The sequence below is a fragment of the Cognatiluteimonas weifangensis genome (assembly GCF_003416885.1).
Taxonomy (GTDB): domain Bacteria; phylum Pseudomonadota; class Gammaproteobacteria; order Xanthomonadales; family Xanthomonadaceae; genus Cognatiluteimonas; species Cognatiluteimonas weifangensis.
Window position 1 is genome coordinate 110,027 of the sequence record NZ_QVPD01000002.1, and the last position, 57,671, is coordinate 167,697.

A 57,671-nucleotide genomic window follows, 5' to 3' on the forward strand; every position below is an offset into this window, starting at 1 on the left:
GACGACCTCGCCATCGCCACCGACGAGGTCGTGCTGCTGGTGGATCCGCTCAGCCTGCAGTACCTGATGGGTGCCGCGGTCGACTACACCGAGAGCCTGCACGGCGCGCAGTTCGTGATCCGCAACCCGAACGCCAAGAGCACCTGCGGCTGCGGCAGCAGTTTCAGCGCCTGACGCGACCCACGCCCGGGCGCGCCGCGCGATGACCGTGTCCAGCGACCACCCTGTCGAGCCCGCCGTATCGCCGCCGTTCGCCTTCGTCGAGGGCGCACTGGACCGCGCCGACGCGTTGCGCGACGACCCCGACGCGCTCGCCGCGCTGTGGCCGCAGGCGCGCGTGCTGCTGCTGGAGGACGACGGCCGCGCGCTGGCGGATGCGGCGCAGGCGCTGTACGCGCCGACCGGCGCGGCGCTCGGCGGCGGCCCCGGCAGCGCGATCTTCCTCGGCCTGCGCGCGGGCACCGGCTGGTTCGCGCAGCGCGCAGCCACGGCCGCGCCGGCGGTGGTCGCCGCCGCGCCGCAGCGCCTGGACCTGCGCAGCGCCGCGGCGCAGTGGCCGGCCTTCGACGCCACCGTGTTCGCGCAGGCGCGCGCGCTGGCGCACTGGCATGCGCGCCATCGCTACTGCAGCGCCTGCGGCGGCGAGCTCGACTTCATCCGCGCCGGCTGGCTCGGCCACTGCCGCCGCTGCGGCAGCGAGCACTACCCGCGCACCGACCAGGCGATCATCGCCGCGGTCAGCGACGGCACGCGGCTGCTGCTGGGCCGGCAGCGCGACTGGCCGCCGCGGCGCTGGTCGGTGATCGCCGGGTTCGTGGAACCGGGCGAATCGCTGGAGCAGACCGTCGCCCGCGAGGTGCTGGAGGAAACCGGCGTGCGCGTGCGCAGCTGCCGCTACCTGGCCTCGCAGCCGTGGCCGTTTCCCGGCGCGCTGATGCTCGGCTTCCTGGCGCAGGCCGACGCCGACGTGCCGGTGGTGGGCGCGGAGCTGGAAGATGCACGCTGGTTCGACGCCGCCAGCGTCCGTGCCGGCCTGGCGCGCGACTGGCAGGCCGCCGACACGACCGACGAGGGCATCGTGCTGTCCTCGCCGATCTCGATCGCGCGCTGGCTGATCGAGCGCTGGCTGCAGCAGCTCCCGTAGCGGCGACCGACGCGCACGCGCGACGGTTTCGATTGCGCCCGGCGCGCCGGCGATCGGGGGCGCGGCGGGGCGCACCCGCGATGCCGCCCGGTGGCGGGCCGGTGGCCGTGCGGATGGCTGCGGACACCGTGTGCCGGGTGTGCCCGCGGCATTCGCTCCGGCCGACGGCAGGCGCCGTCCCGGCCTTGCGCGACAGCCCCGTGGCAGCGGGTAAACTCGGGCCATGTCGATCACCCTTATCGCGGTCGTCCTTGCCCTGGCGCTCGGCCACGCCGCGCCGGCGCTGGCGGCGGCGGTGCGCGACTACGACTGGTACGGCCGCTGGCTGCGCTGGCTCGACGGGCGCTTCCCGGAAGGCGGCTTCTGGCGCGGCCGCTACGGCATCGCCCTGGCGCTGGCGCCGCCGCTGCTGGCGGTCGGCCTATTCCAGCTGGCGATCGACGCGCCGCTGCTGGGCCTGGCCGGGCTGGTGTTCGCGGTCGCGGTGCTGTTCTACAGCTGGGGCCCGCGCGACCTGGACGTGGATGTCGAGGCGATCATGCAGGCGCGCGATCCGGACGCGCGGCGCGCGGCCGCCGCGGCGTTGTGGCCGGACCCGGCGCAGGTGTCGCTGGAGCCGCCGGCGCTGGTCGCCGCGGTGCTCGGCAGCGCGCAGCGGCGCTGGTTCGGGGTGCTGTTCTGGTTCCTGCTGCTGGGCCCGTTCGGCGCCCTGCTGTACCGCCTGTCCGCGCTCGCGGCCGAGGGTCCGCTGGCGTCGCCGCTGCCGGCCGACACCGCCGCCGGCGCGCGTCGGCTGCATGCCCTGCTGGATTGGCCGGTGGCGCAGCTGATGACGCTGTCGATGGCGCTGGTGGGCGATTTCGACACCGTGATCGGCGCCTGGAAAGACCATGGCGGCGCCATGTTCCGGCTCGATGCCGGTTTTCTGGCCGCGGCCGCGCGCGCCAGCGTCAAGTCCGACCTCGCCGACGAGGCGCAGGACTACGTCGAGGACGGCGTTGCCGGCGCAACCGCGCTGGTGCAGCAGCTGGGCGAGCTGCCGGAACTGCGCGACGCGATGAGCCTGGCCTGGCGCATCCTGCTGCTGTGGCTGGCGGTGCTGGCGCTGTTCGTGCTCGCCGGCTGGGTGAGCTGACGCCGCTTGCGCGGCATGCCGCGGGGGCTCCCGCGGGCGGTTACTCCACGGACCGATGAAACCGGATGCACGGCGGGGGCGGCATTGGCAGGCGCGGCGTCGGCCGCGGGTGTTTTGTGTGGCGGCGGTGCGTTCGCGGACGCGTCCCGCGATCGCGGGCGGCGCGGCCGGCATGCACGGCGGCGGGCAGAAGATCCAGCAGCGCGCCGCGCGACCGCAGGCTCAGGCCGCGTCGCCGCGCAAGACGCGCACCTGCGCTTCCAGCGTTTGCGCGGTGGCGGTCGCGGCGTCCAGCGGCGCATCCGCGACCACCTGGACCCGCGCGCGGAAGCGCCGCGGCACCCGCATCCGGCCCAGGCGCCCGCTGCCGGGCGCCGCGCCGCGCCGGCTCCACATGCTGGCCCACATTCCGCGCAGCGCCATCGGCACCACCGGCACCGGACGCCGCTGCAGGATGCGCTCGACCCCGGACTTGAACGTCGCGATCTCGCCGTCGCGCGTCAGCGCGCCCTCGGGAAAGATGCAGACCAGTTCGCCCGCCGCCAGCGCCGCGTCGACCGCATCCAGGGCGCGCTGCAGCAGCGCCGGATCCTCGCGCGCGCCGGCGATCGGGATCGCTCCGGCGGTGCGGAAGATCCACGACATCACCGGGATGTTGAAGATCCGGTAATACATCACGAAGCGCACCGGCCGCGGGATGCTGGCCGCCAGCAGCAGCGCGTCCATGTAGCTGACGTGGTTGCACACCAGCAGCGCCGGGCCCTTGTCGGGCACGTGCTGCTCGACCCCGCGCACGCGCAGCCGGTACAGCGCGCGCACCAGCACCCAGCTCAGGAACCGCATCGCGAACTCGGGCACGATGCTGAAGATCCACAGCGCCACCAGGGTGTTGGCCACCGCCAGCGCCAGGAACAGCTGCGGGATGCTCCAGCCGGCCCAAGTGCGCAACGTCAGGCACAGCAGCGAGGCGGCGACCACGAAGCCGGCGTTCTGGATATTGAGCGCGCCGATCACCCGCGACAGCTCGCCCGCCGGCGTGCGGCTCTGGATCAGCGCGAACAGCGGCACCACGAAGAACCCGGCGAACAAGCCGATCCCGGTCAGGTCCAGCACGATTCGCCCGCTGCCGGGCTGGCGCAGGAAGCCGGCCACGTCCAGGCCGCTGACGGTCGCCGCGCCCGGCTGCGCGAAATACAGATCCAGCAGGAACGCGCTCATGCCCAGTGCGCCCAGCGGCACCAGCCCGATCTCCACCGTGCGCAGCGACAGCTTCTCGCACAGCATCGAGCCCACGCCGGTGCCGATGGAGAACAGCGCCAGCGCGAACACGTACAGCGTATTGGAGCCGCCCAGCACCAGCGGCGCGTAGTCCGGCAACTGGGTCGCGAACACCGTGCCCACGAACCAGAACCACGACACCCCGAGCACCGCGTTGCGCACCGCCAGCTGCCGCCGCGCCAGGCGCAGCACGGCGACGGTTTCCGGCAGCGGGTTCCAGCGGATGCGCAGCTGCGGCGCGCCCGCGCCCGCCGGCGGGATCATCCGGCTGGCGAGGTTGCCGGCCACCGCCAGCGCCACCAGCGCCGCGCCCGCGGCGAGGGTGCCGTGCGCGCCGGCCAGCTCGAAGATCATGCCGCCGGCGATCATCCCGGCCAGGATCGACACCGAGGTGCCCATCTCCACCAGCCCATTGCCGCCGGTCAGCTCCTCCGGACGCAGCACCGCCGGCAGGATCGAATACTTCACCGGCCCGAACAGCGTGGACTGCACGCCGGTCAGGAACAGCGCCAGCAGCAGCAACGGCAGCGCCTGCAGCGCGAACGCCAGCGCCGCCAGCGACATGATCGCGATTTCCATCGTCGTGGTGATGCGGATCAGCCGCGATTTCTCCAGCTTTTCGGCGATCTGTCCGGCGGTGGCGGAAAACAGGAAATACGGCAGGATGAAGATCGCCGGCGCCAGCGCCGCGTACAGCGTGCGCTGCGTAGGCGTGGCCTGCATCCAGAACAGCAGGCCGATGATCGCCTGCCGGAACACGTTGTCGTTGAACGCGCCCAGGCACTGGGTCACGAAGAACGGCAGGAAACGCCGCTGCCGCAGCAGCGCGAACTGACTGTGCCCCTGGTCCTCGTACGCCATGCGTCCCCCGCGCGGTTTGCGCGAGTGTAGCCGGGCGAGCACGTGGGCCGCAGTGGGCGGCAGCGCCACGTCGATGCGGGACGCGCCCGCTGCGTCGCGACCGCGGACCGGTCAGGCCAGGAGCATGTGAGGGCAGCGTGTGCCGGGCCGGGCGTGCCCGCCGGATGCGTATCGGGCAGGTGCGTAGCGGCCCGGCGCAACCTCCCCGGCGCGGTCGGGCCCCGTGCGGTCAGGCCGGGACCGCGGTTTCCCGCTCGATCGCGCGCCAGCCGATGTCGTGGCGGTGGAACTCGCCGTGCCAGGAGATGCCGGCGACCTCGGCGTAGGCCTTGCGTTGCGCCTCGGCCACGCTGTCGCCGAGCGCGCACACGCACAGCACGCGGCCACCGGCGGTGACCACGTGTTCGCCCTCCACCCGGGTGCCGGCGTGGAAGACCTTGGTGCCGTCCACTTCGGGCACGTCCCATTCGCTGATCACGTCGCCCAGCCGCGGCGTGCCCGGGTAATGCGCCGCGGCCATCACCACGCCCAGCGCCGGGCGCGGGTCCCACTGCGCCTGGACCTGGTCCAGACGGCCGTCGAGCGCGGCCTCGACCAGCGCCGGCAGGTCCGACTGCAGCCGCAGCATGATCGGCTGCGTTTCCGGATCGCCGCAGCGCACGTTGAACTCGATCACCTTCGGCGCGCCGGCCGCGTCGATCATCAGCCCGGCGTAGAGGAAGCCGGTGAACGGCGCGCCGTCGGCGGCCATGCCGCGCACGGTCGGCTCCACGATCTCGCGCAGGATCCGCGCATGCACTTCGGGCGTCACCACCGGCGCCGGCGAGTACGCGCCCATGCCGCCGGTGTTGGGGCCGGTGTCGCCGTCGCCGACCCGCTTGTGGTCCTGGCTGGTGGCCAGCGGCAGCGCGTGGCGGCCGTCGACCATGCAGATGAAGCTGGCTTCCTCGCCGTCGAGGAACTCCTCGATCACCACCCGCGCGCCGGCGCTGCCGAACGCGTTGCCGGCGAGCATGTCGCGCACCGCGGTTTCGGCCTCGGCCAGCGTCGTCGCCACCACCACGCCCTTGCCCGCGGCCAGGCCGTCGGCCTTGATCACGATCGGCGCGCCCTGCGCGCGCACGTGGGCGAGGGCGGCGTCGAGGTCGGTGTGCACCGCGTAGTGCGCGGTCGGGATGCGGTGGCGGGCGAGGAAATCCTTGGCGAAGGCCTTGCTGCTCTCCAGCCGCGCGGCCGCCGCGGTCGGGCCGAAGATACGCCGGCCGGCGGCGCGGAAGGCGTCGACCACGCCGGCCGCCAGCGGGCCTTCCGGACCCACCACGGTGAGCGCCACGTCCTCGCGCGCGGCCAGCGCCAGCAGCGCGTCGGTGTCGCCGGCGGCGACGTCGACGTTGCGGCACTTGTCCTCGGCGGCGGTGCCGGCGTTGCCGGGCGCGACCAGCACCTCGCCGACGCGCGGGGATTGCGCCAGCTTCCACGCCAGCGCGTGTTCGCGGCCGCCGGAACCGATGACCAGGATTTTCATGATGTGCTCCTTGCGCCATGGGGCAAACGGCGTCGCCGCGGGCGGCAGGTCAGCGCGCCGCGGCGGTCGCGGCGGCGGGGCGGGTCAGTGGCGGAAATGGCGCACGCCGGTGAACACCATGGCCAGGCCGTGCTCGTCGGCGGCGGCGATCACCTCGGCGTCGCGCAGCGAGCCGCCGGGCTGGATCACGGCGGCGATGCCGGCGGCGGCGGCGGCGTCGATGCCGTCGCGGAACGGGAAGAACGCGTCCGAGGCCATCACCGCCCCCGGCACCGCGAGTCCGGCTTCTCCGGCTTTCAGCGCCGCGATCTTCGCCGACACCACCCGGCTCATCTGCCCGGCGCCGATGCCGACGGTCTGCAGGTCGCGCGCGTAGACGATGGCGTTGGACTTGACGTACTTGGCCACGCGCCAGGCGAACAGCAGGTCGTCGAGCTGCTTGCCGCTGGGCGCCAGCCGGGTCACCACCTTCAGCTCCGCGCGCGCGACCTCGCGCACGTCGCTGGTCTGCATCAGCAGGCCCGAGCCCACGCGCTTGACGTCGAAGTTGTTGCGGCCCTCGCCGTGCGGGATCCGCAGCACGCGCACGTTGGCTTTCTTCTTCGCGTAGGCCAGCGCGTCGTCGTCGTAGTCCGGCGCGATCAGCACCTCGACGAACTGGCGGTCGAGGATGGTTTTCGCGGTGGCCGCGTCGAGCGTGCTGTTGAAGGCGATGATGCCGCCGAAGGCCGAAGTCGGGTCGGTGGCGTAGGCGGTCTCGTAGGTGTCGGCGCAGGCCATGCCCTCGGCCACGCCGCAGGGGTTGGCATGCTTGACGATCACGCAGGCCGGGCGCCGGAACTGGCGCACGCATTCCCAGGCCGCATCGGCGTCGGCGAGGTTGTTGTAGGACAGTTCCTTGCCCTGCAGCTGGCGGAAGGTGGCCAGAGTGCCCGGCACCGGATGCAGGTCGCGGTAGAACGCGCCGTGCTGGTGCGGATTCTCGCCGTAGCGCAGGTCCATCACCTTGACGAAGTTGCTGTTCTGCTGCGCCGGGAACAGCGCGCGGTCGCCGCTCGGCCGGGGCGCCAGCCCGCACGCTGCGTCGGCGTCGGGGTCCACCAGCGAGGACAGGTAGTCGCTGATGCAGGCGCCGTACTGGGCGATGCGGTTGAAGGCGGCCACCGCCAGGGCGAAGCGGGTGCGCGCCGACAGCGCGCCGTCGCCGGCGTCGAGTTCGGCGAGCAGGCCCGGATACTGCGCCGGGTCGGTCGCCACCGCGACCCGGGCGAAGTTCTTGGCCGCCGAGCGCAGCATCGCCGGGCCGCCGATGTCGATGTTTTCCACCACCTGTTCCAGCGTGCTGGCCGGATCGGCGGACACCCGCTCGAACGGATAGAGGTTGAGCACCAGCAGGTCGATCGGGGCGATGCCGTGCTGCGCCATCACCGCATCGTCGATCCCGGCGCGGCCGAGCAGGCCGCCGTGCACCACCGGATGCAGGGTCTTGACCCGGCCGTCCATCATCTCGGGAAAACCGGTGGCTGCGCTGACGTCGGTCACCGCCAGCCCGGCGGCGCGCAGCGCCTGTGCGGTGCCGCCGGTGGACAGCAGTTCGACGCCGCGGGCCGCCAGCGCCCGGGCCAGGTCGACCAGGCCGGTCTTGTCGGAGACGGACAGCAGCGCGCGGCGGATCTTCACGGCCGGAGCCGACAGGGGATCGGGAGACATGCGGGAGGACGCAGCGGAGGAGACGCGAATTATAGCGGGGCCGCCGGCGCCGGCCCGCGGCGACCGACGTCGTGCGCGCAGGAGCGGCCAGCGGCTGCTGCAGCCAGCGCGCATGCACGGCGCTCGTGCGGCTGCCACGCCGGCAGCGGGTCCGGCCGGACCGGATACACCGGCTTACGCCAGGCCGTAATCCTTGAGCTTGCGGCGCAGGGTCGCGCGATGGATGCCGAGCATCGAGGCGGCGCGGCTCTGGTTGCCGTCGCAGTGGTTCAGTACCTCGGCGAACAGCGGGATTTCCAGTTCGCGCAGCGCGATCTCGTAGAGGTCGTTGGCGTCGCAGCCGTCGAGGTCGCGCAGGTAGCGGCGCACCGAATTGGCGACGTGTTCGCGCAGCGGCGCGCGCGTGCCGGTACGGGCGGGCGCGCCCATGGAATCGGTGCGGTCGACGGCGTTCAAGCGGATCCCCCAAGCGTCCTGCGCCGGCGGTCCTGTGCCGGCGGGGAGTCGAGTCTAGCGCGCCGCTGTCGCGGCTGCCATCGCGATGGGATGTGAACTCAGCGGAAGTCGAAGGTGAATGCGACGATCCGCGGCGCCGGTTCCAGGATGTCCATTGCCACGGTCGCGCTCTGGCCGCGGGCGAGCAGCGGCGTCGGCGGCGCCGCGTCCAGATACTCGCGCGGCAGGAAGGCGCGCGCGCCGGCGTTGCGGCCGTCGACGTCCGCCAGGGTCAGCAGCAGCGCCGGCCACGGCTGCGGCCAGCGCGCATCGTTGCGGAAGGTGGCGCTGACCTGCAGCACGCCGGGGCGCGTGGGATGCGGACGCACGTCGCGGTGCAGCAGGGTGAAAGCCGCCGGCTCGCGCCAGGCCGGCACGCTGCAGTGCAGCGCGCCGCACAGCGTCGCCACCAGCGGCCGCCAGCGCGCATCGGCGGCGAGTCGTGCGCGGTCGGCGAGCAGCAGTTGCAGCAGCAACACCAGCAGCAACGCCGCGATCGCCGCCGGCTGGCGCCAGTGCCGGTGCGGGGGACGCGCCGTGCCGGCGACCGGGACGCGGGCGAAGCTCGGCGCGGGGCGGTGGGCGCGCGCGCGCCGCATGCGGGGCAGCGCCGGCGTTGCGGTCGATGTCGATGCGGGTGGCGTCGCGGCCACCACGGCGCCGACGGCATCGGCATCGGCCGCATCGACGACATCGGCATCGACGCTGGGAGTGTCGACGACCGCATCGACGGTATCGGCTACGGGTGGAGCATCGACGTCATTGGCATCGACAGCGGGAGCGTCAACGACCGCAGCGACGGCATCGGCGGCGGGCGACGGGGCCGCGGGTACCGAGGTGGCGGGCGCGTCCATCGCGGCTGAGGCCGCATCGGAGGCTTCGGCGGCGGCTGCGGACGCGCCGATGTCGCGGTGGCTCGCAACGGTCACGGCGGTTGCGGCGGTCGCAGCCGTCGCGGCGGCTGGGGCGGGTACGGCAGTCGCGCCAAGGGCGGCAGTGGCAGCGGGTACAGTCGCTGCGGCGGATGCGGTCGTTGCAGCGGATGCGGCATCGTGGTTGCCGTGGCCCGTGTTGCTGTCGAGGTCGACGGATGTCGTCGTCGCGGCCGCATCTCCCGGGGCGGCCACCGGGATGCCTTCGGGTGCGGGCACGCGAGCGGGGGAAGGCGGTGCCGACGCTCCTGCCGCGGCGATGCCCGGTTCGCTGCCGCGCTGTTTCCGCGTGGTCGTAACGGGCCTGCGGTCCGCCTCCGCGGCGACGCCTGTGTCGGTGGTCCGGGACTTTCGCGTTGCCGCAGCGGGCGGCCGGCGGAGCGCTGCCGGGTCGGCGCCGGCGCCGGCGGGAGCGGGGGGGTGTTGCGCGGGCGTCGACGATTCGCGGCCCGCATCCGCAGTGCCATTGGCCGCACCGGATTTGCGCGCGGCCGCGACGCTCGGCCGGCGACTGGCCGTCGCGTCGGCGCCGGCCTCGGCGGGCCGGGGTGGGCGCGCCACCCCCGGGCTGTCGCTCCCGGCGGCGGCCGACAACAAGGCCTGCTCGCAACGCGGGCAGCGCGCGGGCAGTTGCCCGCTGACCGGGTCCAGCGTCACCAGGAACTGGCAGTGCGGGCAGAGCACGAACATGGGGCGAGTGTACGGACTGGCGTGGCGGCGTCCATCCGCCGTGGCGCGCGTCAGCCGTGGACGGGGCGGTCGTTGCGGATGCCGTCGATGCGCACCCAGTCGCCGTCCTGGGCGACGGCGAGCGCGTCGAACCAGGCGCCGTAGCGCGCCAGCAGCGCATCCTGCTGCCCGGCGAGGATGCCGGACAATGCGAGGCGGCCGCCGGGCACGACCCGCGCCGCCAGCGTGGCGGCCAGGGCGTCGAGCGCGGACGCGAGGATGTTGGCGACAACCACCGGATAGGTCGTGGCCGGCGCGTCGTCCGGCAGGAACGCCGTGAGCTGCGCGCCGACGCCGTTGCGCTGCGCGTTGTCGTGGGTCGCCAGCAGCGCCTGCGGATCGTTGTCCACGGCCACCGCGTGTGCGGCGCCGAGCTTGAGCGCGGCCAGCGCGAGGATGCCGCTGCCGCAGCCGTAATCGAGCACGTCCGCGCCCTGCAGCCGGCCCGCGGCGGCCAGATCGTCCAGCCAGCGCAGGCACAGCGCGGTGGTCGGATGCGTGCCCGAGCCGAAGGCCAGGCCTGGATCCAGCCGCACCACCGCCGCGGCGGGGCTGTCGGCGGCCTCGGGCAGGGCGCGGTTCCAGGGCACGATCCAGGTGCGCGCGCCGAACTGCAGCGGCTCGTAGCGATCCATCCAGGCGCGTTCCCAGTCCTGGTCGGCGACGCTGCGGAAGCCGGCACGGGACCAGTCCAGCGCCGGGTCGAATGCCTCCAGCGCCGCCAGCAGCGCCAGCGCGTCGGCGTCGTGCGGGAACAAGGCGCTCAGCGCGATCGCGCCCCACAGCGGCGTCTGCCCGACGCCCGGTTCCAGGATCGCGCGTTCGTTGCCGCTGTCGGCATCGGCGTCGAGCAGCGTCACCGCCAGCGCGCCGACGTCCTCCAGCGCGCGCTCGTAACGCGGCTGCTCGCTCTGGCGGCAGGCGACGGTGAGTTCGAGGAAAGGCATCGGGCGACTCGGGGCGACGGGCGCCCATGGTCCCGGCCGCGGGCCGCGACGGCAAGCCCGGCGTCGCGACGCCGGGCTTGCGTCGGTGCGGGTCAGCGGCCGAGCAACCCGCGCAGCAGCTTCTTGACCGGCTTGCCTTCGTCGGCGGGCGCGGCTTCCTCGGCACGCCCGTCGTTGCCGACGTTGCCCATGCCCATCGGCGCGAACGCGGTCGACTTGGTGCGCACGCGCACGTTCCACTCCGGTTTCCACGCGGCCTTGCTGCCGGCCGGCCGCGGCGGCCAGGCGATGTTGCGTTCCGGGCCGTACGCGATCATCTGCGTCATCCCGGCGCCGTCGCCGAAGATGCCGCGCGGGATCGCGCAGCGATCGACCTGCGGGCCCAGCAGCACGCGTTCGCGGATCCACTTGGCGACCGTGGCTTCGGGCAGGTAATCCATCAGCCCGCTGCCGGGCTCGGGCATCTCGGCGCTGCTCCACATCACCAGCGCATCGTCTTTCTGGCCCATCGCGCTGAGGAAGTAGCCGGTCGCGCGGTCGACCGGCTTCCAGCTCCAGGTGGTGGCCGCGGCGCCGCCGCCGCTGCTCGACAATGCGATCTTCGGCATGAAGTCCTGCATGCGTTCCAGCTCGAACTGCATCGACGCGGGGACGCCCGGGCCGCTGATCCGGTGTTCGCCGACCAGCGAGGCGCCGTCGGGCACCTGCTTGCCGCTGCGCTTGTTGGGCCACAGTGCGTACGCGGGGCCGGCATCGATGCCGCGCTGCGGCGCGTTGCGGCCCTGCGGCATCGAGCCGCTGATGTCGGCCTTGCCGTTCTTCATGCTGATGCGGATTTCGCGCGGCTGGCCCGCGCGCACCTCGGTGCCGCAGCCCCAGTAGATCAGGATGCGGGTGGTGTGGTCGCCGCCGTCGGCCAGCGCGGGCATGCTGCCGGTGGACGCGGCGCGCGGGGCTTCGGGCGGTGGCGGCAGCAGCGGCAGGCTGTTGCCCAGGCGCAGGCCGGCGGGAATCGCCTGGCTGGCTTCCGGCGCGGGATTGGCGCCGGTGTGCAGGGCGATGTCCAGGTACTGGCCCGGCATCCCGGGCATGCGCGTCATGCCGTAAGCGACCTGGCCCTTGCCGCCGAACATGCCCATCGCCATCCGTCCCAGTCCGCCCATCGCCGGCATTCCGGCCATGTCGTGGGTGGCCACGTCGATGTACAGCTGCGGGACGGCCGTGCCGGCCGAACGGCTGGCAGCCGGCAGGGCGAGCGTGGCGACGGCCAGGGCAAGGCAGGAGAAGCGGAGCGGGGTCATGGCGTTTTACCTGTGTCGGGAGCGCGCGCTGTCGCGCAGGATCGAAAAAGCAAAACGTGAAAATCGCGCGGGACAGGCCAGCGGCCTGCCTCCGCGCGTGCCCGCTCAGGCCAGGCCGATGGATTTCTCCTTGCGCTCGGCCAGCCGTTTTTCCAGATAGTGGATGTTCTGGCCGCCGCGCTGGAAACCGCCGTCGGCCATGATCCGCTGCTGCAGCGGAATGTTGGTCTTGATCCCGTCCACCACCATCTCGCTCAAGGCCACGCGCATGCGCGCGATCGCGGTGGCGCGGTCGCAGCCGTGGACGATCAGCTTGCCGATCATCGAGTCGTAGTTCGGCGGCACCCGGTAGCCTTCGTAGATGTGGCTGTCCACGCGCACCCCGGGGCCGCCGGGGGCGTGGAAATGCTGGATCAGGCCCGGGCTGGGCAGGAAGGTGTCCGGGTCCTCGGCGTTGATCCGGCATTCGATCGCATGCCCCTGCGGCACGATGTCGGACTGCCGCAGCGAGAGCTTGCGGCCGGCGGCGATCGCCAGCTGCTCGCGCACCAGGTCGATGCCGGTGACCAGCTCGGTGACCGGGTGCTCGACCTGGATGCGGGTGTTCATCTCGATGAAGTAGAAGCGCCCGGCCTCGTACAGGAACTCGAAGGTGCCGGCGCCGCGGTAGCCGATGCGCAGGCAGGCGTCGGTGCAGACCTTGCCGATCTGGGCGCGCTGCTCCGGGGTGATCCCGGGCGCGGGGGCTTCCTCGACGACCTTCTGGTGGCGGCGCTGCATCGAGCAGTCGCGCTCGCCCAGGTGGATGGCGTTGCCCTGGCCGTCGGCCAGCACCTGGATCTCGACGTGGCGCGGATCCTCCAGGTACTTCTCCATGTACACCATGTCGTTGCCGAACGCGGCCTTGGCTTCGGTCTTGGTGGTGGCCACCGCGTTGCCGAGCGCGGCTTCGGTGCGGACCACGCGCATGCCGCGGCCGCCGCCGCCGCCGGCGGCCTTGACGATCACCGGATAGCCGATCGCGCGCGCGATCTCCATGTTGACCTCGTTGTCGTCGCCCAGCGGGCCGCCGCTGCCGGGCACGCACGGCACGCCGGCCTCCTTCATCGCCCGGATCGCCTCGACCTTGTCGCCCATCAGGCGGATGGTCTCCGGGCGCGGGCCGATGAAGATGAAGCCGGACTGTTCCACGCGCTCGGCGAAGTCGGCGTTCTCGCTGAGGAAGCCGTAGCCGGGGTGGATCGCCTGGGCATCGGTGACCTCGGCCGCGGCGATGATCGAGGCCATGTCCAGGTAGCTCTGGCCCGAGGGCGCCGGGCCGATGCACACCGACTCGTCGGCCATCGCCACGTGCTTGAGGTTGCGGTCGACGGTGGAGTGCACCGCGACCGTGCGGATGCCCAGCGCGTGGCACGCGCGCAGGATGCGCAGCGCGATCTCGCCGCGGTTGGCGATGACGACTTTATCGAGCATGGGATTCGAAATTCGGGAGTGTGAAGGGGGCAAGGCCGGGCAGCGCGCGCAGCGGCGGCGCTCAGCCGATCACGAACAGCGGCTGGTCGAATTCGACCGGCTGCCCGCTCTCGGTCAGCACCTTCAGCACCGTGCCCGAGACCTCGGCCTCGATCGGGTTGAACATCTTCATCGCCTCGATGATGCCGAGGGTGTCGCCGGCCTTGACCGCCTGGCCGACGGTCACGAACGGCGGCTTGTCCGGCGCCGGCGAGGCGTAGAAGGTGCCGACCATCGGCGCGCGCACGATCTCGCCGTCGGGCAGCTCCGGCGCCGGCTTGGGCGCGCCGCCGGTGGCGGCCTGGACCGGCGACTGCATCGGCATCGCGGCCATCGGCGCGGCCTGCGGCATCGGCGTCGCGGCCGGGGCGCCGGCGGCGCCGCGCGGCGTGCGTGCCAGGCGCACGGATTCCTCGCCCTCCTTGATCTCGATCTCGGCGAGGTTGGATTCCTCGAGCAGGTCGATCAGCTTCTTGATCTTGCGCAGATCCATGTCGGGTTCTCTCTAGCTGGAATTCGGGGAACGGCAGTCCGGATCAGGGGCGTGGCAGCCGCGCCAGCGCCGCATCCAGCGCGTAGCGGTAGCTGTCGGCGCCGAAGCCGGCGATCACGCCGACCGCCAGGTCGCTGAAGTAGCTGGTGCGGCGGAACGGTTCGCGCGCGTGCGGGTTGCTCAGATGGACCTCGATGAACGGCACCGCCACCGCGGCCAGCGCATCGCGCAGCGCCACCGAGGTGTGGGTGAAGGCGGCCGGATTGAGCAGGATGAATGCGGTGCCGTCGCCCCCGGCGGCCTGCACTCGATCCACCAGCACGGCTTCGGCGTTGGACTGCAGGCTCTCCAGCGCATGCCCGGCGGCGTCGGCCCGGGCGGCCAGGTCGGCATCGATCTCGGCCAGGGTGGTGCGACCATAGATCGCCGGCTCGCGATGGCCGAGCAGGTTGAGATTGGGACCGTGCAGGAGCAGCAGCTTGGCCATGCCAGGTGGCGACGGGAAAAGAGGCGCAGTCTGCGCGATGACGCCGATGCTGTCCAGTTCGCCGATGTTGCTGCGGATTTAAGCGATTGTTTGATTTTTGGCGCGGGTTGTCGCGGCGCTGCTCAGGGCGCGGCCCAGGTTGCGAGTTCGCCCGGCACGAACGGGCCGATGCGCTGTTTCAGCAGCCGACCGTCGGCGGAGACCAGCACCGAGTACGGCAGCACGCCCCGGGGGTTGCCCAGGCGCACGCCGGCATCGGCGGGGCCGGGGGTGTCCAGCAGCAGCGGGTAGGAGACCGGGACCCGAAGGAGGAAATCGCGGACGTTGGCAGCTTCATCCAGGGCGATGCCCACCACCTGCACGCCGGTTTCCCCCTGGCTGGCGGCGTAGCGCTGCAGCTCCGGCATTTCCTCCAGGCAGGGGCCGCACCAGGAGGCCCAGACGTTGATCAGCAGCGGCCGCCCGGCCCAGGCTGCGGGCACGGTCACGCGGCGGCCGTCCAGGTCCGGCAGCTCCAGGGGCGGCAGGGGGGCGCCGCGCTCGGCGACGGCCACGCCGGCCGGCGGCGCCGGCGCGGTCAGGGCCAGGCTGCGGCCCAGCAGCCGCTGGCCCAACTCGCTGCGCAGCAACGGGCCGGGGCCGGCGGTCAGCAGGCTGGCCAGCGCCCCCAGCGCGCCGGCCGCCAGCGCCACCAGTACGATCGGGCCGCTGCGTGGGTTCTTCACTGCGCGGCGCGCCGCAGCGCGTCCTCGACCAGGCGCGAGGTCAGCACGGTGGGCAGCACCTCGCCGGCGCCGCCGTCGCGCGGAAACACCACGTACAGCGGCACGCCCACGGCCCGGTGGGCCTCCAGGAAGGCGGTGATCTCCGGGTCCACGTTGGTCCAGTCGCCCTGCATGAACACCGCGTCGGCGCGGCGCATCGCCTCGCGGAAGCGGGCGCGCGACAGCACCGTCTTCTCGTTGGCCTTGCAGGTCACGCACCAGTCGGCGGTCATGTCGACGAACACCACGCGGCCTTCGCTGCGCAGCTGCGCCAGGCGCTGCGCCGAATACGGCACGACAGCGGTCGCCCCCGCGGTCGTCGCCACCGGCGCCGGCAGGCGCGCGGCCAGCGCCAGCGGCGCGGTCGCGGCCAGCAGCAGCGCCAGCGCCAGCGTGCGCTGCAGCGGCGCCCGCCGCAGCCGCAGCCGCGCCAGCCACCACGCCGCCAGCGCCAGCAGCACCATGCCGGTCAGGGCGAGGCCGACGGCGTCGATCCCGCGCTGCTGGCCCAGCACCCACAGCAGCCAGACCGCGGTCAGGTACATCGGGAAGGCCAGCACCTGCTTCAGGGTGTCCATCCACGGTCCCGGTCGCGGCAGTCGCCGCGCCAGCGCCGGGACGAAGCCGATCAGCAGGAACGGCAGCGCCAGGCCGAGCCCGAGCGCGGCGAACACCGCCAGCGCCAGCAGCGGCGAGGCGGTGAAGGCGAACGCCAGCGCCGCCGCCATGAACGGCGCGGTGCATGGGCTGGCGACCACCACCGCCAGCACGCCGGTGAAGAAGTCGCCCACCGCCCCGTCGCGCGCGGCCAGGCCCTGCCCGGCGCCGGCCAGTCCGTGGCCGACCGAGATCAGTCCCGACAGGCCCAGACCGACGGCGAACATCACGTAAGCCAGCGCGCCGACCACCCACGGCTGCTGCAGCTGGAAGCCCCAGCCCAGCGCCTGGCCGGTGCTGCGCAAGCCCAGCACCAGCGCGCCGACCAGCAGGAAGCTCAGTAGCACGCCGGCCGTGTACCACAGCGCATGCGCGCGCGCGCGGCCGCCGCTGGTCGCCAGCGACAGCGCCTTGAGCGTCAGCACCGGCAGCACGCAGGGCATCAGGTTGAGGATCAGGCCGCCGGCCAGGGCCAGCAGCAGCGCCAGCAGCAGGCCGGGCGTTGCTGCGCCCGCCGCGCCTGCCGCGGCCAGCGCCTCGGGCGGCGGGGCGGTGCGCGGCACCTGCGCCGGCAGGGGGGCGGTCGTCGGGGCAAGGGCGGCGTCCACGCCCGCTGCCGACGCCGGCATCGGCGCGATGTCGGCCGATGCCGATGCCGATGTCGGGGCCGGGGCGGCCGTCGCCGCCACGGTTGCCGGGGCCGCCGCCGCGGTCGTGCCGAGCGTGCCCGCGGGCAGCGCCAGGGTCGTCGTCCGGGTCATCGGCGGATAGCAGATGCCGCCGGTCTGGCAGCCCTGGAAGGTCGCGGTCAGCCGCACCTCGGCGGCGTCGGCGCGGCTGCGGCGCAGCGGCAGCGGTACCTCGACCTGGTCGAAGTACACCACCACGTCGCCGAAGTATTCGTCGTGGTACTGCGTGCCGCGCGGCCAACGCGGCGTCGCGGCCGCGATGCCCGCGGCGCCGTCGACGCGGAAGCTGCTGCGGTCGCGGTAGAGGTAATAGCCCGGCGCCGGGGTGAAACGCAGCAGCAGGGTGTTGCCATCGCCGACGATGGCGTCGAAACCGAAAGCCTGCGCCGGCGGCAGCGGTTCGCCGGGGCCGGCGGCCGCGCCGCCGGGCAGCAGCCCGCGGCCGCGGCCGGCGCTGCCGAGCGCACCCAGGCCGGCCGGGCCGGGGCCCGCAGCCGCCGCCGGCAGCGCCACCGTCAGGGTCCGCGTCTGCGGCGGGTAGCACACGCCGACATCGGCGCAACCCTGGTACTTCACCTTCAATGTCGCCTGCCGGGCGCCGGCCGCGGCGCTGCCGGGCTGGATCACGGCCAGCTGCCCGCGGAAGGTTTCGACCTCGCCGAAGAACTCGTCGTGGTGCCGGGCCCCGTGCGGTACCTGCGCCGCCGCCGTGCGGAAGTCCGCGTCGAGCGACTGCACTGCCAGCCGGTGCCGGTACAGGTAATAGCCCGGGGCGATCTTCCAGTGCAGCACGATCCGGCCGCGCTCCGGCGCGGTGGCGGTGAGCGCGAATGCTTGGTCCACCGGCAGCAGGTCGGCTTCGCTGACCGCCGCCCGCGCCGGGCCGCTGCCCGCCACGCCGCCCACGGCGAAGCACAGCAGCGCGGCGCACGCCCACCAGGCCGCCAGCGGACGGCGCAACGACAAGGACATCGACTCAGTCTCCGGTACGGCCCGGGTCGGCGGCGGTGCCTTCCGCGACCCAGTCCAGATAGGCGGCCAGCCCGCCGGCCACTTCGACCGCGACCAGCTCCGGCAGTTCATGCGGGTGCAGCGCCAGCACTCGCGCCTGCAGCCCGGGCAGCCGCTCGCGCGTGGTCTTGATCAGCAGCAGCACCTCGTCGGCGCGCTCCAGCGCGCCGCGCCAGCGGTACACCGAGCGCAGTCCCGGCACCTGGTTGACGCAGGCCGCCAGGCGCTCGTCCACCAGCGCCTCGGCCAGGCGCTGCGCGCTCGCCGGATCGGGACAGGTGCAGAAGCAGACGAGGACGGCCACCGGCATAGCTTAGCCGCAGCCCCCGGCCCGTACCCGATCCGGGCGGAAAAGGGCGGCCTGATTGGCCTTCTCCCCGCCGGGGGGAACGAAATGGCCCGCTGCCACGGCGCCAGGGCCTTCCTTCTCCCCCGCGAGCCGCCGTTCCTTCTCCTCGTTGGTGGGAACGAAATGGCCCGCTGCCACGGCGCCAGGGCCTTCCTTGCTCCCCGCGAGCCGCCGTTCCTTCTCCCCGCTGGCGGGGAGAAGGTGCCCGCAGGGTGGATGAGGGGCCGGCGGAGCGGTTGCACCCACCGGCGCGATGCACTGCCCGTGCCGGTGCCGCGTTTCCGGCCGAGACCGGCCAATTCCCGCCCGGCGACGACTTCTGCCCGGCGGGCCTTGAAAGCCCGTTGCGGCCGCCCCACGTCTGCTGCGTCCCGGTTTGCCCGGGCCTTTTCGTGCCGCGGTGCTGGCAGTCGCCCCTGGCGACTGCTAAGATCGCCGGCCGTTTTCCCAAACAATCAAGCACTTGCGAGGGTTGCAATGAACATCAAGCCGCTTTACGACCGCGTCGTGATCAAGCGCATGGAAGAAGAAAAGATGTCCGCCGGCGGGATCGTGATCCCCGACACCGCCACCGAGAAGCCGATCAAGGGCGAGGTGGTCGCGGTCGGCGAAGGCAAGGCGCTGGACAACGGCTCGGTGCGCGCACCCAAGGTCAAGGCTGGCGACAAGGTGCTGTTCGGCAAGTACGCCGGCACCGAGGTCAAGCTCGACGGCACCGAGTACCTGGTGGTGAAGGAAGACGACATCTTCGCCGTCCTCGGCTGAGTCGTCGCGTCCTTTCTTCCGATCCCTTCTATCGAATTCTCTCGAGGTAAACGCAAATGGCTGCCAAGGAAATCCGTTTCGGTGAGGATGCGCGCGCGAAGATGGTGCGCGGCGTCAACGCCCTCGCCAATGCCGTCAAGGCCACCCTCGGCCCGAAGGGCCGCAACGTCGTGCTCGACAAGAGCTACGGCGCGCCGACGATCACCAAGGACGGCGTGTCCGTCGCCAAGGAGATCGAACTGGCCGACAAGTTCGAGAACATGGGCGCGCAGATGGTGAAGGAAGTCGCGTCCAAGACCTCCGACAACGCCGGCGACGGCACCACCACCGCCACCGTGCTGGCGCAGGCGCTGATCCGCGAGGGTTCCAAGGCGGTCGCCGCCGGCATGAACCCGATGGACCTCAAGCGCGGCATCGACCAGGCGGTCAAGGCCGCGGTCGAGGAGCTGAAGAAGATCAGCAAGCCCACCGCCGACGACAAGGCGATCGCCCAGGTCGGCACCATCTCCGCCAACTCCGACGAGTCGATCGGCAACATCATCGCCGACGCGATGAAGAAGGTCGGCAAGGAAGGCGTGATCACGGTCGAGGAAGGCTCGGGCCTGGACAACGAGCTGGACGTGGTCGAGGGCATGCAGTTCGACCGCGGCTACCTGTCGCCGTACTTCATCAACAACCAGCAGTCGATGTCGGCCGAGCTGGACGACCCCTACATCCTGCTGCACGACAAGAAGATCTCCAACGTGCGCGACCTGCTGCCGGTGCTGGAAGGCGTCGCCAAGTCGGGCAAGCCGCTGCTGATCGTCGCCGAGGAAGTCGAGGGCGAGGCGCTGGCCACGCTGGTGGTCAACACCATCCGCGGCATCGTCAAGGTCTGCGCGGTCAAGGCCCCGGGCTTCGGCGACCGCCGCAAGGCGATGCTGGAGGACATGGCGATCCTCACCGGCGGCACCGTGATCTCCGAGGAAGTGGGCCTGTCGCTGGAGAAGGCCACGATCAAGGACCTGGGCCGCGCCAAGAAGATCCAGGTGACCAAGGAAAACTCCACCATCATCGACGGCGCCGGCAACACCAGCGACATCGAGGGCCGGATCAAGCAGATCAAGGCGCAGATCGAGGAAACCACTTCCGACTACGACCGCGAGAAGCTGCAGGAGCGCGTGGCCAAGCTGGCCGGCGGCGTGGCGGTGATCAAGGTCGGCGCCTCGACCGAGATCGAGATGAAGGAAAAGAAGGCGCGCGTGGAAGACGCGCTGCACGCCACCCGCGCCGCGGTGGAAGAGGGCGTGGTTCCGGGCGGCGGCGTCGCCCTGCTGCGTGCCAAGGCCGCGATCGAGTCGCTCAAGGGCGCCAACGAGGACCAGACCCACGGCATCCAGATCGCCCTGCGCGCGATGGAAGCGCCGCTGCGCGAGATCGTCGCCAATGCCGGCGACGAACCCTCGGTCGTGCTCAACAAGGTCAAGGACGGCAAGGGCAACTACGGCTACAACGCCGCCACCGGCGAGTACGGCGACATGGTGCAGATGGGCATCCTGGACCCGACCAAGGTCACCCGCACCGCGCTGCAGAACGCCGCGTCGATCGCCGGGCTGATGATCACCACCGAGGCGATGGTCGCCGAGCTGCCGAAGAAGGACGAGCCGGCGATGCCGGGCGCCGGCGGCGGCATGGGCGGCATGGGCGGGATGGATTTCTGATCCGGCCCTGCAACGCTGCACGAAAAGCCCCGCTTCGGCGGGGCTTTTTTGTGGCCCCCTCGCGGGAACCACCGAGGGACAAATCGCTGGCCCTGGCTTGGCCTGGCAGGACAAACCATCCGAAGCGTCGGGGCTGCAAGCTCGCCAAGGCGCCGGCCGGCGACTCCGCCCGAAGCCGATCTCCCAGGCGCAAGCCATCGATGGCCTGAGCTCCGACTTGAAGACAGGATAGGAGGGCGCAGCACACGCAGCCCCCGCGCCCCTCGCAACCCCCGCCGACATTGGCTATGGTCCGGGTTCTTGCCAAGGGGGAGTCCTGCCATGTCGCGTTTGCCACTGTTGTCCGGCCTCGTGTTGCTGGTCCTGGCGCTGTCCGTGCCGCCATCGGCGCAGGCCGAAATGACCACCATCGATGCGCGCTGGACGGGCACGATCGAGATTGTCCGCGAGGGCACGCATGTGGTGACCGGAGCAGGCGGGCAGCAGGTGGCGATCAAGGTGCGGCAGGAAGTCCGCTACGAGCTGGACGGCGGCGAGGAGGCGGCGGTCACCAGCAGCCACCACGAGCAGATGGATACCGGGCATTCGACCGTCGTCGCGACCGGGCAGGGCACGGGCAGCGTGTACGCCGGCGCCGGGTTCGTCGACGACGGCCAGGGCGGCCGGTTCTACAAGCGCGGCTGGTACGTGGTCACCCACGGCGCGCCGCTGGCGACGCTGGTGGACATCCCGCGCGCGCTCGAACAGGTGGAGGTCGCGCCCGGCGTCTTCCTCCATACCCCGGACGACTACCGCGAGCAGGAGACGTACCCGATCACGCTGGTGGTCGCCGGTGCGACCTCGCTGCAGGCGCTGGAGGGAGAGCACAAGGCCGACGGGCTGATCCAGTCGGTGTTCCTCGGCAACATCGATGGCACCGAGACCATCACCTACCGCCTCAAGCGCAAGCCGGGCAAGGCTTAGGAAAGGCCTGCATCGTGTCGCCGTCCCCGCGCAAGCGGGGATCCGGCGACTGCGAGCCGCCGACAACGAAGCCGCCGGCTTTTCGCTTGCGCGGAAATGACGGGCGAGGCGAGTTGTCCGGACGGTTCCGGGATGCCGCTACAATCCCGGCATGCGCGACGACAACAGCGATGTCCTGATCATCGGCGGCGGCCACAACGGCCTGGTGTGCGCGGCCTACCTGGCCGGTGCCGGGCTCAAGGTGCGGGTGCTGGAGCGTCGCGGCATCGTCGGCGGCGCGGCGGTGACCGAGGAATTCCACCCCGGTTTCCGCAATTCCACCGCCAGCTATACCGTCAGCCTGCTCAACCCCAAGGTGATCGCCGACCTGCGCCTGGCGCAGCACGGGCTGCGGGTGGTGGAGCGGCCGTATTCCAACTTCCTGCCGCTGCCGGACGGGCGCAGCTTCCGTCTCGGCGGCGCGCACACCCAGAGCGAAGTCGCCAGGTGGAGCGTGCGCGACGCGCAGCGCCTGCCCGCCTACTACGCGATGCTGGAGCGGGTGGTGGCGGTGCTGCGCGAGCTGATGCCGCGCACCCCGCCCAACGTCTCCGACCGCTTCGTGCTGGCCGACTGGCTGGCTTCGGCCACGGTGGCGCGCCAGCTCAGGCACCTGGACATGCGCGGCCGCCGCGACCTGCTGGACCTGTTCACCAAGTCCGCCGGCGAACTGCTGGACGCGTACTTCGAGTCCGAGCCGCTGAAGGCGGCGCTGGGCTGGGACTCGGTGGTCGGCAACTTCGCCAGTCCGTACACGCCGGGCAGCGCCTACGTGCTGCTGCACCACGTGTTCGGCGAGGTCAACGGCAAGTCCGGGGTCTGGGGCCACGCGATCGGCGGCATGGGCGCGATCACCCAGGCGATGGCGAAGGAATGCGCCGCGCGCGGGGTGACGGTCGACACCGATGCCGCGGTCGCACAGGTGCTGGTCGCCGGCGGCAGGGCGGTGGGCGTGCGCCTGGCCGACGGCCGCGAGCTGCGCGCGAAGACGGTCGTCTCCAACCTCAACCCGAAACTGCTGTACCAGCAGCTGCTGCCGCGCGACGCGGTCGATGCCGACACCGGCGCACGCATCGACCGCTACCGCTGCGGTTCGGGCACCTTCCGCATGAACGTGGCGCTGGCGGAACTGCCGGACTTCATCGCCGCGCCCGGCACGCAGCTGCAGCCGCACCACAGCAGCGGGATCCTGATCGGGCCGTCGCTGCAGTATTTCGAGCAGGCCTACTTCGACGCCAAGTCGAAGCAGTACAACGCCGGCTGGGCGCGCGCGCCGATCGTGGAACTGGTGATCTCCTCCACCCTCGACGACACCCTGGCGCCGCCCGGGCAGCACGTCGCCAGCCTGTTCTGCCAGCAGGTGCATCCGGAGGTCGGCAACGGCGGGGTCGACGACGGCTGGGACGCGCACCGGGACACGGTCGCGCAGTTGATGATCGATACCGTCGATGCGTACGCGCCCAACTTCCGCCGCAGCGTGCTCGGCTACAAGGCGCTGTCGCCGCTGGACCTGGAACGCGAATTCGGGCTCATCGGCGGCGACATCTTCCACGGCTCGCTGGGCCTGGACCAGTTGTTCAGCGCGCGCCCGCTGCTGGGCCAGGGCAACTACCGTGGCGCCTTGCCGGGCCTGTACCTGTGCGGCTCCGGCACCCATCCGGGCGGCGGCGTCACCGGCCTGCCGGGCCGCAACGCCGCACGCGAGATCCTGCGCGACCTCAAACGTGGTCCGCGGCCCGCATAGCGCGGCTGCGCCCACGCGGGATCAGGCGCGGGTGACGGACTCGATGTAGGAAGGGAGCCTGGCGTGTGCGGCGGAACGTGCGGCCGTCACCCGCGAAAGCGGGGAGCCGGTGGTTTTCGGAGCTATCGAGCGACGACCAAGGTTCCGGGTTCCGCTTTCGCGAGGCGACCACATGAAGCCCCCAGCGGCGCTTCAAGCCTTCCTTAGTGAACCCGCCAGTTCTTTTTTGCACTGCAGCGTGCATCCGGAATAACGCTTCCTTCACGATGGCCCCGCATCCCGACGTGGGGGAGGGAGCAGGCCCGCAACCGGTTCGTCCGGGGCGGGCTTTTTATTTGCTTTTCCGGCCGACGTCGGGGGTCGGCTTCGGACGCCGTCGCCGGTCGGCGGACGCGCCCTCCTGCCGACTTCCTCTAGCCAGGTTGTCCGGACGTTTCGACCGCTGAGATCGGCTTCGACGCGAGCGCCGGCCGGTGGTGGCTGCGCCTGCTGATGACGTCGTGTCTGAAAGCTGGACGCAAAATCGGCTTCGGACTGAGTCATCACCCGACGGGCCGGGGTGCTGCAACCTCCTGACGACGTCCTGCTTTCAAATGAGGCGCAGGCCATCGATAGCCTGCACGCGGGAGATCGGCTTCGGCAGGAGTCGCCGCCCGGCGGGCTGGGGGTGCTGCGCCCTCCTGACGACCTCCTGTCTTCAAGTCGGGGCGCGGGCCATGCCTGGCCTGACTTCTAGTGATGGCCTGCTCTTGTGGGATCGAACTTCGGCAGGAGTCGCCGCCCGTCGGGATGAGGTGCTGCGTCCTTCTGACGACGTCCTGCGTAGTGGCGGCGCGGGCCATGCCTGGTCTGACTTCTAGTCATGGCCTGCTCTTGCGGGACGAGCTTCGGCGGGAGTCGCCGCCCGGCGGGCTGGGGGTGCTGCGCCCTCCTGACGACGTCCTGTCTTTAAGTCGGGGCGTGGACCCTCCATGGTCCACTCTCCGCACCCCCAGCCCGCCGGCCGGCGACTTGGCGAGATTGGAGGTCACCGCTTCTGCCGGTTTTTTCTGCAGGCGCCAACTTACTTGCCTGGAAGCCGGTGGCCCGGCCTGTGCGGGACCGTCGGCGGCATGGATGCCGCCGAGGAGCCTACAGGGACGTATTCACGGCGTGTCCCGCACAGGCCGGGCCACCGGCTTCCCCCCGCGGCAGCTTCCGCGCTTGAAGGGAGTCTTCACGGCGTGTCGCGCACAGGCTGGGCCACTGGCTTCTACGCAGGGGTTTCCGCACCTGAAAGAGCTACTCATGGCATGACCCGCAGAGGCCGGGCCATTGGCTTCCCTCGCGGAGATTCCGCGTCCGGCAGGGACGGCCCTGCGGGCGGCCGGCGGCGATGCCAGAATCGTCGCGATGAACGACCTCGATGCCGGCCTCGACGCGCTGCGCACGCGCGCCCTGCAATCGCTGCGCGCGGCCGCACTTGGGTTGTCTGCGCGGCTCGACGACGCCGCGGTCGCCGCGCAGGTGGCGCAGGTCGCGGTCGCCAGCGACTTCGCGCTCGCGACCCTCGTCCGACAGCCGGCGCTGCTCGCAGCGCTGCTGGACGACAGCAGCCGGGCACTGCCGCCGCCGCTGCTCGCTACAGACCGGCGCGAGGACTGGCCGGCGCTGCTGCGCCGCTACCGCGCGGCCGAATCCACCCGGCTGGTGTGGCGCGACGTGCTCGGCCTGGACGCGGTCGATGCCACGCTCGCCGGCGCTACCGCGCTGGCCGAAACCTGCCTGCGGATCGCGCTGGAAGCGCTGGAGGCGGACTTCGCCACGCGCCACGGCGTGCTGCGCAACGCCGACGGCGGCGCGCAGCGGCTGGTGGTGTTCGCGCTGGGCAAGCTCGGCGGCGGCGAGCTCAACTTTTCCTCCGACATCGACCTGGTGTACGGCTACGAGGACGACGGCGAGAGCGACGGGCCGCGTCCGCTGGCTGCCGAACCGTACTGCACGCGCCTGGGCCAACAGCTGGCGAAACTGCTCGACGAGGCCACCGCGGACGGCTTCTGCCATCGCGTCGACCTGCGCCTGCGCCCGTTCGGCAATGCCGGCCGGGTGGCGTGGTCGTTCGCGGCGATGGAGCAGTACTTCCAGCGCGAGGGTCGCGACTGGGAGCGCTACGCCTGGCAGAAGGCGCGACCGGTGGCCGGCGACCTCGCCGCCGGCGAGCGGTTCCTGCGCACGCTGCGGCCGTTCGTGTATCGCCGCTACCTCGATTACGGCGCGCTCGACGGCCTGCGCGAGATGAAGGCGGCGATCGCCGCCGAGGTCGCGCGCAAGGACCTGGCCGACGACATCAAGCGCGGGCCCGGCGGGATCCGCGAGATCGAGTTCCTGGTGCAGGCGCTGCAGCTGATCCGCGGCGGCCGCGAACCGGCGCTGCGCGAGCGGCGGCTGCTGCCGGCGCTGCAGGCGCTGGTGCGCGCCGGACACGTGGCGGCGCCGGCCGGCGCGGCGCTGGCCGAGGCCTACCGGTTCCTGCGGCATCTGGAAAACCGGCTGCAGATGCTGCGCGACGCCCAGGTCCACGCCCTGCCGCAGGACCCGCGCGAGCGCGCGCGGCTGGCCGCGGCGCTCGGTCACGTCGACTGGCCGGCGCTGCGCGCGGCGCTGGAGGTGCGGCGCAGCGTGGTGGCGACCGAGTTCGCCGCGCTGCTGGCGCCGCGCCGCCGCCGCGGCGACGCGCCCCCCGCGCTCGCCGCCTATTGGCGCGCCCTGCCCGAGGCCGGCGACGCGCAGGTGCTGGCCGCGGCCGGTTTCGACGACCCCGACACGGCCGACGGCGCGCTGCGCGACCTGGCCCGGGCGCCGGCACTGCGCGCGCTGTCGGATGCCGCGCGCGCGCGCCTGGACCGGGTGCTGCCGGCGCTGCTGGCCAGTGCCGCCGCCTCGCGCCAGCCCGACGCCGCGCTGCGCCGGTTGCTGCCGTTGCTGCACAACATCCTGCGTCGCGCCAGCTACCTGGCGCTGCTGGACGAGCAGCCGGCGGCGCTGCAGCGCCTGGTCGACGTGCTCGCGCGCAGCGCGCTGCTGGGCGAGCGCCTGGCCGCGCATCCGCTGCTGCTGGACGAGTTGCTGGACGTGCGCGTCGGCGGGCCGCTGCCGCAGCGCGCGGAGTCCCTGGCCGCGTGCACGGCGGCGCTGGCGCAGGAGGACACCGAAGCCGCGCTGCTCGCGCTCAACGAGACCCGCCAGGCGCTGAGCTTCCGGATCGCGCTGGCGACCCTGGACGCGCGCCAGGGCGCGCAGGACAGCGTGCGCCAGCTGGCCTGGCTGGCCGACGCCGTGGTCGCGGTGGTGCTGCAGCTGGCGCAGCGCGAGATGCGGGCTGCGCACGGCGCGCTCGCCGGCGTGGACTTCGCGGTGCTCGGCTACGGCAGCCTCGGCGGCGAGGAGCTCGGCTTCGGCTCGGACCTGGACCTGGTGTTCCTGTACGCGCTGCCGGAAGGCGCGGCGGCGGATGCGCTGCAGTCCGACGGCGCGCGTCCGCTGGACGCGGCGCGCTGGTGCGCGCGGCTGGCGCAGAAGATCGTCGCCCTGCTGGGCACCGGGACCGCGGCCGGGCGCCTGTACGAGGTCGACGTGCGCCTGCGCCCGGACGGCGCCAAGGGCTTGCTGGTGTCGCCGCTGGCCGGCTACGCCGACTACCAGCGCCAGCGTGCCTGGACCTGGGAGCACCAGGCGCTGGTGCGCGCGCGCGCGGTCGCCGGCGATGCCGCGCTGTGCGCGCGCTTCGAGGCGGTGCGCGCCGCGGTGCTGGCGCAGCCGCGCGAGGAAGCGGCCCTGCGCGCGGACGTGGCGTCGATGCGCCGACGCATGCGCGCCGAGCTGGATCGCAGCGACGCGGCGCGCTTCGACCTCAAGCAGGGCGAAGGCGGCCTGGTGGACCTGGAGTTCCTGCTGCAATACCTGCTGCTGGGTAGCGCGCATGCGCACCCGCCGCTGCTGGCGCCGCGCGCCACGCCCGGCTTGCTGGAGGCGCTGTGCGCCGCCGGGGTGGTGCCGCAGGCCGGGTGCACAGCGCTGCGCCAGGCGCACGCGACCCTGCTCGACGCCGGCCTGCACTGCACCCTGGACCGGCGTCCGCGGCTGCTGCCGGAAAGCGCGGCGATCGCCGCCGCGCGCGCCGCGATCCGCGCCGCCTGGCAGGCGGCCGGCCTGGCCTAGGCCAGCCGCAGGCGCTGCCGCACTTCGGCGGCGACGCGCGCGGTCTCGCGCAGCGGCTCCACCGCAAACGGCGCCAGCGTCGCGTCCAGCGCGCGGATGCGGCCGCGCGCCAGCAGCGCGTCGAGGAACGCGCGCACCCGGCCGCCGGCGCGCTGCGGCTCGGACACAAACACCGGCATCGCGGTGGCGCAGGCTTCGGAAATCATGTTGACCGAGTCGGGCGAACACACGATGCGGTCGGCCCAGCCCAGCAATCCGGGATAGGGATTGGCGCCGTCCTCCGGCCCCAGCCAGCGCAGCCCGGGCGCCTGCGCGTAACGCCGGCGCAGCAGCTCGCGCAGCGGCGCCGGCGTGCGCCGCGAGGCGGTCAGCAGCAGGCTGCCGCCGGTGCGCGCCAGCGCCGCATCCAGCGGCGCCAGCAACGCCTCCAGGCGCGCCCGGTCGAAGCGCACGTGCCGGCTCGGGCCGCCCAGCAGCACCGCGGTGCGCGGCTGCGGCAGTTGTGCGAGGGCGGGGAACGCGGCGCGCGCGTGCGCCAGCCACAGGTCGTCGACCGGATGCAGGCTGCCCAGCAGCGCGATCACGTTGTCGCCGCGCAGGCGGTCGTGCTGCGGCGCCAGCACCAGGTCCCAGTGCGCGGGCGCCAGGCGCGGGTCGAGGATCTGCACGACACGGGCGCCACGCGCATGCAACAGGCGGGTCGCCAGCGCCGCCTGGCGGCCGCAGCCGAGCGCCAGCGCCGGCGGCCGCGCCAGCGCCGCGGCGAACGCCGGCCCGAACGCGGCATCGGCGCCGGGCAGGCGGCGCGGTGCCAGCCAGCGCCAGGGCGCACGCGGCTGCAGGGTCCAGTCCTGCGCTGCGTCCAGGCCCAGCGCCCGGGCCAGCGCCTGCACCTGGCGCAGGTTGCCGGCATGGCCGTCGCTGAGGGTCCAGGCGGCGGCGGTCGCGGCCACGGGGGTTGCAGTGCGCGCGAATCGTTCCATGGGTGCGATCAATTCGTTGCGGTGGCACTGGGTGTTGCCGGATGCGGGACACTCTACACTGCACGGTCTCGCCGCAACCCGCCGGCCCCCGACACCAGGATTGTCCATGCCCGATTCGTTGCCCCCGCCCGCGCTGGACCGCGCCGTGCTCGACCGCCTGTTCCTGCAGGCACGGACCTACAACGCTTTCACCGGCGAGGTCGACGACGCCCTGCTGCGGCGGCTGTACGACCTGCTCAAGTTCGGCCCGACCCAATCCAACAGCTGCCCGGCGCGGTTCGTGTTCGTGAAGTCGGCTGCGGCCAAGGCCAAGCTGGGCCCGGCGCTGGACCAGGGCAACTACGCCAAGACCATGGCCGCGCCGTGCACGGTGATCGTGGCCTACGACATGGCCTTCTACGACAAGCTGCCGGTACTGATCCCGCACACCGATGGCCGCGGCTGGTTCGCCGATGCGCCGGAGGCGTCGCTGTATCGCGCGGCGCTGCGCAGCAGCAGCCTGCAGGGCGCCTACCTGATCCTGGCCGCGCGCGCGCTGGGCCTGGATTGCGGGCCGATGTCCGGCTTCGACACCGCCAAGGTGGATGCGGCGTTCTTCGCCGGCACCGCGATCCGCTCCAACTTCCTGGTCAATCTCGGTCGCGGCGAGGCGTCCAGCGTGCATCCGCGCGCGCCGCGGCTGGGGTTCGACGAGGCCTGCCGCATCGAATAGGCCCTGCGGCCGGCATCCGGCCGCCTCCCCGTCGGCTGCCGTCCATCGCGCCCACCACCCGCCCTACGCCCGCCCCTGCCTTCCATACCTCCCTCGGAGACACCCATGTTCAAGCGCATCCTCCTCGCCACCGCCCTCGCCGTCGCCGCCTTCGGCGCCAGCGCCAGCGGCGTGGCCTACCAGATCGATCCCAGCCACACCGTGGTGCTGGCGACCTGGAACCATTTCGGCTACTCCAACCCCAGCGCCAACTTCGGCGGCGCCAGCGGCACCATCGTCTACGACGCGCAAGCCCCGGAACGCTCCTCGGTGGAAGTGGTGCTGCCGCTGGCGGCCATCGACAGCTTCGTGCCCAAGCTCGACGAGCACCTCAAGAGCCCGGACTTCTTCGACGCGGCGCGCTACCCGACCGCCACCTTCAAGAGCACCGCGGTCAAGGCGCTGGGCGGCAACCGCCTGCAGGTCAGCGGCAACCTCGAGCTGCACGGCGTGACCCGGCCGGTGGTGCTGGACGTGGTGCTCAACCAGGCCGCGCCGCACGCGATGACCAAGAAGCCGGCGATCGGCTTCGACGCCACCGCGACCATCCAGCGTTCGCAGTTCGGCATCGACAAGTACGTGCCCGCGGTCAGCGACGAGATCGCGCTGCGGATCACCACCGAAGCGCACGCGGTCGAGTGATCCGGGGGCCGCGATGATCCTGCAACGCCCGGCGGCCGCGCGCGGCATCGCGCGCACGGACTGGCTCGAGAGCCGGCACACGTTCTCCTTCGGCCATTACCACGACCCGCAGTGGATGGGCTTCGGCCCGCTGCGGGTGATCAACGAGGACCGGGTGGCTCCGGGCGGCGGTTTCGCCCCGCACCACCACGCCAACATGGAAATCCTCAGCTACGTGCTGGCGGGCGCGCTTGCGCATCGCGACAGCGGTGGCGGCGGTGGCGTGCTGCGGCCGGGCGAGGTGCAATGGATGTCGGCGGGCCACGGCATCGACCACAGCGAGTTCAACGAGTCGCAGGACGCGCCGGTGCATTTCCTGCAGATCTGGATCCAGCCCGACCGGGTCAACGCGCCGCCGGCCTACGCCCAGCGCGGCTTCGACCCGGCCGCGCGGCGCGGGCGCTGGGCGACGCTGGCTTCGCCCGATGGCGCCGGGGACAGCCTGGCGATCCGCCAGCAGGCCTGGCTGCGCGGCAGCGTGCTGGACGCGGGGCAGACGCTAGCGCTGGAGCTGGACCCGGCGCGGCGTTACTGGCTGCACGTGGCGCAGGGCGAACTCCTGGCCGACGGCCGGCCGCTGGCCGCGGGCGACGCCCTGGGCATCGTCGGCGAGGGCGGCCACTGGACGCTCGCCGGCGGCGACGCCGGCCGCGCCGACGTGCTGTTGTTCGACCTGCCGCAGTAGCCGCATCCGGTCCGCGTCGGGTCCGAAGTCGCGGCCGGCGCCGCGGCGCCGAACCGCGCGGCCCGGCAGGCGCGGACGCGGCTGCTAAAATCCCGGCACCGCCCCGCCGACGTCCACCGCCATGGTCCAGACCGTTTCGCCCACCTTCGTGCCCCCCAACGCACAGCAGCGTTACGAGGTCCACCGCGCCGACCTGCCGCTGAGCTGCCCGCTGCCGTCGATGTCGTTGTGGAACTCGCATCCGCGCGTGTACCTGGCGATCGAAGCCGAGGGCGGCGAGAGCCATTGCATGTACTGCGGCGCCCATTACGTGCTGGTCGACTGACGGCGTTGTCGTTGCGGGTCGCGCGCGGAACCTGCCGTTGGCCGGGCGTCTGCCGGACGGCGGCACCGTCGCCGCGCCTGCCGGGTCGCCACCGCGGGCCGCGCGCATGCGCCGCCTGACCGTCGTGCAGCTGCTGCCGGCGCTGGAATCCGGTGGCGTGGAGCGTTCGACCCTGGAAATCGCCGCCGCGCTGGTCGCCGCCGGTCACCGCGCGCTGGTGGTGTCCGCCGGCGGCCGCCTGCTGCCGGCGCTGCTGGCCACCGGCGCCGAGCACGTCGCCCTGGACCTGGGGCGCAAGTCGCCGCTGACCTTGCGCCACGTCGGCGCGCTGCGGCAGCTGCTGCTGCGCGAGCGGGTGGACATCGTGCATGCGCGCTCGCGGCTGCCGGCGTGGATCGCGCGGCTGGCGCTGCGCCGCCTGCCCGCGGCCGCGCGCCCGCGCTTCGTCACCACCGTGCACGGGCTCAATTCGCCTTCGCGCTACAGCGCGGTGATGGCCTCGGGCGAACGCGTGATCTGCGTCTCACGCACGGTGCGCGACTACGTCCTGCACCACTATCCGGACACCGATCCGGGCCGGCTGCGGATCGTCGAGCGCGGCGTCGACCCGGCGCAGTTCCCGCGCGCGCCGCAGCCCGATCCGGCCGCGCGCGCCTGGGCCGCGGCGCTGCACCCGGCGCTGGGCGGCGACGGCCCGCTGCTGCTGCTGCCCGGCCGCGGGACCCGGCTCAAGGGCCACGCCGATGCCCTGCAGCTGCTCGCCGGCCTGCGCGCGATCGGCCTGGATGCGCGGCTGTGGTTGCCCGGCGCGCGCGATCCGGCGCGCGCGGCCTATGTCGCCGAACTGCAGGCCCTGGCCGTGCGCCTGCGCATCGCCGAAGCCGTGGCGATCACGCCGCCGACCGCCGCCATCGCCCGCGCCTATGCCGCCAGCGACCTGGTGCTGCAGCTCTCGCGCAAGCCCGAAGCCTTCGGCCGCACCGTGCTCGAAGCGCTCGCGGTCGGGCGCCCGTTGCTGGGCTGGGACCACGGCGGCGTCGGCGAACTGCTGCACGCATGGCAACCGCGCGGCGCGGTCGCGCCGTTCGACCTGGCGGCGCTGCAGCGCAGCGCGCATGCGTTGCTGGCGCAGCCGCCGGCGCCTGCGGTTAGGATGCCCGACACGTTGCATGCGATGCAGGAGGCGACGCTGGCGGTCTATGGCGAACTTGTCCGCAATCCCTGACACGCCGGCGGCGGCCGGATGGCGCTGGGCGCCGGCCTGGGTGCTGGCGTTCGTGGCGTTGTGGCCGGCGCCGGGCTACGCCGAGGCGGTGATGGTGCTGGGCGCGCTGGCGGCGATCGCGCGCCTGCTGCTGCTGCGCTTCCGCGGCGGCATGCGGCTGCTCAGCGGCCCGGCGTGGGCGCTGACCAGCGTGCTGTTCTGTTCCTACTGGCTGCCGGAACTACTGTCGGCCTTCGACGCGGTCGATCGCGCGCGCGCGTTGCGCGAGGCCGCGGTGGACCTGCGCTACCTGCCGTTCCTGTGGCTGGTCGCGGCCGCGGTCGCCGACGCGCGCGGCCGGCGCATCACCTTCGGCGGCCTCGGCGCGATCGTCGCGCTGTGGACCGTGGACGCGCTGGCGCAGGCGCTGACCGGCACCAGCCCGCTGTTCTGGGGCATCGACGGGATCAAGCAGGCGCTCAGCGGCCACCCGATGTGCGCGGTCGGCGAGGCCGCGCGCGTGGATCGGCTCAGCGGCGTGCTGGGGCCGTGCAACCTCAAGCTCGGGATCGTGCTGGCGAGCCTGTCGCCGTTCGCGCTGTACGCCGCGGCCCGGCGTTTCGGCAGCGTCGGCTGGCTGCTCGCGGCGGCGGCGGTGGGCGTGGTGGTGTTGCTGGCCGGTGCGCGCGCGGCGTGGCTGACCTACGGCCTGGTGCTGCTGCTCTCGGGCTGGCGCGTGCTCGGATGGAAGCGGTTGCTCGGGGTGTTCGTGTTCGGCGCGCTGGCGCTGGGCCTGCTGGCAGCGACGGTGCCGCAGTTGCGCGAGCGGCTGGCGCGCACCGCGTATGCGCTCAGCGCCGACCAGGACGGCGTGGACCTGGCGCTGTCCGGGCGCACCCGGATCTGGGGCGCGGCGCTGTGCATGGCGCGCGCGCATCCGCTCAACGGAGTCGGCGCGCGCGGCTTCCGCGACGCTTTCCCGGCCTGCGATCCGGTGCCGACGCAGCCCGCGGCCTGGGGCACCGGTCCGGCGCTGCATGCGCACCAGATCGTGCTCGAGATCCTCAGCGAGACCGGCGTGCTCGGCCTGCTGTGCTGGCTGGCGGGCGTGGCGCTGGCGTGGCGCGCCTGGCGCTACGCCGATGCGCCGGCGCGCGCGCGGGCGCGGCCGGCGCTGCTGGCGCTGGGGGTCACGGTGTTTCCGCTCAACACCCACCTGGCGTTTTATTCGACGTTCTGGGGCGGGCTGACCCTGCTGCTGGCGGCCCTGTACGCCGGCAGCCTGCTGGCGCGCGACAGCGATCCCGGCGCCGCCGCATCGTGACGGCCGCGCCGTCGCCGCGCTGCCGCCTGCTGACGCCGGCCAACTGGCTGGCGGCGCGGGTCGCCCGGCTGCCGCAGCCGTGGCTGTTGCGGCTGGGGGCCGTGTCGACCTGGCTGCTGGCGCCGCTGCTCGGGCGCCGCCGCCGTTACGCGCGGCGCAACCTCGCCCTGTGCTTTCCGGAACTGGATGCGCACGCGCAGCGGCGGCTGCTGCGCGCGACCCTGCGGGCGACCGTTACCGGCGTGCTGGAATCGCTGCGCGCCTGGTTCGCGCCGGCGGCGGCGCTGCGCGGCCTGGTCGCGGTCGAGGGCCTGGAGCACCTGGCCGCGGCGCGCGCGGACGGTCGCGGCGTGCTGCTGCTGACCGGCCACATGCCGCATCTGGAGCTGGGCGGGCGGCTGCTGTCCGAGACGCTGGGCGCGCCGATCGACATCGTCGTGCGCCACAACAACCGCGCCTGCCTGGAGCGTTTCATCGACGCCGCGCGTCGCCGCGCATTTGCCGCCACGATCGGCAAGAAGGATGTGCGCGGGCTGCTGCGGGCGTTGTCGCAGGGCCGTCTGGTGGCCTACGCCGGCGACCAGGACTTCAGTTACCAGCATGCTTTCGTGCCGTTCTTCGGCGTGCCGGCCGCGACCCTGGCCGCGATCCCGCAGCTGGCCGCACGCGGCAACGCCAGCGTGCTGCCGTACTGGTGCCAGCGCGAGGCCGACGGCCGTTACCGGTTGCGGATCGGGCCGCCGTGGCGCGGCTGGCCCAGCGGCGACGCGGCCGCCGATGCGGCGCGCTACATGGCCGAACTCGAGCGCGTGGTGCGGCGCCATCCCGAGCAGTATCTCTGGGTGCACCGGCGCTTCAAGACCCGGCCACCGGGCCAGCCCGACCTGTACGCCTGAGCGCATAGCGACGAGGTGCCACGAGCCCCGGCCACTGTTTTCCCTTCATGAAATGGTTGATTGCCGCGGACGCGTTTGGACAGATGCGTGTGCGGCAGTTTCATGCAGGAGCATCGCGATGCAGATCGGCTTCGTGCGGGGCGGCGTGCGTCGGGGCGCCCTGGCCCGCCGCTCATGCGAGTCGTCCACGACTCAAATCGCGGGTGCGGGCCGTCCCTGGCCCGCTCGGGCCAGGGCGCCCCGGCGCACGCCGCCAGGCATCCGTGTTTCCGGTCTTCGGGTGAAAAAGCAGGGCGACGAGACAGAGCGGGTGGACTATCGCAGCGAGCGGGTGGGTCACGTCGCGCGAAAGCAGGGGCGAGGCCGCCTCGCCCCGCCTCGCCCCACCCCTCCGCTCGAGAAAATTGTCGGGAAGGTTTCGTGTGGGGCGACGCACGCCGCCAGGTATCACCGTGTTTCTGGTCTTGGGCTGACAGGAGCAGGGCGACGACGACCACGCGGGTGACTGTTGCAACAAACCGCACACAACGTCGCCCACGCAGGCCAGGAGCGAGGGCGCGGTCTCCCGGCCGGGGGTTTCAGCGCCATGGATGGCGCTGAAAAGCCTACAGGGACGTATTCACGGCGTCCCCCGGTCGGGAGACCACGGCCTCGCCCCGACCACGTCCGTCCGAAAAAATAGTCGGGCATGATGAGCGCCGTCCCGGATGGTCTACGCGGACGCATTCACGGCGTCCCCGGGCGGAAGGCCGCGGCCTCGCCCCGGCCACGTCCGTTCGAGAATCGTCGGGCATTGCGAGCGCACGCCCAAGATTGCGTGCACGGGCGGATTCACGGGGTCCTCCGGATGGAGGAGCAGATCTCCGAGCCCGGTCGTTGTGCCCCCGCCCACACGGGATGCCGGCAGCTGTGCAGAGCGTCCTCAACGATACGGATCGGTGCCGTCGGGCTGGCGCTTGAAGCGCCGGTGGATCCACAGGTACTGCGCCGGCGCCGCGCGCGCCATGGCCTCGATCGCCGCCATCACCCGCGCGGTGTCGGCGCCGGCGTCGGCACTGGGGAAGTCGGCCAGGGCCGGCGACAACCGCAACGTGTAGCCGCCATCGGCGCGGCGCTCGTGCGCGAACGCCAGCACCGCCGCGCCCGACAGCCGCGCCAGCTGATGGGTCGAGGTCAGGCTCCAGGCCGGCAGCCCGAAGAACGGCACGAACACGCTGTCGCCGCGGCGCGTGTCCTGGTCGGGCGCGAACCACAGCAGGCCGCCGTCCTTCAGGTGCCGGATCGCCGGGCGCAGTTCCTCGCGCCCGAACATCGCCGTCGCATAGCGCAGGCGCCCGCGCTTGACCGCCCATTCCAGCGCCGCGCCCGCGTGCGGCCGGTACATGCCGGCCAGCGGCACGCCGTGCTCGCACAGCAGCCGGCCGCAGATTTCCAGGGTAGTGAAGTGCCCGGAGATCACGATCACGCCGCGACCGCCGGCGCGCGCCGCGGCCAGGTGGTCCAGGCCTTCGATCGCGACCCGGCCGCGCAAGGCCGCGGTCGAGCCCCACCAGGCGCGCGCGAACTCGAACACGCCGATGCCCAGCGCGGAAAAATGCGCGTGCAGCAGCGCCGTGCGCGCGGCCGCGTCCAGCGCCGGGAAGCACAGCGCCAGGTTGCGCGCGGCGACCCGCCGGCGCGAGCCCAGCGCCAGTCGCAGCAGCACGCCGAGCGCACGCCCCAGCGCGCGCTGCAGCGGCCACGGCAGCCGCGCCAGCAGCGCCATCGCGCCGATGCCCAGCCACGCCGGCCAGTGGCGGGGTGCCAGTGGCGGCGCTCCGGCCGAGGTGGGCGTCGGCGCTGTCGGCGCGGAGGGGACGGACATGCGCGGATTCTACCGGGCGCCGCGGCGACTGCCGGCGCCGCCGCGGCCTCACGCCGCAGGGTGCCGCAGAGCGATGCCGGCCCTGCGTTCGCTATCCTGTCGCCCATGCAGGCCGATCCCGTCGAACGAGCGCTGCGCGGCCTGTACGTGGCCGCGCTGTACCTGCTGGTGCCGATCACCGTCTACCACCTGATCTGGCGCGGCTTCCGCCAGCGCGAGTACTTCCAGCGCTGGCACGAGCGCTATGCGGTGTATGCCGACGCGCCGCAGGCGGCGACGCTGTGGGTGCACGCGGTTTCGGTGGGCGAGGTCAACGCCGCCGCGCCGCTGGTCAACGCGTTGCGGGCGCGCTACCCGTACCTGCGCCTGCTGGTCACCAGCATCACCCCGACCGGCTCGGCGCGGGTGCGCGCGCTGTGGGGCGACAAGGTCGAACACGTCTACCTGCCCTACGACCTGCCCGGCGCGGTGGCGCGCTTCCTGCGCCATTACCGGCCGCAGCTGGCGCTGGTGCTGGAGACCGAGCTGTGGCCGAACCTGCTGTTCGGCTGCCGCGACCATGGCGTGCCGGTCTACATCGTCAACGCGCGCCTGTCCGAGCGCTCCCTGCGCGGCTACCGGGTGCTGCGGCCGCTGCTGCGGCGGGCCCTGCGCAGCGTGCGCGCGGTGCTGGCGCAGTCGGGCGGGGACGCGGCGCGCTTCGTGCGCCTGGGTGCGGCGGCGGAAACGACGCGGGTGTCGGGCAACCTCAAGTACGACGTCGCGGTCGGCAGCGGCTGGCCGGCGTTCGCGGCGGCGTTCGCCGAACGCATCGGCGCGCGTGCGGCGTGGATCGCCGCCAGCACCCACGCCGAGGAGGAGGCCGCGGTGATCGCGATCCACCGCCGGCTGCGCGCACGCTGGCCGGATTTGCTGCTGCTGTGGGCGCCGCGGCATCCGGAGCGCTTCAAGGCGGTGGCGCAGCAGGCGGTCGAGGCCGGCTGGCGGGTCGCCACGCGGCAGCTGACGCAGTGGCCGGACCGCGACGACGCGGTGTTCGTGATCGATACCCTGGGCGAGCTGATGCCGTTCTACGGCTGCGCCCGGGTCGCCTTCGTCGGCGGCAGCCTGCAGCCGGTCGGCGGCCACAACCTGCTGGAGCCGGCGGCGGTCGGCACCGCGGTGGTGAGCGGTCCGCACCTGCACAATTTCGCCGACATCGCCGCGCGGATGCGGGCGGCGGGCGCGCTGCGGGTGGGCGCGGATGCGGAACAGGTCGGGACGGAGATCGCCGCGCTGCTGGCCGACGCCGCCGCGCGCGACGCCATGGTCGACGCCGCGCACGCACTGGTCGACCAGGGTCGCGGCGCGCTGCGGCGCACGCTGGAGGCGATCGCGCCGGATCTGCCGCCCGCCTGAGCCGGCGGCGGCCGGTTACTGCGCCCGGTCGCCCGGTGCCAGCTGCGCGTCGGCGTTGGCGGTGAGCAGGCGGTTGACGTCCTGCACGTCGTCGATGTCGAGGGTACCGGCGGCCTGCTCCAGCAGCAGCCGGCTCTGCAGGAAGTTGTAGCGCGCCTGGGCGTAGGCGAGTTGCGCCTGGAACAGGGTCTGCTGGTTGTTGAGCACGTCGAGTACGGTGCGGGTGCCCACTTCCAGGCCGACCTGCGAGGCGTCGTAGGCGCTTTGCGCCGACACCAGCGCCAGGCGCCGCGCCTCGACCTCGCTGATCCCGGCGACCAGGGTCTGGTAGGCGTTGCGGGTGGCGCGTTCCAGCCCGCGCTTTTGCTGCTCCAGCTCGTCGCTGGCGACATCGCGCTGGGCCAGCGCCTGGCGCACCCGCGACTGGGTGGCGCCGCCGGCGAAGAGCGGCACGCTCAAGGTGACGCCGAACGCCGGTCCGCGGCTCTCGCCGCCGGTGGGGAAGGTCGCGGAGAACGGCGGATTGGTGCTGGTGAAGGTGCTGTCGCCCCAGGAGACGTTCTTGCCGTAGCTGCCGTTGAAGTACAGCGTCGGCAGGTGCCCGGCGCGCGCGGTGGTCACGTCGGCTTCGCTGGCCTGCACCTGCAGCTGCTTGGCCTTGAGCGCGGGGTTGTTGTCGATCGCCGCCGCCACCCAGGCGTCGGCGTCGCGCTCGCTGGGCAGCGTCGGCTGGAAATCGGCCGGCAGGCCCTTGAGGTTGCGCACCGGCTGGCCGGTGATCTCCACCAGCGCCTGGTAGGCGTCCTCGAGCACGTTGCGCACGATGATGGTGTTGGCGCGGGCGCTGTCGTACTGCGCGCGCGCCTCGTGCACGTCGGTGATCGGCGCCAGGCCGACCTCCAGGCGCTTGCTGGCGAAGTCGAACTGCTTCTTCAGCGCGGTTTCCTGGGTTTCGGCGGCGGCCAGGCTCTCGATCGCGACCAGCACGTTGAAGTAGGCCTGCGAGGTGCGGGTGATCAGCGAGTCGCCGGCAGACTCGACCTGGAAGTCGGCGGCGCGACTGATCGCGTTCTGGCTCTTCACCCGCGAGAACGCGCCGAAGTCGAACAGCACCTGGTTCAGGTTGAGGCCGAGGTTGCGGTTGTGGCTGGTGCTTTCCGATTCGCCGTTGATGCGCACGAAATCGTTGCTGACCGGGTCGAACTGGTTGGTCGTCGATGGCCCGGTGCTTTTGGAGCGGCGATAGCTGGCGCTGCCGTCCAGCTGCGGCAGCAGCGCCGCGCGCGCCTGCACCGCGCCTTCCTTGGTCGCCAGACGGCCGGATTCGGCCGCGGCCAGTTGCGGATCGCCGGCGCGAGCCAGCTCGTAGGTCTGCAGCAGGTCCTCGGCGTGCGCGCCGGCGGCCGGCAGCAGGGCGAGGGCGAGGGCCAGGACGAGGGGGCGACGGATCATGCGGGGTCCTTCGGTGCGGGGTGCGCGCCGCGGGCGATGCCGCGCCGCGCGGGGAGGGAGGTCACCACTGGAACTGCGGCGCCGGGGCGGCGCCGACCAGATAGGGGATCTGGGTTTCGAACAACGGCTGGACGTGCGGCTCGTTGACCGCATCGCCGCTGCGCAGCAGCACCGCCTCCATCGCCGGGGCGCGGCCGCGCACCGCGAACAGGCGCCCGCCCGGGCGCAGCCACTGCACGAACTGCGCGGGGATCGTATCGACCGCGCCGGTGACGCAGATCGCATCGAAGCGGCGCGCGGTGTCGTAGCGCAGCGCGTCGGCGACCTCGATGCGGATGTTGCCGTCCAGGCCCTGCGCGACCAGGCACGCATGCGCGGCTTCGGCCAGGTCGGCGTGCAGCTCCAGACTGACGACCTCGCGCACCAGCCGGCCCAGGCACGCGGCGAAATAGCCGCTGCCGGTGCCGATCTCCAGCACCTCGTCGCTGGGCGCCAGCGCCAGCGCCTGCAGCACGCGGCCCTCGACCACCGGCTTGAACATCACCTCGCCGTGGCCGATCGGCAGCGGCAGGTCAGCGTAGGCCAGGGCGCGGTAGGCCGCCGGCACGAACGCCTCGCGCGGCAGCGTCGACAGCGTCTCCAGCACCCGCGGGTCGAGCACGTCCCACGGCCGCACCTGCTGCTCGACCATGGTTTCGCGGGCCTGGGCGTAGTCGATCGTGGTCATGGACATGCTCTTGGGGACGGAAGGGGCGGGCGGACGCGGACGTCGCGCCGCGATTTTACCCGGGACTGCACGTGGGCAGGATCGCCGCGCCGCGGCGGCGGCACTGAGTGCCGGAAGTCACCGCGACTGTCGTCACCGCCCGCGCCCCGCCGTGCCGGGGGTAGCGTAGGCGCGCAGGAACAGGTCCACCGCCGCCGCCAGGTGGCGCTCGATGTCCCGGGGGCTGCGCGTCGCGCCGCAGCCGAAGATCAGCTGCGCATGCGGCTCGCCCTTGAGCAGGCTGCAGAACTGCGCCGCGGCACAGGGGATGTCGTCGATCTGCAGTTCGCCGCGCGCCGCGCGCCGCCGCAGCAGCCCGGCGAACGCTTCCTGCACCCGCTGCGGGCCGGCTTCCCAGAACAGCTGCGGCAGCGGCGAATCCGCCATCCGCGGCGAGCACAGGATGCGGTGCCCGGCGATCGCCTCGGGGGCGCTGATCATGGCGAAGAAGGCGCGCGCGACCTGCAGCAGGCGCTCGCGCAGCGGCAGTTCCGGCTGCGTGCGGAACAGCGAGTCGGGCAGTTCCTGTTCGCAATACGAGCGCACCACCGCGGCGAACAGCGTTTCCTTGTCGCCGAAGTGGCTGTAGACGGTGAGCTTGGAGACGCCGGCCTCGGCCGCGATCTGGTCCATGCTGGCGCCGTCGAACCCTTGCGCGGTGAACAGCCGTCGGGCGGCGTCCAGGATTGCGGTTCCCTTCTCCGCGTCCTTGGGGCGCCCGGGGGCGGCGGCCCCGGCGCGGGGGCGGCTGGGGGCGGATTGAGCTGCCATGAATCAATACTAGACTAAGCAGTTTGATATTTATACCCTACCCGCCGGTTCATTAATTTGCCGGCCGGCTCGGGAGTGCGGATGAGGATCGCAGGCAAACACCGCGGCCCCGGGATGGGCCTGCTGCTGCTGGCCACGCTGCTGCTGGCCGCGTGCAGCCGGCCCGCGCCGCCGCAGCCGCCGCTGCCGCCCGTGCTGGTGGTGCATCCGGAGCCCGGCGCCGGAGCTGAGGTGGCGGCCTTTGCCGGCGAGGTGCGGGCGCGCGAGGAAAGCGCGCTGGCGTTCCGGGTCGGCGGCCAGCTGCTGCGGCGCTACGTGGAGGTCGGCGATGCGGTCCGCCGCGGCGAGCTGCTGGCCGAACTCGACCCCGGCGACCTGCGCCTGCAGGTGCAGGCGGCGCAGGCGCAGCAGGCGGCCGCGGACGCCGAGCTGGCGCGCGCCGGTGCCGAGCGCGCGCGCTTTGCCCGGCTGGCGCGCGAGCAACTGGTCAGCCGCTCGGCACTGGACGCGCAGCAAGCCGCCTACGCCGCTGCCGCCGGGCAGGCGAAAGCCGCGCGCGCCAGTCTCGAAGTCGCCCGCAACCAGGCCGCCTATACCCAGTTGCGGGCACCGCGCGATGGCGCCATCGCCACGCGCCAGGCCGAAGCCGGGCAGGTGGTCGCCGCCGGGCAGCCGGTGTTCACCCTGGCCGGCGCCGCCGGGCGCGAGGTCGCGATCGCCCTGCCCGAGGTCGGCATCCGCGAGTTCCGCGTCGGTCAGCCGGCGCAGGTGGAACTGTGGAATGCGCCGGCGCAGCGCCTGCGCGGCACGCTGCGCGAGATCGCCCCCGCGGCCGATCCGCAGACCCGCACCTACGCCGCGCGCGTGGCCCTGGACGACGCCGCGGCCGCGGCGGTCGAGCTGGGCCAGAGCGCGCGCGTCTACCTGGCCGGCGGCGATGGCGCGCAGGCGGCGCTGTCGGTGCCGCTGGCCGCAGTCCAGCGCGGGCCCGGCGGCACGACCGCGGTCTGGGTGGTCGATCCGGCCAGCCACCGGCTGCGGCTGGCGCCGGTGCAACTGGGCGCGTTCGGCGAGGACCGGGTGCCGGTACTGCGCGGCCTGCACGGTAGCGACTGGATCGTCGCCGCCGGCGGCCATCTGCTGCGCGAAGGCCAGCTGGTGGCACCGGTGGACCGCGCCAACCGGCCCATAAAACAGAACCCGCCGAAGCCGGCGCACTGAATATGCCGGCACTCCTCCGCAGCGACACCCGCCTGGCACCCAAGCCCTTCCCCCGCCTGCGGGGGAAGGGAACGGGATGGGGGCCACGGTCGCGGCGCAAATCGGTAGCGCAGCGCGCACTGACCGTGCCCGCAGCTCTCCGCAGCGACGCCCGCCCGGCACCCCAGCCCTTCCCCCGCCTGCGGGGGAAGGGAACGGGATGGGGGCCACGGTCGCGGCGCAAATCGGCAGCGCAGCGCGCGCCGTCCTCGTTCGCATCCGTCCGCAGCGACTCGCCCGCTGTCCGCACCCCGCAACGCCAGGACTGACCCGTGCGCGACTTCAACCTCTCCGCCTGGGCCCTGCGCAACCGCGCGCTGGTGTTGTACGCGATGCTGGTGCTGGCGCTGGTCGGCGCCTGGTCGTACCGGCACCTGGGGCAGTCCGAGGACCCGCCGTTCACCTTCAAGGCGATGGTGGTGCGCACGCTGTGGCCGGGCGCGACCGCGCAGCAGGTCGCCGAGCAGGTCACCGAGCGCATCGAGAAGCAGCTGATGACCACCGGCCAGTACGAGTTCATCCGCTCGTACTCGCGCTCCGGTGAGTCGCAGGTGATCTTCATGGCGCGCGATGCGCTGCGCTCGAAGGACGTGCCGGAGCTGTGGTACCAGGTGCGCAAGAAGATCGGCGACATCCGCCCGACCTTGCCCGAGGGCGTGGTCGGCCCGTTCTTCAACGACGAGTTCGGCACCACCTTCGGCAACATCTACGCGCTCACCGGGCCGGGCTTCGACTACGCGGTGCTCAAGGACTACGCCGAGCGCGTGGAGCTGGAGCTGCAGCGGGTGCCGGACGTGGGCAAGATCGAGCTCATCGGCCTGCAGGACGAGAAGGTCTGGATCGAGGTCGACAACGCCAAGCTGGCCACCCTCGGGATCCCGCTGGCGGCGGTACAGCAGGCGCTGCAGCAGCAGAACGCGGTGGTGCCGGCCGGCTTCTTCGAGGGTCGCGACGAGCGCGTGCAGCTGCGGGTGGACGGCGCTTTTGCCTCGGTCGCGGCGATCCGCGATTTCCCCATCCGCGCCGGCGACCGCACCCTGCGCCTGGGCGACATCGCGACGGTGGCGCGCGGCTTCAGCGATCCGGCCGCGCCGAAGATGCGCTTCATGGGCCAGGACGCGATCGGCATCGCCGTGGCGATGCAGGACGGCGGCGACATCCTGCGCCTGGGCGCCACCCTGGACAGCGAATTCGCGCGCCTGCAGCGGACGCTGCCGGCGGGCATGCAGCTGCGCAAGGTCAGCGACCAGCCCGAGGCGGTGCGCGAGTCGGTCGGCGAGTTCATGCGCGTGCTCGCCGAGGCGGTGGCGATCGTGCTGCTGGTGAGTTTCTTCTCGCTGGGCCTGCGCACCGGGCTGGTGGTCGCGGTCAGCATCCCGCTGGTGCTGGCGATGACCTTCGCGGCCATGCACTACTTCGGCATCGGCCTGCACAAGATCTCGCTCGGCGCGCTGGTGCTGGCGCTGGGCCTGCTGGTGGACGACGCGATCATCGCGGTGGAGATGATGGCGATCAAGATGGAGCAGGGGTTCTCGCGGCTGAAGGCGGCGAGCTTCGCCTGGGAGTCGACCGCGTTCCCGATGCTGACCGGCACCCTGGTGACCGCGGCCGGGTTCCTGCCGATCGCGACCGCGGCCTCCAGTGTCGGCGAGTACACCCGCTCGCTGTTCCAGGTGGTGACCATCGCGCTGCTGGTGTCGTGGATCGCCGCGGTGCTGTTCATCCCGTATCTGGGCGACCGCATGCTGCCGGACTTCGGCGCCGCGCGCGCACCGCGGCCGGGCTCGCTGGCGGCGCGCTGGCGCGCCCGGCGCGAGGCGCTGGCCGACCGCTGGCCGCAGTACGCCTTCGTTCTGGCGCCGGCGGCGCACGACGCCGGCGACCACGACCCGTACCAGCGCCCGTTCTACCGTCGCTTCCGCGCGCTGGTCGACGGGTGCCTGGCGCACCGCTGGCTGGTGATCGGTGCCACCGCGGCGGCGTTCGTGCTGTCGCTGTTGTTGTTCCGGTTCGTGCCGCAGCAGTTCTTCCCCGAATCGACCCGGCCGGAGCTGATGGTCGACATGGAGCTGGCCGAGGGCGCGTCGCTGCGCGCCACCGCCGCGCAGGCGCAGCGGCTGGAGGCGATGCTGCGGGACCGCGCGGGCGTCGACAACTTCGTCGCCTACGTCGGTACCGGCTCGCCGCGCTTCTACCTGCCGCTGGACCAGCAGCTGCCGGCGACCAACTTCGCCCAGTTCGTGGTCCGCGCCGACGACATCCACGCGCGCGAGCGGCTGCGCGCCTGGCTCACGGACGAGGTCGCGCCGCAGTTCCCCGAGCTGCAGCTGCGGGTGACCGGGCTGGAAAACGGCCCGCCGGTGGGGTATCCGATCCAGTTCCGCGTGTCCGGCGAGCATGTCGACCGAGTGCGCGCGCTGGCGCGTCAGGTGGCCGAGCAGGTGCGTGCCAATCCGCACGTGGCCAACGTCAACCTGGACTGGGACGAACCGAGCAAGGTGGTGCGGCTGCGGATCGACCAGGCGCGGGCGCGGGCGCTGGGCGTGAGTTCCGAGCACCTGGCGCAGTTCCTTGCCGGCTCGCTGTCGGGACTGCACGTGAGCACCTATCGCGAAGGCAACGAGCTGATCGAGGTGCGGCTGCGCGGCAGCGCGCGCGAGCGAACCCACCTGGACATGCTCGCCAGCCTTGCGGTGCCCACCGCCAGCGGGCAGTCGGTGCCGCTGGCGCAGGTGGCCACGCTCCGCGACGGCTTCGAGGACGGCATCCTCTGGCACCGCGATCGGCTGCCGACGGTGACCGTGCGCGCCGACGTCCGCGGCGCGCTGCAGCCGGCCACCGTGGTCGCGCAGATCCTGCCCACGCTCGAGGGCATCCGTGCGCAATTGCCGGAAGGCTACCTGCTGCGCACCGGCGGCACGGTCGAGGATTCGGCGCGCGGGCAGAACTCCATCGCCGCCGGCTTGCCGCTGTTCCTGTTCGTGGTGGTGACCTTGCTGATGCTGCAGCTGCGCAGTCTCTCGCGCAGCGCAATGGTGCTGCTGACCGCGCCGCTGGGACTGATCGGGGTGACCTTGTTCCTGCTGGTGTTCCGGGTGCCGTTCGGGTTCGTGGCGATGCTCGGCACGATCGCGCTGGCGGGCATGATCATGCGCAACGCGGTGATCCTGGTGGACCAGATCGAGCAGGACATCGCCGCCGGCCACGATCGCTGGACCGCGGTGGTGGAGGCGACGGTGCGCCGCTTCCGCCCGATCGTGCTGACCGCGCTGGCCGCGATCCTGGCGATGATCCCGCTCTCGCGCAGCGCCTTCTTCGGGCCGATGGCGGTGGCGATCATGGGCGGGCTGACGGTGGCCACCGCGCTTACGCTGCTGTTCCTGCCGGCGCTGTACGCGGCCTGGTTCCGCGTCCGCCGTCCGACCTGACACGCCGCCGCCCGTCGGTCCGGGATAGCCGCCCCCTCCTGACAATGTCGCGGCTTTGAGAAGGGCCGGAAGTGCTGTCGTCATCCCCGCGAAAGCGGGGATCCAGTGTCCTTGAGCCGATTGGGCAGAGGTTCTCGGCTTCGGCAGGAGTCGCCGCCCGGCGGGCTGGGGGGGGCTGCGCCATCCTGACGACCTCCTGTCATTGAAGTTGGGCACAGCTCATCTTTGGCCTGATCTCGAGTCAGGCCAGGCTTCGGGAGATCGGCTTCGGACGGAGTCGCCGCCCAGCGGGCTGGGGGTGCTGCGCCCTCCTGACGACCTCCTGTCTTTAAGTCGGGTCGTGGACCCTCCCTGGTCCACTCTCCGCACCCCCAGCCCGCCGGGCGGCGACTTGGCGAGATTGGCGTCCATCGCTTCGGGCGGCTTTTTTCTGCAGGTGCCCACTCACTTGCCCGGAAGCCGGTGGCCCGGCCTGTGCGGGACCGTCGGCGGCATGGATGCCGCCGAGGAGCCTACAGGGATGTATTCACGGCGTGTCCCGCACAGGGCGGGCCACCGGCTTCCCCCGCAAAGGTTTCCGCACGCATTCACCGTGTGCCCCTCATAAGTCGGACCACTGGCCCTGCAGAGGCTTCCGCCTTTGAAGAATTCATTCACGGCGGGCCCCCCCAGGCTGGGCCGCCGGCTTCTCCGCAGGGGTTTCCGCGCTTGGGAGAAAAACCTGAGACTTTCCACGGGCGGGGATTGACGCGGAAATCATCGCGGCCGGCGCCGCTCCCATGGGCCGGGGATCGGGATAGACTCCGCTGGCGACGGCCGGCGCGCCCGGTCGGCAGGCGGGAGAGAGGCGGTGGAACCGACCGATATCCGCAACCCCGACGTCTTCCACAAAGTCGTCGACTGCCAGTGGGCCTGCCCCGCGCACACGCCGGTGCCGGAATACATCCGCCTGATCGCCGCCGGCCGCTACGCCGATGCGTACATGGTCAACTGGGTGAGCAACGTCTTCCCGGGGATCCTCGGCCGCACCTGCGACCGCCCCTGCGAACCGGCGTGCCGCCGCGGCCGGGTCGAGGAAAGCAATGCGGGCAAGCCGGCGCCGGTGGCGATCTGCCGGCTCAAGCGCGTCGCCGCCGACGCCAAGGGCGACGTGCGCGCGCGCATGCCGCGGCCGGCGGCGCAATCCAACGGCAAGCGCATCGCCTGCGTCGGCGCCGGGCCGTCCTCGCTGACCGTGGCCCGCGACCTGGCGCCGCTGGGCTACCAGGTCACGATCTTCGATGCCGATCCCAAGGCCGGCGGCTTCATGCGCACCCAGGTGCCGCGCTTCCGCCTGCCCGAGGAAGTGATCGACGAGGAGACCGGCTACATCCTCGACCTGGGCGTGGACTTCGTCGGCGGCCGCCGCATCGAGTCGATGCGCGCACTGCTCGCGGAGGGCTACGACGCCGTGTTCGTCGGCAGCGGCGCGCCGCGCGGGCGCGATCTCGACCTGCCGGGCCGCGCCGAAGCAGCCGATCACATCCATGTCGGCCTGGACTGGCTGGCCAACGTCTACTTCGGCCACGTCACCGCGATCGGCCGGCGGGTGCTGGTGCTGGGCGGCGGCAACACCGCGATGGACTGCTGCCGCTCCGCGCGCCGGCTCGGCGGCGCCGACGTCAAGGTGGTCGTGCGCTCGGGCTTCGACGAGATGAAGGCCAGCCCGTGGGAGAAGGAGGACGCGATGCACGAGGGCATCCCGATCCTCGACTACCGCGTGCCCAAGGCCTTCGTGCACGAGGGCGGCCGCCTCACCGGCATGCTCTTCGAGAAGGTGCGCGCCGAATACGACAGCGACGGCCGCCGCCGGCTGCTGCCCACCGGCGAGCCGGACGAGCAGCTGGACTGCGACGAGGTGCTGATCGCGGTCGGGCAGGAGAACGCGTTTCCCTGGATCGAGCGCGATTGTGGCATCGAGTTCGGCAAGTGGGACCTGCCGGTGCTCGACAGGGTCACCCACCAGTCGAGCCTGCCGCACGTGCTGTTCGGCGGCGACGCCGCGTTCGGCCCGAAGAACATTATCTGGGCGGTGGCGCACGGCCACGCCGCCGCGGTCTCGATCGACAAGCTGCTGCACGGCGAGGACCCGCGGCAGCGGCCCGACCCGCTGGCCACGCTCACCCCGCAGAAGATGGGCATCCACGAGTGGAGCTACGACAACGCGGTGTCGGCGGACGCGCGTTACCCGGTGCCGTGGTCGCAGGCGGCGGCGCGGCTGGACAGCATCGGCACCGAGGTCGAACTCGGCTTCGATGCCGCGACCGCGTGGAAGGAAGCCCAACGCTGCCTCAACTGCGACGTGCAGACGGTGTTCCTGCGCGACAAGTGCATCGAGTGCGATGCCTGCGTCGACATCTGCCCGACCGACTGCATCACCTTCGCCGCCAACGCCGACGAACCGGAGCTGCGCAAGCGCTTGACCGCGCCGGCGCTGAACCTGGCCCAGGACCTGTACGTGTCGGCGCCGCTGAAGACCTGGCGGGTGATGGTCAAGGACGAGGACGTGTGCCTGCACTGCGGCCTGTGCGCCGAGCGCTGTCCGACCGGCGCCTGGGACATGCAGAAGTTCCTGCTGCTGGAGACCCACGCCGGCCCCGGCTGCCGCGACCGCCAGGCGAGGACGGCGGCATGACGGCCGCGGCATTCGCCCCCCGTCCTTGTCCGCCATCCCGGCGCAAGCCGGGAGCCGGTGGCTTGCGGACGGCGGCGGTGGAGAAGCGACGTTGCCGGGTCCCCGGCTGCGCGGCGATGACCGCCGCAGGAGTCCCGGCATGAACGCACCTGCGGCGCCCGCCACGCTGGCAAGCGCACGGCCCCCGGCCCTGGCGGCCGTCAACGACTTCGTGGTCAAGTTCGCCAACGTCAACGGCTCCGGCTCGGCCTCGGCCAACGAGCTGTTCGCCAAGGCGATCCTGCGCATGGGCGTGCCGGTGAGCCCGCGCAACATCTTCCCGTCCAACATCCAGGGGCTGCCGACCTGGTACGAGGTGCGGGTCAGCGGGCAGGGCTGGCTCGGCCGCCGCGGCGGTGTCGACCTGATGGTGGCGATGAACCCGCAGACCTGGGACGAGGACGTCGCCGAGCTCGAGTCCGGCGGCTACCTGCTGTACGACAGCAGCAAGCCGCTGCCGCGCGCAGGCCTGCGCGAAGACATCCACGTCGTCGGCGTGCCGCTGACGGACCTGTGCAACGCCGCCTGGAGCGACCCGCGCCAGCGCCAGCTGTTCAAGAACATCATGTACGTGGGCGCGCTCGGCGCGCTGCTGGAGCTGGACGCCGCCGTGATCGAGGCGCTGATCGGCGAGCAGTACAAGAGCAAGCCGCAGCTGCTGGCGCCCAACCTGCAGGCGCTGCAGCTGGGCCGCGACTGGGTGCGCGACCACCTGCCGCATCCGCTGGGCCTGCGCGTGCAGCGCGCCGACGCGGTCGGCGACCGCATCTTCGTCGACGGCAACACGGCCGCGGCGCTGGGCTGCGTGTACGGCGGCGCGACGGTGTGCGCGTGGTATCCGATCACGCCGTCCTCGTCGCTGGCCGAGGCGTTCCAGCGCTACTGCCAGCGACTGCGGGTCGACCCGGACGGCGGCGGCAACCGCTTCGCGATCCTCCAGGCCGAGGACGAGATCGCCTCGATCGGGATGGTGGTGGGTGCCGGCTGGAACGGCGCGCGCGCCTTCACCGCCACCTCCGGGCCCGGGATCTCGCTGATGAACGAATTCATCGGCCTGGCCTATTTCGCCGAGATCCCCGCGACCATCATCGACGTGCAGCGCGGCGGCCCGTCCACCGGCATGCCCACACGCACCCAGCAGTCCGACATCCTCGCCTGCGCCTGCGCTTCGCACGGCGACACCCGGCACGTGCTGCTGTTGCCGCAGGACCCGACCGAGTGCTTCGAATTCGCGGCCGCCGCGCTCGACCTGGCCGACCGCCTGCAGACCCCGGTGTTCGTCATGAGCGACCTCGACATCGGCATGAACCAGCGCCTGTGCGCCCCGTTCGCCTGGGACGACGCGCGCGCCTACGACCGCGGCAAGGTGCTGAGCGCGCAGGAGCTGGAGGCCGGACGCGAGTTCGCACGCTACAAGGACGTCGACGGCGACGGCATCCCCTGGCGCACCTGGCCCGGCACCCATCCCGACAAGGGCGCCTACTTCACCCGCGGCACCTCGCGCGATCCGCAGGCCAAGTACTCCGAGCGCGGTAGCGACTACGTCTACAACATGCAGCGCCTGCAGCGGAAGTTCGCCACCGCCGCGACGCTGGTGCCGCAACCGGTGGAGACGCGCGCCGCGGCGCTGCCGACGCGGCATGGCGTCCTCTACTACGGCTCCTCCGCGCCGGCCATGGACGAGGCGCTGGCGCGGCTGCAGGCCGACGGCATCGCCCTGGACGCGCTGCGGCTGCGCGCGTATCCCTTCCCCGATTCGGTGCGCGGCTTCATCGAGGCGCACGAGGCGGTGTTCGTGGTCGAGCAGAACCGCGACGGCCAGCTGCGCACGCTGCTGGTCGATGCGTTCGACCTGGATCCCGCACGCCTGCGCGCGGTGCTGCACTACGACGGCACCCCGATCACCGCGCGCTTCATCGCCGACGCGATCGCCGCGCGGCTGCGCGCGAGCGGCCCACCGCGGCAGGAGGCGACCGCATGACCTACCTCGCCAAGCCGAAGTTCCACCATCCGACCCTGGCGCGCAACGCGATCGGCTTTACCCGGCGCGATTACGAAGGCGCGATCTCGACCCTGTGCGCCGGCTGCGGCCACGATTCGATTTCCGCGGCGATCGTCCAGGCCTGCTGGGAGCTGGACATCCAACCGCACCGCGTGGCCAAGCTGTCGGGCATCGGCTGCAGCTCCAAGACCCCGACCTATTTCCTCGGCCAGTCGCACGGCTTCAACACTGTGCACGGGCGCATGCCATCGGTGCTGACCGGCGCCAACCTCGCCAACCGCACGCTGACCTACCTCGGCGTGTCCGGCGACGGCGATTCGGCCTCGATCGGCATCGGCCAGTTCGTGCACGCGATCCGCCGCGGCGTGGACATGGTCTACATCGTCGAGAACAACGGCGTGTACGGGCTGACCAAGGGCCAGTTCTCGGCGACCGCCGACCGCGGCTCGGTGTCGAAGAAAGGCGTGGCCAACAGCGACAGCCCGCTGGACATGGTGACGATGGCGCTGCAGCTGGGCGCCAGTTACATCGGCCGCGGCTTCTCCGGCGACAAGGCGCAGTTGGTGCCGCTGATCAAGGGCGCGCTGGCGCACCGCGGCGCCGCGTTCCTGGACGTGATCAGCCCCTGCGTGGCCTTCAACAACCACGCCGGCAGCACCAAGAGCTACGACTACGTGCGCGCGCACAACGAGGCGGTCAATCGCATGGACGTGATCCCGGCGCGGGCGCAGATCGCGGTCGAATACGGCGAGGGCCGGATGCTCGAGGTGCGCCAGCACGACGGCTCGCTGCTGCGGCTGCGCAAGCTCGACGCCGGCTACGACCCGCGCGACCGGATCGCGGCGATGAACCTCATCCAGCAACGCCACGCCCAGGGCGAGGTGGTCACCGGGCTGCTCTACGTCGACCCCGAAGCCGACGACCTGCACGCCCATCTCGATACCGTCGCCGCGCCGCTCAACACTCTCGGCACCGCCGAGCTGTGCCCCGGCCGCGCGGCGCTGGAGCGCATCAACGCGTCGCTGCGCTGACCGTGTCCTGCTCCCGTGCCGCGCCGCTCTCCGGCCGCAGTACCGGCGGCCGAGCCGTGCCGGGGCGTGGCACCGCGCCCGCCGGGCGCCGACGCTGGCCCCGCCCCGCGCGACGTGCTGCAATAGCGCCTGAAGCGGGGGTACCGGGCCATGGCCCGGTTGAGACAGACCCTTCGAACCTGATCCGGTTGACACCGGCGTAGGGAAGCTTCGCGACCGGGCCTTCACGTCCCGGTCGCGCCCTGCTTCGCAACAGTCCGCACGGCCGCGTGCGGTCACCACGCCAGCGAACGCGGGAGCGAACCGATGAATGCAGTGCCCTCCGACCTGATCCGCCAGACCGCGCGCCTCTCGGAGGCGGTGACGCGCCCGATCCCGGGCTCGCGCAAGATCCACGTCGCCGGCAGCCGCGCCGACCTGCGCGTGCCGATGCGCGAGATCGTGCAGGCGTCCACGCCGAGCCTGTTCGGCGGCGAGGACAATCCCGCGCTCGCCGTCTACGACACCTCCGGCCCGTACTCGGACCCGGACGCGCGCATCGACCTGGCCGCGGGGCTGGCGCGGCTGCGCAGTGGCTGGATCGCCGAGCGTGGCGACAGCGAGGCGCTGGCCGATTTCAGCTCGCCGTTCAGCCGCCGCCACGCGACCGCGGACGCGCTCGCCCGGGTCCGCTTCCCCGCGATCCCGCGGCCGCGCCGCGCCCGTGCCGGCGCCAACGTCAGCCAGATGCACTACGCCCGCCGCGGCATCGTCACCCCGGAGATGGAGTTCGTCGCCATCCGCGAGAACCAGCGGCTGCAGGCGGTGCGCGACGCCGGCCTGCTGGCGCAGCACCCGGGGGAGTCCTTCGGCGCCAGCATCCCGCCGCGGATCACGCCCGAATTCGTGCGCGACGAGATCGCCCGCGGCCGCGCCATCCTGCCGTGCAACCTCAACCACCCGGAAAGCGAGCCGATGATCATCGGCCGCAACTTCCTGACCAAGATCAACGCCAACATCGGCAATTCCGCGGTGTCCTCGGACATCGCCGAGGAGGTCGAGAAGCTGGTGTGGGCGATCCGCTGGGGCGCCGACACGGTGATGGACCTGTCCACCGGCAGGCACATCCACGAGACCCGCGAATGGATCGTGCGCAACTCGCCGGTGCCGATCGGCACGGTGCCGATCTACCAGGCGCTGGAAAAAGTCGGCGGTGCGGCCGAGGAGCTGACCTGGGAGATCTTCCGCGACACCCTGATCGAGCAGGCCGAGCAGGGCGTGGACTACTTCACCATCCACGCCGGGGTGCTGCTGCGCTACGTGCCGCTGACGGCCAAGCGCGTCACCGGCATCGTCAGTCGCGGCGGCTCGATCCTGGCCAAGTGGTGCCTGGCGCACCACCGGGAGAATTTCCTCTACACCAGGTTCGAGGAGATCTGCGAAATCATGCAGGCCTACGACGTGGCCTTCAGCCTCGGCGACGGCCTGCGCCCGGGTTGCATCGCCGACGCCAACGACGCCGCGCAGTTCGGCGAGCTGGAGACGCTGGGCGAGCTGACCAAGATCGCCTGGAAGCACGACGTACAGACCATGATCGAGGGCCCCGGCCACGTGCCGATGCAGCTGATCAAGGAAAACATGGACAAGCAGCTGGCCGAGTGCGGTGAGGCGCCGTTCTACACGCTCGGGCCGCTGACCACGGACATCGCGCCGGGCTACGACCACATCACCAGCGCGATCGGTGCGGCGATGATCGGCTGGTACGGCACCGCGATGCTGTGCTACGTGACCCCGAAGGAACACCTGGGCCTGCCCAACCGCCAGGACGTGCGCGACGGCATCATGGCCTACAGGATCGCCGCGCACGCGGCCGATCTCGCCAAGGGCCATCCCGGCGCGCAGGTGCGCGACAACGCGCTCAGCAAGGCGCGTTTCGAGTTCCGCTGGGACGACCAGTTCAACCTCGGCCTGGACCCGGAGAAGGCGCGGGAATTCCACGACGAGACGATGCCCAAGGACGCGCACAAGACCGCCCACTTCTGCTCGATGTGCGGCCCCAAGTTCTGCTCGATGAAGATCACCCAGGACGTGCGCGACTACGCCGCCGAACACGGCGTCGACGCGCTGCAGGCGCTGGACGCGGGCATGGCCGAGAAGGCCGCCGAATTCCGCGAGGCCGGCGCGCATGTGTACCGGGAAGCCTGAGCATGCGTACCGGCACCCAGGTGGTGAAGGCGGGCGCGAGCTTCGGCAGCGCGCTGGCGATCGCGATCTCGTGGACGGCGAACAAGTCGCTGCTGTGGGCGATCGTGCACGGGCTGCTGTCGTGGCTGTACGTGGTCTATTACGCGCTGCGCTACCAGTACGGGATCATCGGATGACGCGAGCGCCCGCGCGCTGGCCGCGGCCGTGGGCGGCGCTGGCGCGGCGGCAGCCGTCGGCGTTCCTGCTGGCGGCGCAATTGCTGAGCCTGCTGGTGTATCCGTCGATGGACGACACCCAGGGCGGGCGGCTGCTGTTCGGCGCGGTGGCGCTGGTGGTGGTGCCGCTGGCGGTGTGGGTGGTCAACCGCAGCCCGGCGGTCAGCATCGTCGCCTGGCTGCTGGCGATCCCGGCGATCGCGCTGACCGGCACCGGCGTGCTGCTGGATCGCCCCGAGCTGCTGCCGTTCTCGGCGCTGCTGGAATCGGCGCTGTATTTCTACGCCGCCGCCAGCCTGATCGCGTACATGCTGCACGACCATCGCGTCAGTGCCGACGAGCTGTTCGCCGCCGGCGCCACCTTCACCCTGCTGGCGTGGGGCTTCGCCTACGCCTACTTCGTCTGCCAGGCGTGGTATCCGGGCAGCTTCACCAGCACGGTCGAGCCCGGGCGCCCGCGGCAGTGGATGGAGCTGCTGTTCCTAAGCTTCACCAACCTCTCGGCGACCGGGATCGGTGACGTGCTGCCGGTCAGTTCGCCGGCGCGGGTGCTGGTGATGCTGGAGCAGTTTGCCGGCGTGGGCTATATCGCCACCGTGGTCTCGCGCCTGATCGGACTCACGGTCATCGGCGCGCGGCGCTGAGCGGAGCCGGTGCCGCGCGCTGGGTGCCAGCCAGACCGCGCTGCAGCTGCGTTTCCGCAGCCCGCGCTCCGGCACAGGTCTCCGCAGCGCGGCGACCGCGCGGGGCGGCCACCCGCGGATGCGGCACGCTCAGAACTTCGGCTTGTTCGCCGCGGCCTGGTAGCGGGCCATCGCCTCGACCAGGATCGCCTTGGCCTCCGCCGCGCCGCCCCAGCCGTCGAGCTTGACCCACTTGCCCTGTTCCAGGTCCTTGTAGTGCTCGAAGAAGTGGCCGATGCGCTCCAGCCAGTGCGGGCTGACCTTGGCGATGTCGTCGATGTGGATGTAGCCGGCGAACACCTTGTCGATCGGCACCGCGAGGATCTTCTCGTCGCCGCCGGCCTCGTCGGACATCTTCAGCACGCCGACCGGGCGGCAGCGGATCACCGCGCCGGGCACCAGCGGCAGCGGCAGGATCACCAGCACGTCGGCCGGATCGCCGTCGCCGCAGACGGTATACGGGACATAGCCGTAATTGCACGGGTAGCGCATCGGCGTGGACAGGATGCGGTCGACGAAGATCGCGCCGGAGGCCTTGTCGACTTCGTACTTGACCGGCTCGGCGTCCTTGGGGATCTCGATGACGACGTTGATTTCGTGCGGCGGGTTGGCGCCGGCGGGGACGAGGTCCAGGCCCATTGCGTGCTTGCTCCGACGTGCTGCCGCCGCGGCCCGGGAGGCCGCGGCGGGGGTGGGGAAAGGGCGCGCATTTTAGCGCTGCGGCGCAGCAACGAAAAAAAGTTCTTCTCCGAATTCCGGAGATCGGCTTCGGCAGGAGTCGCCGCCCGGCGGGCTGGGGGTGCTGCGCCCTCCTGACGACCTCCTGTCTTTAAGTCGGGTCGTGGACCCTCCATGGTCCACTCTCCGCACCCCCAGCCCGCCGGCCGGCGCCTTGCGAGATTGAAGATCGCCGCTTCGGCGGCTCTTTTTACAGGCGTCGACTCACTTGCCGGAAGCCGGTGGCCCGGCCTGTGCGGGACCGTCGGCGGCATGGATGCCGCCGAGGAGCCTACAGGGACGTATTCACGGCGTGTCCCGCACAGGCCGGGCCACCGGCTTCCCCCGCAGAAGCTTCCGCATCTGGGATGGATTCACGGTATGTCCCGCCCATGCCGGGCCATCGGTGTCCCCGTGACGATTCCCGCGCCTGGGAGAGAAGCCAAAAAAAAACGGCGGCCAGGGCCGCCGTTTTTCGGGCTGCGAGTTGCGTCGTGGTTACAGCAGCGGCACCAGCAGCAGCGCGACGATGTTGATGATTTTAATTAACGGGTTGATCGCGGGGCCGGCGGTGTCCTTGTAGGGATCGCCGACGGTGTCGCCGGTAACCGCGGCCTTGTGCGCCTCGGAACCCTTGCCGCCGAAATTGCCGTCCTCGATGTACTTCTTGGCGTTGTCCCAGGCACCGCCGCCGGTGGTCATCGAGATCGCCACGAACAGGCCGGTGACGATGGTGCCGATCAGCAGGCCGCCCAGCGCCTTCGGGCCCAGCAGCAGGCCGACGATGATCGGCACCACCACCGGCAGCAGCGACGGCACGATCATTTCCTTGATCGCCGAGCGGGTCAGCATGTCCACCGCCTTGTCGTACTGCGGCTTGCCGGTGCCTTCCATGATGCCCTTGATGTCGCGGAACTGGCGGCGCACCTCCTCCACCACCGCGCCGGCGGCGCGGCCGACGGCTTCCATCGCCATCGCCCCGAACAGGTAGGGAATCAGGCCGCCGATCAGCAGGCCGATGATCACCATATGGTCGGACAGGTCGAAGCGCAGCGCTTCGGCGGCGATGCCGGTGACGGCGGCCTTGGCGGCGGCGGCGGTTTCCAGGTTGTGGGTGTAGTCGGCGAACAGCACCAGCGCGGCCAGCGCCGCCGAGCCGATCGCGTAGCCCTTGGTCACCGCCTTGGTGGTGTTGCCGACCGCGTCCAGCGGATCGGTGATGTTGCGGATTTCCGGCGGCAGCTCCGCCATCTCGGCGATGCCGCCGGCGTTGTCGGTGATCGGGCCGTAGGCGTCGAGCGCGACGATCATCCCGGCCATCGACAGCATCGCGGTCGCGGCGATGGCGATGCCGTACAGGCCGCCGAGCGCGAACGCGCCCCAGATCGCCACGCACACCGCGATCACCGGCAGCGCGGTGGACTTCATCGAGATGCCGAGGCCGGCGATGATGTTGGTGCCGTGGCCGGTGGTCGAGGCCTGGGCGATGTGCCGCACCGGCTTGAACTGGGTGCCGGTGTAGTACTCGGTGATCCAGACGATGACGCCGGTCAGCACCAGGCCGATCAGCGCGCACCAGTACAGGTTCATCGCGCCGTAGCCGGAGTCGCCCATCAGCGCGGTGGTAATCGGCCAGAACGCGATCGCCGCCAGCACCGCCGACACGATCACGCCCTTGTACAGCGCGCCCATGATCGAGCCGCCTTGCTTCACCTTGACGAAGAAGGTGCCGACGATCGAGGCGAGGATCGACACGCCGCCCAGCACCAGCGGGTACAGCACCGCGTTGCGGCCGGCCTCGGCCAGCATCAGCCCGCCCAGCAGCATGGTGGCGATGATGGTCACCGCGTAGGTCTCGAACAGGTCCGCGGCCATGCCGGCGCAGTCGCCGACGTTGTCGCCGACGTTGTCGGCGATCACCGCCGGGTTGCGCGGATCGTCCTCGGGGATCCCGGCTTCGACCTTGCCCACCAGGTCGGCGCCGACGTCGGCGCCCTTGGTGAAGATGCCGCCGCCCAGGCGCGCGAAGATCGAGATCAGCGAGGCGCCGAAGGCCAGGCCGACCAGCGCGTGCAGCGCGGCCTCGCCGGTCACGCCCAGGTACTGCGTCAGCACGACGTAGTAGCCGGCCACGCCGAGCAGGCCCAGGCCCACCACCAGCATGCCGGTGATCGCGCCGCCGCGGAAGGCGACGTCCATCGCCTTGCCCATGCCGCTGCGCGCGGCCTCGGCGGTGCGCACGTTGGCGCGCACCGACACGTTCATGCCGATGTAGCCGGCCGCGCCCGACAGCACCGCGCCGATCGCGAAGCCGATCGCGCTGTGCCAGCTGAGGAAGATCCCGATCAGCGCGAACAACACCACGCCGGCGATGGCAATCGTCGTGTACTGGCGGTTGAGGTAGGCGCGGGCGCCTTCCTGGATCGCGCCGGCGATCTGCTGCATGCGCTCGTTGCCGGCGGGCAGCGCGTTGATCCAGCGCGCGGAGACGATCCCGTACAGGATCGCGACGACGGCGCAGGCGAGCGCCAGGATGAGACCGTACTGCTCCAGCATGAACCCCTCCCCAAGAGTGGACATCGGAAGATCGGAAGATGGCATCGCGTTGCGGGCTGGACGCGCAAAGACGCGAGCGGCAACCCTGCGACTATGGCACAGCGCCGGAATCCGGGAAACCGGGCGGGCCGGCGGAGGCCGGCGCGGGCCGGCGTCGTGGCCGCGTTCAGCCGCGGCGTGACAGCCTGCGCGTCCTCCCCCCGCACAGGCATCCGGACATGCGCAGGCTCCTGATTTTGTTCGCCGCCGCCGTCGCGGCCCCGGTGCTGGCCGCCGACCCCGCGCCCGAGATCCGGCGCGCGCCGGTGCCGCCGCAGGCGCTGGGCGTGGCGCACACGCTGCGAACCATTCCCGA

The 57,671-nt window shown here is 72.1% G+C and carries 45 protein-coding genes and 1 riboswitch (2 of these 46 running past the window's edge); of the genes, 25 read left to right on the top strand and 20 right to left on the bottom strand.

What is annotated here, in order from left to right; genetic code table 11:
• From erpA to D0Y53_RS02240, 3 genes are all read left to right on the top strand, one after another.
• Positions 1-174 carry the 3' portion of an iron-sulfur cluster insertion protein ErpA gene (gene erpA / locus D0Y53_RS02230; protein ID WP_117201575.1) on the top strand. The gene continues 207 nt to the left of window position 1, outside the view, so 174 of the gene's 381 nt are visible here — the last part of the coding sequence; the start codon falls outside the window, past its left edge; it ends in the stop codon at positions 172-174.
• A 28-nt stretch (positions 175-202) separates the two neighbouring features.
• Positions 203-1,144 (top strand): NAD(+) diphosphatase, encoded by a 942-nt coding sequence (gene nudC, locus D0Y53_RS02235; protein WP_117201576.1) that lies wholly within the window; start codon positions 203-205, stop codon positions 1,142-1,144.
• 223 nt (positions 1,145-1,367) lie between these two features.
• Positions 1,368-2,279 (top strand): hypothetical protein, encoded by a 912-nt coding sequence (locus D0Y53_RS02240; RefSeq protein WP_117201577.1) that lies wholly within the window; start codon positions 1,368-1,370, stop codon positions 2,277-2,279.
• 222 nt (positions 2,280-2,501) lie between these two features.
• On the opposite strand, the gene D0Y53_RS02245 is transcribed toward D0Y53_RS02240, so the two are convergent.
• The 13 genes from D0Y53_RS02245 to cutA all read right to left on the bottom strand — a co-directional run bounded on the left by D0Y53_RS02245 (position 2,502) and on the right by cutA (position 17,980).
• Complete coding sequence (locus tag D0Y53_RS02245) at positions 2,502-4,418, bottom strand: MFS transporter (protein ID WP_117201578.1); 1,917 nt, start codon at positions 4,416-4,418, stop codon at positions 2,502-2,504.
• Between the two features lie 229 nt (positions 4,419-4,647).
• Positions 4,648-5,943 carry a phosphoribosylamine--glycine ligase gene (gene purD / locus D0Y53_RS02250; protein WP_117201579.1) on the bottom strand — a complete coding sequence of 432 codons (1,296 nt, stop codon included), beginning with the start codon at positions 5,941-5,943 and terminating at the stop codon, positions 4,648-4,650.
• Between the two features lie 84 nt (positions 5,944-6,027).
• Positions 6,028-7,653 carry a bifunctional phosphoribosylaminoimidazolecarboxamide formyltransferase/IMP cyclohydrolase gene (purH, locus tag D0Y53_RS02255; RefSeq protein WP_386724843.1) on the bottom strand — a complete coding sequence of 542 codons (1,626 nt, stop codon included), beginning with the start codon at positions 7,651-7,653 and terminating at the stop codon, positions 6,028-6,030.
• Between the two features lie 174 nt (positions 7,654-7,827).
• Positions 7,828-8,082: a DNA-binding transcriptional regulator Fis gene (gene fis / locus D0Y53_RS02260; protein WP_386724851.1), complete on the bottom strand. Its 255-nt coding sequence runs from the start codon at positions 8,080-8,082 to the stop codon at positions 7,828-7,830.
• Between the two features lie 125 nt (positions 8,083-8,207).
• Positions 8,208-9,077 (bottom strand): DUF3426 domain-containing protein, encoded by an 870-nt coding sequence (locus tag D0Y53_RS02265; RefSeq protein ID WP_147318982.1) that lies wholly within the window; start codon positions 9,075-9,077, stop codon positions 8,208-8,210.
• Positions 9,078-9,820: 743 nt separating this feature from the next.
• Positions 9,821-10,756, bottom strand: a complete 936-nt coding sequence (gene prmA / locus D0Y53_RS02270) for a 50S ribosomal protein L11 methyltransferase (RefSeq protein ID WP_117201582.1) — start codon at positions 10,754-10,756, stop codon at positions 9,821-9,823.
• 92 nt (positions 10,757-10,848) lie between these two features.
• Positions 10,849-12,057 (bottom strand): hypothetical protein, encoded by a 1,209-nt coding sequence (locus tag D0Y53_RS02275; protein ID WP_117201583.1) that lies wholly within the window; start codon positions 12,055-12,057, stop codon positions 10,849-10,851.
• A 105-nt stretch (positions 12,058-12,162) separates the two neighbouring features.
• On the bottom strand, positions 12,163-13,530 hold the full coding sequence (gene accC, locus D0Y53_RS02280; protein ID WP_117201584.1) for an acetyl-CoA carboxylase biotin carboxylase subunit: 1,368 nt from the start codon (positions 13,528-13,530) through the stop codon (positions 12,163-12,165).
• A gap of 61 nt (positions 13,531-13,591) precedes the next feature.
• Complete coding sequence (gene accB, locus D0Y53_RS02285) at positions 13,592-14,062, bottom strand: acetyl-CoA carboxylase biotin carboxyl carrier protein (RefSeq protein ID WP_117201585.1); 471 nt, start codon at positions 14,060-14,062, stop codon at positions 13,592-13,594.
• Between the two features lie 43 nt (positions 14,063-14,105).
• Entirely contained in the window at positions 14,106-14,549 is a 444-nt protein-coding gene (gene aroQ, locus D0Y53_RS02290) for a type II 3-dehydroquinate dehydratase (protein WP_117201586.1), read from the bottom strand.
• A 122-nt stretch (positions 14,550-14,671) separates the two neighbouring features.
• Positions 14,672-15,274, bottom strand: a complete 603-nt coding sequence (locus D0Y53_RS02295; protein ID WP_233511608.1) for a TlpA disulfide reductase family protein — start codon at positions 15,272-15,274, stop codon at positions 14,672-14,674.
• Positions 15,271-17,631, bottom strand: a complete 2,361-nt coding sequence (locus D0Y53_RS02300; protein WP_117201587.1) for a protein-disulfide reductase DsbD family protein — start codon at positions 17,629-17,631, stop codon at positions 15,271-15,273. The genes D0Y53_RS02295 and D0Y53_RS02300 overlap by 4 nt, the downstream gene beginning before the upstream one ends.
• 4 nt (positions 17,632-17,635) lie before the next feature.
• Entirely contained in the window at positions 17,636-17,980 is a 345-nt protein-coding gene (gene cutA, locus D0Y53_RS02305; protein WP_117201588.1) for a divalent-cation tolerance protein CutA, read from the bottom strand.
• 516 nt (positions 17,981-18,496) lie between these two features.
• On the opposite strand from cutA, the gene groES reads away from it, so the two are divergent.
• The 5 genes from groES (at position 18,497) to glnE (ending at position 27,427) form a co-directional block, all read left to right on the top strand.
• On the top strand, positions 18,497-18,784 hold the full coding sequence (groES, locus tag D0Y53_RS02310) for a co-chaperone GroES (RefSeq protein WP_117201589.1): 288 nt from the start codon (positions 18,497-18,499) through the stop codon (positions 18,782-18,784).
• 56 nt (positions 18,785-18,840) lie between these two features.
• The gene (gene groL / locus D0Y53_RS02315; RefSeq protein WP_117201590.1) at positions 18,841-20,484 is read left to right on the top strand and encodes a chaperonin GroEL; all 1,644 of its coding nucleotides are present in this window, start codon (positions 18,841-18,843) and stop codon (positions 20,482-20,484) included.
• A 321-nt stretch (positions 20,485-20,805) separates the two neighbouring features.
• A complete protein-coding gene (locus D0Y53_RS02320; protein WP_117201591.1) occupies positions 20,806-21,447 on the top strand; it encodes a hypothetical protein in 642 nt (213 codons plus the stop codon).
• Between the two features lie 151 nt (positions 21,448-21,598).
• Positions 21,599-23,230 (top strand): phytoene desaturase family protein, encoded by a 1,632-nt coding sequence (locus tag D0Y53_RS02325; protein WP_117201592.1) that lies wholly within the window; start codon positions 21,599-21,601, stop codon positions 23,228-23,230.
• Positions 23,231-24,622: 1,392 nt separating this feature from the next.
• Positions 24,623-27,427 (top strand): bifunctional [glutamate--ammonia ligase]-adenylyl-L-tyrosine phosphorylase/[glutamate--ammonia-ligase] adenylyltransferase, encoded by a 2,805-nt coding sequence (gene glnE, locus D0Y53_RS02330; RefSeq protein WP_117201593.1) that lies wholly within the window; start codon positions 24,623-24,625, stop codon positions 27,425-27,427.
• Here glnE and D0Y53_RS02335 read toward each other — a convergent pair.
• A complete protein-coding gene (locus D0Y53_RS02335; RefSeq protein ID WP_233511609.1) occupies positions 27,424-28,380 on the bottom strand; it encodes a mitochondrial fission ELM1 family protein in 957 nt (318 codons plus the stop codon). The two genes, glnE and D0Y53_RS02335, sit on opposite strands and share 4 nt — an antisense overlap.
• Before the next feature lie 136 nt (positions 28,381-28,516).
• On the opposite strand from D0Y53_RS02335, the gene D0Y53_RS02340 reads away from it, so the two are divergent.
• The 7 genes from D0Y53_RS02340 to D0Y53_RS02370 all read left to right on the top strand — a co-directional run bounded on the left by D0Y53_RS02340 (position 28,517) and on the right by D0Y53_RS02370 (position 34,276).
• Entirely contained in the window at positions 28,517-29,122 is a 606-nt protein-coding gene (locus tag D0Y53_RS02340; protein WP_117201595.1) for a malonic semialdehyde reductase, read from the top strand.
• 105 nt (positions 29,123-29,227) lie between these two features.
• Complete coding sequence (locus D0Y53_RS02345; protein ID WP_117201596.1) at positions 29,228-29,803, top strand: YceI family protein; 576 nt, start codon at positions 29,228-29,230, stop codon at positions 29,801-29,803.
• A gap of 13 nt (positions 29,804-29,816) precedes the next feature.
• Positions 29,817-30,527: a pirin family protein gene (locus D0Y53_RS02350; protein WP_117201597.1), complete on the top strand. Its 711-nt coding sequence runs from the start codon at positions 29,817-29,819 to the stop codon at positions 30,525-30,527.
• Positions 30,528-30,648: 121 nt separating this feature from the next.
• On the top strand, positions 30,649-30,852 hold the full coding sequence (locus D0Y53_RS02355) for a zinc-finger domain-containing protein (protein ID WP_117201598.1): 204 nt from the start codon (positions 30,649-30,651) through the stop codon (positions 30,850-30,852).
• A 106-nt stretch (positions 30,853-30,958) separates the two neighbouring features.
• Positions 30,959-32,077: a glycosyltransferase gene (locus tag D0Y53_RS02360; RefSeq protein ID WP_117201794.1), complete on the top strand. Its 1,119-nt coding sequence runs from the start codon at positions 30,959-30,961 to the stop codon at positions 32,075-32,077.
• Entirely contained in the window at positions 32,052-33,380 is a 1,329-nt protein-coding gene (locus D0Y53_RS02365) for an O-antigen ligase family protein (protein WP_117201599.1), read from the top strand. The genes D0Y53_RS02360 and D0Y53_RS02365 overlap by 26 nt, the downstream gene beginning before the upstream one ends.
• Positions 33,377-34,276 (top strand): lysophospholipid acyltransferase family protein, encoded by a 900-nt coding sequence (locus tag D0Y53_RS02370; protein ID WP_158550555.1) that lies wholly within the window; start codon positions 33,377-33,379, stop codon positions 34,274-34,276. The genes D0Y53_RS02365 and D0Y53_RS02370 overlap by 4 nt, the downstream gene beginning before the upstream one ends.
• A 922-nt stretch (positions 34,277-35,198) precedes the next feature.
• Here D0Y53_RS02370 and lpxL read toward each other — a convergent pair.
• Positions 35,199-36,140, bottom strand: coding sequence for an LpxL/LpxP family Kdo(2)-lipid IV(A) lauroyl/palmitoleoyl acyltransferase (lpxL, locus tag D0Y53_RS02375; RefSeq protein WP_117201601.1), 942 nt, complete (start codon positions 36,138-36,140; stop codon positions 35,199-35,201).
• A gap of 105 nt (positions 36,141-36,245) precedes the next feature.
• On the opposite strand from lpxL, the gene waaA reads away from it, so the two are divergent.
• Complete coding sequence (waaA, locus tag D0Y53_RS02380) at positions 36,246-37,538, top strand: lipid IV(A) 3-deoxy-D-manno-octulosonic acid transferase (protein ID WP_117201602.1); 1,293 nt, start codon at positions 36,246-36,248, stop codon at positions 37,536-37,538.
• 15 nt (positions 37,539-37,553) lie between these two features.
• On the opposite strand, the gene D0Y53_RS02385 is transcribed toward waaA, so the two are convergent.
• From D0Y53_RS02385 to D0Y53_RS02395, 3 genes are all read right to left on the bottom strand, one after another.
• Positions 37,554-38,990, bottom strand: a complete 1,437-nt coding sequence (locus D0Y53_RS02385; protein WP_117201603.1) for a TolC family outer membrane protein — start codon at positions 38,988-38,990, stop codon at positions 37,554-37,556.
• Between the two features lie 61 nt (positions 38,991-39,051).
• Positions 39,052-39,717 (bottom strand): protein-L-isoaspartate O-methyltransferase family protein, encoded by a 666-nt coding sequence (locus D0Y53_RS02390; protein ID WP_117201604.1) that lies wholly within the window; start codon positions 39,715-39,717, stop codon positions 39,052-39,054.
• A 132-nt stretch (positions 39,718-39,849) separates the two neighbouring features.
• A complete protein-coding gene (locus D0Y53_RS02395; protein WP_325048059.1) occupies positions 39,850-40,389 on the bottom strand; it encodes a TetR/AcrR family transcriptional regulator in 540 nt (179 codons plus the stop codon).
• 252 nt (positions 40,390-40,641) lie between these two features.
• Here D0Y53_RS02395 and D0Y53_RS02400 point away from each other — a divergent pair, with 252 nt between their 5' ends.
• From D0Y53_RS02400 to D0Y53_RS02430, 8 genes are all read left to right on the top strand, one after another.
• Positions 40,642-41,748 (top strand): efflux RND transporter periplasmic adaptor subunit, encoded by a 1,107-nt coding sequence (locus tag D0Y53_RS02400; RefSeq protein WP_386724927.1) that lies wholly within the window; start codon positions 40,642-40,644, stop codon positions 41,746-41,748.
• 311 nt (positions 41,749-42,059) lie between these two features.
• Positions 42,060-45,215, top strand: coding sequence for an efflux RND transporter permease subunit (locus D0Y53_RS02405; protein ID WP_117201607.1), 3,156 nt, complete (start codon positions 42,060-42,062; stop codon positions 45,213-45,215).
• An 850-nt stretch (positions 45,216-46,065) separates the two neighbouring features.
• Positions 46,066-47,889: an FAD-dependent oxidoreductase gene (locus tag D0Y53_RS02410; RefSeq protein WP_117201608.1), complete on the top strand. Its 1,824-nt coding sequence runs from the start codon at positions 46,066-46,068 to the stop codon at positions 47,887-47,889.
• Between the two features lie 139 nt (positions 47,890-48,028).
• Complete coding sequence (locus D0Y53_RS02415; RefSeq protein WP_117201609.1) at positions 48,029-49,909, top strand: 2-oxoacid:acceptor oxidoreductase subunit alpha; 1,881 nt, start codon at positions 48,029-48,031, stop codon at positions 49,907-49,909.
• The gene (locus tag D0Y53_RS02420) at positions 49,906-50,961 is read left to right on the top strand and encodes a 2-oxoacid:ferredoxin oxidoreductase subunit beta (protein WP_117201610.1); all 1,056 of its coding nucleotides are present in this window, start codon (positions 49,906-49,908) and stop codon (positions 50,959-50,961) included. The genes D0Y53_RS02415 and D0Y53_RS02420 overlap by 4 nt, the downstream gene beginning before the upstream one ends.
• Before the next feature lie 126 nt (positions 50,962-51,087).
• Positions 51,088-51,185, top strand: a riboswitch (TPP riboswitch).
• An 82-nt stretch (positions 51,186-51,267) separates the two neighbouring features.
• Positions 51,268-53,145: a phosphomethylpyrimidine synthase ThiC gene (gene thiC / locus D0Y53_RS02425; protein ID WP_117201611.1), complete on the top strand. Its 1,878-nt coding sequence runs from the start codon at positions 51,268-51,270 to the stop codon at positions 53,143-53,145.
• A gap of 2 nt (positions 53,146-53,147) precedes the next feature.
• Positions 53,148-53,321: a hypothetical protein gene (locus D0Y53_RS12935; protein ID WP_199491987.1), complete on the top strand. Its 174-nt coding sequence runs from the start codon at positions 53,148-53,150 to the stop codon at positions 53,319-53,321.
• Positions 53,318-54,004 (top strand): ion channel, encoded by a 687-nt coding sequence (locus D0Y53_RS02430; protein ID WP_117201612.1) that lies wholly within the window; start codon positions 53,318-53,320, stop codon positions 54,002-54,004. The genes D0Y53_RS12935 and D0Y53_RS02430 overlap by 4 nt, the downstream gene beginning before the upstream one ends.
• 129 nt (positions 54,005-54,133) lie before the next feature.
• On the opposite strand, the gene ppa is transcribed toward D0Y53_RS02430, so the two are convergent.
• Together ppa and D0Y53_RS02440 are read right to left on the bottom strand one after the other, a co-directional pair.
• A complete protein-coding gene (ppa, locus tag D0Y53_RS02435; protein WP_117201613.1) occupies positions 54,134-54,682 on the bottom strand; it encodes an inorganic diphosphatase in 549 nt (182 codons plus the stop codon).
• A gap of 576 nt (positions 54,683-55,258) precedes the next feature.
• Entirely contained in the window at positions 55,259-57,316 is a 2,058-nt protein-coding gene (locus D0Y53_RS02440; RefSeq protein ID WP_117201614.1) for a sodium-translocating pyrophosphatase, read from the bottom strand.
• 218 nt (positions 57,317-57,534) lie between these two features.
• Here D0Y53_RS02440 and D0Y53_RS02445 point away from each other — a divergent pair, with 218 nt between their 5' ends.
• Positions 57,535-57,671, top strand: partial view of a hypothetical protein gene (locus D0Y53_RS02445; RefSeq protein WP_117201615.1) — the start only. The gene runs 373 nt beyond the window's last position; 137 of the gene's 510 nt are visible here — the first part of the coding sequence; the start codon lies at positions 57,535-57,537; the stop codon falls past the right edge of the window.

Coding starts and splice junctions, on each gene's coding strand:
- nudC (WP_117201576.1), top strand. CDS start 203: ATGACCGTGTCCAGCGACCACCCTGTCGAGCCCGCCGTATCGCCGCCG.
- D0Y53_RS02240 (WP_117201577.1), top strand. CDS start 1,368: ATGTCGATCACCCTTATCGCGGTCGTCCTTGCCCTGGCGCTCGGCCAC.
- D0Y53_RS02245 (WP_117201578.1), bottom strand. CDS start 4,418: ATGGCGTACGAGGACCAGGGGCACAGTCAGTTCGCGCTGCTGCGGCAG.
- purD (WP_117201579.1), bottom strand. CDS start 5,943: ATGAAAATCCTGGTCATCGGTTCCGGCGGCCGCGAACACGCGCTGGCG.
- purH (WP_386724843.1), bottom strand. CDS start 7,653: ATGTCTCCCGATCCCCTGTCGGCTCCGGCCGTGAAGATCCGCCGCGCG.
- fis (WP_386724851.1), bottom strand. CDS start 8,082: ATGGGCGCGCCCGCCCGTACCGGCACGCGCGCGCCGCTGCGCGAACAC.
- prmA (WP_117201582.1), bottom strand. CDS start 10,756: ATGCCTTTCCTCGAACTCACCGTCGCCTGCCGCCAGAGCGAGCAGCCG.
- D0Y53_RS02275 (WP_117201583.1), bottom strand. CDS start 12,057: ATGACCCCGCTCCGCTTCTCCTGCCTTGCCCTGGCCGTCGCCACGCTC.
- accC (WP_117201584.1), bottom strand. CDS start 13,530: ATGCTCGATAAAGTCGTCATCGCCAACCGCGGCGAGATCGCGCTGCGC.
- accB (WP_117201585.1), bottom strand. CDS start 14,062: ATGGATCTGCGCAAGATCAAGAAGCTGATCGACCTGCTCGAGGAATCC.
- aroQ (WP_117201586.1), bottom strand. CDS start 14,549: ATGGCCAAGCTGCTGCTCCTGCACGGTCCCAATCTCAACCTGCTCGGC.
- D0Y53_RS02300 (WP_117201587.1), bottom strand. CDS start 17,631: ATGTCCTTGTCGTTGCGCCGTCCGCTGGCGGCCTGGTGGGCGTGCGCC.
- cutA (WP_117201588.1), bottom strand. CDS start 17,980: ATGCCGGTGGCCGTCCTCGTCTGCTTCTGCACCTGTCCCGATCCGGCG.
- groES (WP_117201589.1), top strand. CDS start 18,497: ATGAACATCAAGCCGCTTTACGACCGCGTCGTGATCAAGCGCATGGAA.
- groL (WP_117201590.1), top strand. CDS start 18,841: ATGGCTGCCAAGGAAATCCGTTTCGGTGAGGATGCGCGCGCGAAGATG.
- D0Y53_RS02320 (WP_117201591.1), top strand. CDS start 20,806: ATGTCGCGTTTGCCACTGTTGTCCGGCCTCGTGTTGCTGGTCCTGGCG.
- D0Y53_RS02325 (WP_117201592.1), top strand. CDS start 21,599: ATGCGCGACGACAACAGCGATGTCCTGATCATCGGCGGCGGCCACAAC.
- glnE (WP_117201593.1), top strand. CDS start 24,623: ATGAACGACCTCGATGCCGGCCTCGACGCGCTGCGCACGCGCGCCCTG.
- D0Y53_RS02340 (WP_117201595.1), top strand. CDS start 28,517: ATGCCCGATTCGTTGCCCCCGCCCGCGCTGGACCGCGCCGTGCTCGAC.
- D0Y53_RS02345 (WP_117201596.1), top strand. CDS start 29,228: ATGTTCAAGCGCATCCTCCTCGCCACCGCCCTCGCCGTCGCCGCCTTC.
- D0Y53_RS02350 (WP_117201597.1), top strand. CDS start 29,817: ATGATCCTGCAACGCCCGGCGGCCGCGCGCGGCATCGCGCGCACGGAC.
- D0Y53_RS02355 (WP_117201598.1), top strand. CDS start 30,649: ATGGTCCAGACCGTTTCGCCCACCTTCGTGCCCCCCAACGCACAGCAG.
- D0Y53_RS02360 (WP_117201794.1), top strand. CDS start 30,959: ATGCGCCGCCTGACCGTCGTGCAGCTGCTGCCGGCGCTGGAATCCGGT.
- D0Y53_RS02365 (WP_117201599.1), top strand. CDS start 32,052: ATGGCGAACTTGTCCGCAATCCCTGACACGCCGGCGGCGGCCGGATGG.
- lpxL (WP_117201601.1), bottom strand. CDS start 36,140: ATGTCCGTCCCCTCCGCGCCGACAGCGCCGACGCCCACCTCGGCCGGA.
- waaA (WP_117201602.1), top strand. CDS start 36,246: ATGCAGGCCGATCCCGTCGAACGAGCGCTGCGCGGCCTGTACGTGGCC.
- D0Y53_RS02385 (WP_117201603.1), bottom strand. CDS start 38,990: ATGATCCGTCGCCCCCTCGTCCTGGCCCTCGCCCTCGCCCTGCTGCCG.
- D0Y53_RS02390 (WP_117201604.1), bottom strand. CDS start 39,717: ATGACCACGATCGACTACGCCCAGGCCCGCGAAACCATGGTCGAGCAG.
- D0Y53_RS02395 (WP_325048059.1), bottom strand. CDS start 40,389: ATGGACCAGATCGCGGCCGAGGCCGGCGTCTCCAAGCTCACCGTCTAC.
- D0Y53_RS02400 (WP_386724927.1), top strand. CDS start 40,642: ATGGGCCTGCTGCTGCTGGCCACGCTGCTGCTGGCCGCGTGCAGCCGG.
- D0Y53_RS02415 (WP_117201609.1), top strand. CDS start 48,029: ATGAACGCACCTGCGGCGCCCGCCACGCTGGCAAGCGCACGGCCCCCG.
- D0Y53_RS02420 (WP_117201610.1), top strand. CDS start 49,906: ATGACCTACCTCGCCAAGCCGAAGTTCCACCATCCGACCCTGGCGCGC.
- thiC (WP_117201611.1), top strand. CDS start 51,268: ATGAATGCAGTGCCCTCCGACCTGATCCGCCAGACCGCGCGCCTCTCG.
- D0Y53_RS12935 (WP_199491987.1), top strand. CDS start 53,148: ATGCGTACCGGCACCCAGGTGGTGAAGGCGGGCGCGAGCTTCGGCAGC.
- D0Y53_RS02430 (WP_117201612.1), top strand. CDS start 53,318: ATGACGCGAGCGCCCGCGCGCTGGCCGCGGCCGTGGGCGGCGCTGGCG.
- ppa (WP_117201613.1), bottom strand. CDS start 54,682: ATGGGCCTGGACCTCGTCCCCGCCGGCGCCAACCCGCCGCACGAAATC.
- D0Y53_RS02440 (WP_117201614.1), bottom strand. CDS start 57,316: ATGCTGGAGCAGTACGGTCTCATCCTGGCGCTCGCCTGCGCCGTCGTC.